At 56.4% G+C, this 56339-nt stretch carries 55 protein-coding genes and 5 tRNA genes (2 of these 60 running past the window's edge); 38 read left to right on the plus strand and 22 right to left on the minus strand.

Annotated features, from left to right (window positions below; genetic code table 11):
- The 5 genes from truD to rpoS all read left to right on the plus strand — a co-directional run.
- A protein-coding gene (gene truD / locus ABGB15_RS04995; protein WP_215722600.1) for a tRNA pseudouridine(13) synthase TruD crosses the window boundary here: on the plus strand, positions 1-476 show its end. It extends 574 nt beyond the left edge of the window; the window shows 476 of its 1050 coding nt (coding positions 575-1050); the start codon falls outside the window, past its left edge; the stop codon is at positions 474-476.
- Positions 457-1218, plus strand: a complete 762-nt coding sequence (gene surE, locus ABGB15_RS05000) for a 5'/3'-nucleotidase SurE (RefSeq protein ID WP_152082041.1) — start codon at positions 457-459, stop codon at positions 1216-1218. The genes truD and surE overlap by 20 nt, the downstream gene beginning before the upstream one ends.
- Positions 1212-1838, plus strand: a complete 627-nt coding sequence (locus ABGB15_RS05005) for a protein-L-isoaspartate(D-aspartate) O-methyltransferase (RefSeq protein ID WP_215722601.1) — start codon at positions 1212-1214, stop codon at positions 1836-1838. Before surE ends, ABGB15_RS05005 begins: the two co-directional genes overlap by 7 nt.
- A 115-nt stretch (positions 1839-1953) precedes the next feature.
- Positions 1954-3078: a murein hydrolase activator NlpD gene (gene nlpD / locus ABGB15_RS05010; RefSeq protein ID WP_215722602.1), complete on the plus strand. Its 1125-nt coding sequence runs from the start codon at positions 1954-1956 to the stop codon at positions 3076-3078.
- 59 nt (positions 3079-3137) lie between these two features.
- Complete coding sequence (rpoS, locus tag ABGB15_RS05015; RefSeq protein WP_013098493.1) at positions 3138-4130, plus strand: RNA polymerase sigma factor RpoS; 993 nt, start codon at positions 3138-3140, stop codon at positions 4128-4130.
- A 58-nt stretch (positions 4131-4188) separates the two neighbouring features.
- On the opposite strand, the gene mutS is transcribed toward rpoS, so the two are convergent.
- Entirely contained in the window at positions 4189-6750 is a 2562-nt protein-coding gene (mutS, locus tag ABGB15_RS05020; protein WP_152082038.1) for a DNA mismatch repair protein MutS, read from the minus strand.
- Positions 6751-6863: 113 nt separating this feature from the next.
- On the minus strand, positions 6864-7094 hold the full coding sequence (locus ABGB15_RS05025) for a SymE family type I addiction module toxin (RefSeq protein ID WP_152082037.1): 231 nt from the start codon (positions 7092-7094) through the stop codon (positions 6864-6866).
- 159 nt (positions 7095-7253) lie between these two features.
- On the opposite strand from ABGB15_RS05025, the gene ABGB15_RS05030 reads away from it, so the two are divergent.
- Positions 7254-7598 carry a nitrous oxide-stimulated promoter family protein gene (locus ABGB15_RS05030; protein WP_152082036.1) on the plus strand — a complete coding sequence of 115 codons (345 nt, stop codon included), beginning with the start codon at positions 7254-7256 and terminating at the stop codon, positions 7596-7598.
- A gap of 18 nt (positions 7599-7616) precedes the next feature.
- Here the strand turns inward: ABGB15_RS05030 and flhA are convergent, their stop codons facing one another.
- The 6 genes from flhA to hypA all read right to left on the minus strand — a co-directional run bounded on the left by flhA (position 7617) and on the right by hypA (position 13365).
- Entirely contained in the window at positions 7617-9689 is a 2073-nt protein-coding gene (gene flhA / locus ABGB15_RS05035; protein WP_152082035.1) for a formate hydrogenlyase transcriptional activator FlhA, read from the minus strand.
- A gap of 63 nt (positions 9690-9752) precedes the next feature.
- Entirely contained in the window at positions 9753-10763 is a 1011-nt protein-coding gene (gene hypE, locus ABGB15_RS05040) for a hydrogenase expression/formation protein HypE (protein ID WP_152082034.1), read from the minus strand.
- Positions 10760-11881, minus strand: coding sequence for a hydrogenase formation protein HypD (hypD, locus tag ABGB15_RS05045; RefSeq protein WP_215722603.1), 1122 nt, complete (start codon positions 11879-11881; stop codon positions 10760-10762). The genes hypE and hypD overlap by 4 nt, the downstream gene beginning before the upstream one ends.
- Before the next feature lie 3 nt (positions 11882-11884).
- Positions 11885-12157, minus strand: a complete 273-nt coding sequence (locus tag ABGB15_RS05050) for a HypC/HybG/HupF family hydrogenase formation chaperone (RefSeq protein WP_152082032.1) — start codon at positions 12155-12157, stop codon at positions 11885-11887.
- A complete protein-coding gene (gene hypB, locus ABGB15_RS05055) occupies positions 12148-13011 on the minus strand; it encodes a hydrogenase nickel incorporation protein HypB (protein WP_215722604.1) in 864 nt (287 codons plus the stop codon). The genes ABGB15_RS05050 and hypB overlap by 10 nt, the downstream gene beginning before the upstream one ends.
- A gap of 3 nt (positions 13012-13014) precedes the next feature.
- Positions 13015-13365 (minus strand): hydrogenase maturation nickel metallochaperone HypA, encoded by a 351-nt coding sequence (gene hypA / locus ABGB15_RS05060; RefSeq protein ID WP_215722605.1) that lies wholly within the window; start codon positions 13363-13365, stop codon positions 13015-13017.
- Positions 13366-13576: 211 nt separating this feature from the next.
- Here hypA and hycA point away from each other — a divergent pair, with 211 nt between their 5' ends.
- The 9 genes from hycA to hycI all read left to right on the plus strand — a co-directional run bounded on the left by hycA (position 13577) and on the right by hycI (position 21355).
- On the plus strand, positions 13577-14041 hold the full coding sequence (hycA, locus tag ABGB15_RS05065) for a formate hydrogenlyase regulator HycA (protein WP_152082029.1): 465 nt from the start codon (positions 13577-13579) through the stop codon (positions 14039-14041).
- 70 nt (positions 14042-14111) lie between these two features.
- Positions 14112-14720, plus strand: coding sequence for a 4Fe-4S dicluster domain-containing protein (locus tag ABGB15_RS05070; RefSeq protein WP_215722607.1), 609 nt, complete (start codon positions 14112-14114; stop codon positions 14718-14720).
- Positions 14717-16531, plus strand: coding sequence for a formate hydrogenlyase subunit 3 (gene hycC / locus ABGB15_RS05075; protein ID WP_215722608.1), 1815 nt, complete (start codon positions 14717-14719; stop codon positions 16529-16531). The genes ABGB15_RS05070 and hycC overlap by 4 nt, the downstream gene beginning before the upstream one ends.
- 1 nt (position 16532) lies before the next feature.
- The gene (locus tag ABGB15_RS05080) at positions 16533-17456 is read left to right on the plus strand and encodes a respiratory chain complex I subunit 1 family protein (protein WP_215722609.1); all 924 of its coding nucleotides are present in this window, start codon (positions 16533-16535) and stop codon (positions 17454-17456) included.
- 15 nt (positions 17457-17471) lie between these two features.
- A complete protein-coding gene (gene hycE, locus ABGB15_RS05085) occupies positions 17472-19181 on the plus strand; it encodes a formate hydrogenlyase subunit HycE (RefSeq protein ID WP_215722610.1) in 1710 nt (569 codons plus the stop codon).
- A 9-nt stretch (positions 19182-19190) separates the two neighbouring features.
- On the plus strand, positions 19191-19733 hold the full coding sequence (locus ABGB15_RS05090; protein WP_215722611.1) for a formate hydrogenlyase complex iron-sulfur subunit: 543 nt from the start codon (positions 19191-19193) through the stop codon (positions 19731-19733).
- Positions 19733-20500, plus strand: coding sequence for an NADH-quinone oxidoreductase subunit B family protein (locus tag ABGB15_RS05095; protein WP_215722612.1), 768 nt, complete (start codon positions 19733-19735; stop codon positions 20498-20500). Before ABGB15_RS05090 ends, ABGB15_RS05095 begins: the two co-directional genes overlap by 1 nt.
- A complete protein-coding gene (locus tag ABGB15_RS05100) occupies positions 20497-20907 on the plus strand; it encodes a formate hydrogenlyase maturation HycH family protein (protein WP_215722613.1) in 411 nt (136 codons plus the stop codon). The genes ABGB15_RS05095 and ABGB15_RS05100 overlap by 4 nt, the downstream gene beginning before the upstream one ends.
- Positions 20900-21355, plus strand: a complete 456-nt coding sequence (gene hycI / locus ABGB15_RS05105) for a hydrogenase maturation peptidase HycI (RefSeq protein ID WP_215722614.1) — start codon at positions 20900-20902, stop codon at positions 21353-21355. The genes ABGB15_RS05100 and hycI overlap by 8 nt, the downstream gene beginning before the upstream one ends.
- A 79-nt stretch (positions 21356-21434) precedes the next feature.
- Here hycI and ABGB15_RS05110 read toward each other — a convergent pair whose 3' ends face one another.
- Positions 21435-22859 (minus strand): 6-phospho-beta-glucosidase, encoded by a 1425-nt coding sequence (locus ABGB15_RS05110; RefSeq protein WP_215722615.1) that lies wholly within the window; start codon positions 22857-22859, stop codon positions 21435-21437.
- 18 nt (positions 22860-22877) lie between these two features.
- Positions 22878-24329: a PTS cellobiose/arbutin/salicin transporter subunit IIBC gene (gene ascF / locus ABGB15_RS05115; protein ID WP_152082019.1), complete on the minus strand. Its 1452-nt coding sequence runs from the start codon at positions 24327-24329 to the stop codon at positions 22878-22880.
- 213 nt (positions 24330-24542) lie between these two features.
- Here ascF and ABGB15_RS05120 point away from each other — a divergent pair, with 213 nt between their 5' ends.
- The 4 genes from ABGB15_RS05120 to ABGB15_RS05135 all read left to right on the plus strand — a co-directional run bounded on the left by ABGB15_RS05120 (position 24543) and on the right by ABGB15_RS05135 (position 29482).
- On the plus strand, positions 24543-25556 hold the full coding sequence (locus ABGB15_RS05120; RefSeq protein WP_152082018.1) for a LacI family DNA-binding transcriptional regulator: 1014 nt from the start codon (positions 24543-24545) through the stop codon (positions 25554-25556).
- Positions 25557-25689: 133 nt separating this feature from the next.
- Complete coding sequence (gene hydN, locus ABGB15_RS05125) at positions 25690-26235, plus strand: electron transport protein HydN (protein ID WP_152082017.1); 546 nt, start codon at positions 25690-25692, stop codon at positions 26233-26235.
- Positions 26236-26241: 6 nt separating this feature from the next.
- Entirely contained in the window at positions 26242-28458 is a 2217-nt protein-coding gene (gene hypF / locus ABGB15_RS05130) for a carbamoyltransferase HypF (RefSeq protein ID WP_215722616.1), read from the plus strand.
- Position 28459: 1 nt separating this feature from the next.
- The gene (locus ABGB15_RS05135; RefSeq protein WP_215722617.1) at positions 28460-29482 is read left to right on the plus strand and encodes a HoxN/HupN/NixA family nickel/cobalt transporter; all 1023 of its coding nucleotides are present in this window, start codon (positions 28460-28462) and stop codon (positions 29480-29482) included.
- Here the strand turns inward: ABGB15_RS05135 and ABGB15_RS05140 are convergent.
- The 5 genes from ABGB15_RS05140 to norV form a co-directional block, all read right to left on the minus strand.
- Entirely contained in the window at positions 29455-31122 is a 1668-nt protein-coding gene (locus ABGB15_RS05140) for an SgrR family transcriptional regulator (RefSeq protein ID WP_215722618.1), read from the minus strand. The two genes, ABGB15_RS05135 and ABGB15_RS05140, sit on opposite strands and share 28 nt — an antisense overlap.
- A gap of 128 nt (positions 31123-31250) precedes the next feature.
- The gene (gene nagE / locus ABGB15_RS05145) at positions 31251-32741 is read right to left on the minus strand and encodes an N-acetylglucosamine-specific PTS transporter subunit IIBC (RefSeq protein WP_215722619.1); all 1491 of its coding nucleotides are present in this window, start codon (positions 32739-32741) and stop codon (positions 31251-31253) included.
- Between the two features lie 213 nt (positions 32742-32954).
- Positions 32955-33113: a hypothetical protein gene (locus ABGB15_RS05150; protein ID WP_167515534.1), complete on the minus strand. Its 159-nt coding sequence runs from the start codon at positions 33111-33113 to the stop codon at positions 32955-32957.
- 244 nt (positions 33114-33357) lie between these two features.
- A complete protein-coding gene (gene norW, locus ABGB15_RS05155; protein WP_152082012.1) occupies positions 33358-34491 on the minus strand; it encodes an NADH:flavorubredoxin reductase NorW in 1134 nt (377 codons plus the stop codon).
- Positions 34488-35930, minus strand: a complete 1443-nt coding sequence (gene norV, locus ABGB15_RS05160) for an anaerobic nitric oxide reductase flavorubredoxin (RefSeq protein WP_152082011.1) — start codon at positions 35928-35930, stop codon at positions 34488-34490. Before norV ends, norW begins: the two co-directional genes overlap by 4 nt.
- Positions 35931-36117: 187 nt before the next feature.
- Between norV and norR the strand changes: the two genes are divergently transcribed.
- Entirely contained in the window at positions 36118-37632 is a 1515-nt protein-coding gene (gene norR / locus ABGB15_RS05165; RefSeq protein ID WP_215722620.1) for a nitric oxide reductase transcriptional regulator NorR, read from the plus strand.
- Here the strand turns inward: norR and gutQ are convergent.
- From gutQ to srlA, 7 genes are all read right to left on the minus strand, one after another.
- Entirely contained in the window at positions 37629-38594 is a 966-nt protein-coding gene (gene gutQ / locus ABGB15_RS05170; RefSeq protein ID WP_215722621.1) for an arabinose-5-phosphate isomerase GutQ, read from the minus strand. The two genes, norR and gutQ, sit on opposite strands and share 4 nt — an antisense overlap.
- Positions 38587-39360: a DNA-binding transcriptional repressor gene (locus tag ABGB15_RS05175; protein ID WP_152082008.1), complete on the minus strand. Its 774-nt coding sequence runs from the start codon at positions 39358-39360 to the stop codon at positions 38587-38589. Before ABGB15_RS05175 ends, gutQ begins: the two co-directional genes overlap by 8 nt.
- A gap of 63 nt (positions 39361-39423) precedes the next feature.
- Entirely contained in the window at positions 39424-39783 is a 360-nt protein-coding gene (gutM, locus tag ABGB15_RS05180; protein ID WP_215722622.1) for a transcriptional regulator GutM, read from the minus strand.
- Positions 39784-39888: 105 nt separating this feature from the next.
- Complete coding sequence (gene srlD, locus ABGB15_RS05185) at positions 39889-40668, minus strand: sorbitol-6-phosphate dehydrogenase (protein ID WP_152082006.1); 780 nt, start codon at positions 40666-40668, stop codon at positions 39889-39891.
- Between the two features lie 14 nt (positions 40669-40682).
- A complete protein-coding gene (gene srlB, locus ABGB15_RS05190) occupies positions 40683-41045 on the minus strand; it encodes a PTS glucitol/sorbitol transporter subunit IIA (protein ID WP_152082005.1) in 363 nt (120 codons plus the stop codon).
- Between the two features lie 12 nt (positions 41046-41057).
- Positions 41058-42017 (minus strand): PTS glucitol/sorbitol transporter subunit IIB, encoded by a 960-nt coding sequence (locus ABGB15_RS05195; RefSeq protein WP_215722623.1) that lies wholly within the window; start codon positions 42015-42017, stop codon positions 41058-41060.
- Positions 42014-42577, minus strand: coding sequence for a PTS glucitol/sorbitol transporter subunit IIC (gene srlA, locus ABGB15_RS05200; RefSeq protein WP_028016816.1), 564 nt, complete (start codon positions 42575-42577; stop codon positions 42014-42016). The genes ABGB15_RS05195 and srlA overlap by 4 nt, the downstream gene beginning before the upstream one ends.
- Positions 42578-42852: 275 nt before the next feature.
- Between srlA and mltB the strand changes: the two genes are divergently transcribed.
- From mltB to luxS, 18 genes are all read left to right on the plus strand, one after another.
- The gene (gene mltB / locus ABGB15_RS05205; protein WP_168927636.1) at positions 42853-43953 is read left to right on the plus strand and encodes a lytic murein transglycosylase B; all 1101 of its coding nucleotides are present in this window, start codon (positions 42853-42855) and stop codon (positions 43951-43953) included.
- Positions 43954-44212: 259 nt separating this feature from the next.
- Entirely contained in the window at positions 44213-44866 is a 654-nt protein-coding gene (locus tag ABGB15_RS05210; RefSeq protein WP_152082002.1) for a metal ABC transporter ATP-binding protein, read from the plus strand.
- The gene (locus ABGB15_RS05215) at positions 44863-45723 is read left to right on the plus strand and encodes a metal ABC transporter permease (protein WP_215722624.1); all 861 of its coding nucleotides are present in this window, start codon (positions 44863-44865) and stop codon (positions 45721-45723) included. Before ABGB15_RS05210 ends, ABGB15_RS05215 begins: the two co-directional genes overlap by 4 nt.
- A gap of 14 nt (positions 45724-45737) precedes the next feature.
- Positions 45738-46616 carry a metal ABC transporter substrate-binding protein gene (locus ABGB15_RS05220; protein ID WP_215722625.1) on the plus strand — a complete coding sequence of 293 codons (879 nt, stop codon included), beginning with the start codon at positions 45738-45740 and terminating at the stop codon, positions 46614-46616.
- Positions 46617-46745: 129 nt separating this feature from the next.
- Entirely contained in the window at positions 46746-47243 is a 498-nt protein-coding gene (pncC, locus tag ABGB15_RS05225; RefSeq protein ID WP_152081999.1) for a nicotinamide-nucleotide amidase, read from the plus strand.
- 89 nt (positions 47244-47332) lie between these two features.
- Positions 47333-48391 (plus strand): recombinase RecA, encoded by a 1059-nt coding sequence (gene recA, locus ABGB15_RS05230; protein ID WP_104950255.1) that lies wholly within the window; start codon positions 47333-47335, stop codon positions 48389-48391.
- Between the two features lie 68 nt (positions 48392-48459).
- On the plus strand, positions 48460-48960 hold the full coding sequence (recX, locus tag ABGB15_RS05235) for a recombination regulator RecX (RefSeq protein ID WP_215722626.1): 501 nt from the start codon (positions 48460-48462) through the stop codon (positions 48958-48960).
- 131 nt (positions 48961-49091) lie between these two features.
- Complete coding sequence (gene alaS / locus ABGB15_RS05240; protein WP_152081997.1) at positions 49092-51719, plus strand: alanine--tRNA ligase; 2628 nt, start codon at positions 49092-49094, stop codon at positions 51717-51719.
- A gap of 241 nt (positions 51720-51960) precedes the next feature.
- Positions 51961-52146 (plus strand): carbon storage regulator CsrA, encoded by a 186-nt coding sequence (csrA, locus tag ABGB15_RS05245; RefSeq protein WP_000906486.1) that lies wholly within the window; start codon positions 51961-51963, stop codon positions 52144-52146.
- A 342-nt stretch (positions 52147-52488) separates the two neighbouring features.
- Positions 52489-52581, plus strand: a tRNA-Ser gene (locus tag ABGB15_RS05250).
- 4 nt (positions 52582-52585) lie between these two features.
- Positions 52586-52662 (plus strand) — tRNA-Arg (locus ABGB15_RS05255).
- Between the two features lie 64 nt (positions 52663-52726).
- Positions 52727-52803, plus strand: a tRNA-Arg gene (locus tag ABGB15_RS05260).
- A gap of 63 nt (positions 52804-52866) precedes the next feature.
- A tRNA-Arg gene (locus ABGB15_RS05265) sits at positions 52867-52943 on the plus strand.
- Positions 52944-53007: 64 nt separating this feature from the next.
- A tRNA-Arg gene (locus ABGB15_RS05270) sits at positions 53008-53084 on the plus strand.
- Between the two features lie 126 nt (positions 53085-53210).
- Positions 53211-53777, plus strand: coding sequence for a fructose-1-phosphate/6-phosphogluconate phosphatase (gene yqaB / locus ABGB15_RS05275; RefSeq protein ID WP_152081996.1), 567 nt, complete (start codon positions 53211-53213; stop codon positions 53775-53777).
- Positions 53774-54202 carry a YqaA family protein gene (locus ABGB15_RS05280; protein ID WP_152081995.1) on the plus strand — a complete coding sequence of 143 codons (429 nt, stop codon included), beginning with the start codon at positions 53774-53776 and terminating at the stop codon, positions 54200-54202. Before yqaB ends, ABGB15_RS05280 begins: the two co-directional genes overlap by 4 nt.
- Positions 54203-54285: 83 nt before the next feature.
- On the plus strand, positions 54286-55830 hold the full coding sequence (gene gshA, locus ABGB15_RS05285; RefSeq protein WP_215722631.1) for a glutamate--cysteine ligase: 1545 nt from the start codon (positions 54286-54288) through the stop codon (positions 55828-55830).
- A 152-nt stretch (positions 55831-55982) separates the two neighbouring features.
- Positions 55983-56339: the 5' portion of an S-ribosylhomocysteine lyase gene (luxS, locus tag ABGB15_RS05290; protein ID WP_152081993.1), read on the plus strand. Its footprint extends 159 nt past the window's final position; 357 of the gene's 516 nt are visible here — the first part of the coding sequence; it begins with the start codon at positions 55983-55985; its stop codon lies beyond the right edge, outside the window.

Below are 56339 nucleotides of genomic sequence, written 5' to 3' on the forward strand. Positions count from 1 at the left end.
GTTTTTGGTTGTCGGCGGCCCGCAGTGCGTTGTTTAATCAGATTGTGAGCGAACGGCTGAAAAAACCGGACGCGAATCAAGTTGTTGTCGGCGATGCGCTACAATTAGCGGGACGCGGGAGCTGGTTTGTGGCAACGGCTGAAGAAATGGCCGACGCCCAGTCGCGCGTGGACGCAAAAGCGTTGATGATTACCGCAGCCATGCCGGGGACGGGTGACTGGGGAACGCAGGGTGACGCGCTGGCGGCTGAACAGTCCGCCGTGGCGGATGCGCCAGAATTACAATCATTGCTGGTGCGGGAAAAAGTCGAAGCAGCACGCCGCGCGATGCTGCTCTACCCGCAACAGCTTAGCTGGAACTGGTGGGATGATGTGACCGTTGAGTTACGTTTCTGGCTACCGGCAGGTAGCTTTGCCACCAGTGTTGTCAGGGAACTTATCAACACGTCGGGTGATTATGCGAATATTGCTGAGTAACGATGACGGGGTCCATGCGCCTGGTATTCAGACGCTGGCTAAACACCTTCGCGAATTTGCGGACGTGCAGGTCGTGGCTCCCGATCGTAACCGCAGTGGGGCGTCTAACTCGCTGACGCTGGAGTCGTCGCTTCGCACTTTTACCTTTGAGAATGGCGATATTGCCGTGCAGATGGGAACGCCTACCGATTGCGTGTTCCTGGGCGTGAATACGCTGATGCGCCCGCGTCCGGATATTGTGGTATCGGGTATCAATGCCGGGCCGAACCTCGGCGATGATGTAATCTACTCCGGCACCGTTGCGGCAGCGATGGAAGGGCGTCATCTCGGTTTTCCGGCGCTGGCGGTGTCGTTAAACGGCCATACGCATTACGACACGGCGGCGGCGGTGACGTGCTCAATCCTTCGCGCGCTCAGCCGCGAACCGCTGCGCACGGGGCGTATCCTTAACATCAACGTGCCCGATTTGCCTCTCGACGAGATCAAAGGCATTCGCGTTACCCGCTGCGGCAGCCGTCATCCGGCCGATCAGGTGATCCCACAGCAGGACCCGCGCGGAAATACGCTCTACTGGATTGGACCGCCTGGTGAAAAATGTGATGCCGGACCGGATACTGACTTCGCCGCTGTGGACGAAGGGTACGTTTCCGTTACGCCGTTGCACGTAGATTTAACCGCGTATAGCGCGCATGATGTGGTATCGGGCTGGCTGGATCGTGTCGGAGTGAGCACGCAATGGTAAGCAAACGTGTACAAACTCTTCTGGAACAACTACGCGCTCAGGGGATTACTGACGAGCATGTGCTGGAGGCATTGGCTCAGGTTCCCCGTGAGAAGTTTGTAGACGAGGCGTTTGAACACAAAGCGTGGGAAAACGTGGCGCTGCCTATCGGGCAAGGCCAGACGATTTCGCAGCCCTACATGGTGGCGCGTATGACGGAGCTCCTGGAGCTAACGCCGGGCTCCCGTGTGCTGGAGATTGGCACCGGGTCGGGCTACCAGACCGCGATCCTGGCGCATCTGGTGCACCATGTTTGCTCCGTCGAGCGTATTAAAGGTTTGCAGTGGCAGGCGCGTCGTCGCCTGAAACAACTTGATTTACACAATGTTTCGACACGCCACGGTGATGGATGGCAGGGTTGGCAGGCTCGCGCCCCGTTTGATGCCATCATCGTAACGGCAGCACCCCCTGAAATCCCTGCTGCACTTTTGTCGCAGCTGGATGAAGGGGGCATTCTTGTTTTGCCTGTGGGTGATGAACAGCAGCTTTTGAAGCGCGTTCGTCGACGCGGCGGCGAGTTTATTATCGATACTGTGGAAGCCGTGCGCTTTGTGCCCCTGGTTAAGGGCGAGCTGGCCTGAGACTCGGATTTTTCCAGGGTTATTAAGGCAAATTCAGCGTATGGTGTGGCGCAAAAGGTTCGTGCCATCACGGTTATTTTAAGTCACTGGTAGTTAACACATTCCTGGGGGATAAATGAGCGCGGGAAGCCCAAAATTCACCATCAGCCGTGTTGCGGCATTATCACTGGTTTCGCTCTGGCTGGCAGGTTGTACAAGTTCTAATAACGCGCCTGCGCCTGTAAGTTCCGTCGGTGAGAACAGCAGTTCGGGTAACACGTCCAGCGGAATGTTAATTACTCCGCCACCGAAAATGGGCACCTCTGCGGCGCAGCAAACTCCGCAAATTCAGCCGGTACAGCTCCCGGTTACCCAGCCTACGCAGATCCAGCCAGTGGAACAGCCTGTTCAGACCGAGAATGGCCGTATAGTCTACAACCGCAAGTATGGGAACATTCCGAAAGGCAGCTATACCGGCGGCAGCACCTACACCGTGAAGCGCGGTGACACGCTGTTCTATATCGCCTGGATCACCGGGAACGATTTCCGCGATCTGGCTCAGCGAAATAACGTCCAGGCCCCGTATGGACTGGAAGTTGGTCAGACGCTCCAGGTCGGCAATGCGACAGGTAAACCACTTACCCCTGGTAACACCGTTTCAGCGGCAGATGTGACCGCGCAAAATAACAGCGTCACGCCTGCACAAAAAACCGCCACGGTGGTTGCTTCACAACCTGTAATTACGTATTCTGAGGATTCAGGTGATCAGAGTGCTAACAAAATGTTGCCGAATAATAAAGGGACTGCGACTGTTGTCACAGCACCCGCTACGGCACCTGTGGTTAGCTCTACCGAACCGACTGCCAGCAGCGTGACCTCCAGTTCGCCTATCTCTACCTGGCGCTGGCCAACTGACGGCAAGATTATCGAGAACTTCGCCACCTCCGAAGGAGGGAACAAAGGGATCGATATCGCAGGAAGTAAGGGACAGGCTATCATCGCGACCGCAGACGGACGCGTTGTGTATGCCGGTAACGCGCTGCGCGGTTACGGTAATCTTATTATCATCAAACATAATGATGATTACCTGAGTGCCTACGCCCATAACGACACAATGCTGGTCCGGGAACAACAAGAAGTTAAGGCGGGGCAAAAAATCGCTACCATGGGTAGCACCGGAACCAGTTCTACACGCTTGCATTTTGAAATTCGTTACAAGGGGAAATCCGTAAACCCGCTGCAGTATCTGCCGCAGCGATAATTTGACGGGGCATGCCAGCCAGGGTGTCTCGTTCAGGGATCACGGGTAGGAGCCACCTTATGAGTCAGAATACGCTGAAAGTTCATGATTTAAATGAAGATGCGGAATTTGATGAGAACGGAGCAGAGGCTTTTGACGAAAAAGCCTTAGTAGAAGAGGAACCCAGTGATAACGATTTGGCTGAAGAAGAGCTGTTATCGCAGGGTGCCACACAGCGTGTGCTGGACGCGACTCAGCTTTACCTTGGGGAGATTGGTTACTCCCCACTGTTAACGGCCGAAGAAGAAGTCTATTTCGCACGTCGTGCTTTGCGTGGTGATGTTGCCTCGCGCCGTCGCATGATTGAAAGTAACCTGCGTCTGGTCGTGAAAATTGCCCGTCGTTACGGCAATCGTGGTCTGGCTCTGCTGGATCTGATTGAAGAGGGTAACTTAGGTCTCATCCGCGCAGTAGAGAAATTTGACCCGGAACGTGGGTTCCGCTTCTCTACCTACGCGACCTGGTGGATTCGTCAGACCATCGAACGGGCAATTATGAACCAAACCCGTACGATCCGACTGCCGATCCATATCGTCAAAGAGTTGAACGTCTATCTGCGTACTGCGCGCGAGTTGTCCCATAAGCTGGACCACGAGCCAAGTGCAGAAGAGATTGCCGAACAACTTGATAAACCGGTTGATGACGTAAGCCGTATGCTGCGTCTCAACGAGCGCATTACCTCGGTTGACACCCCACTGGGTGGCGACTCCGAAAAAGCGCTGCTGGACATCCTGGCCGATGAAAAAGACAACGGCCCGGAAGACACCACGCAGGACGATGACATGAAACAGAGCATCGTCAAATGGCTGTTCGAACTGAACGCCAAACAGCGTGAAGTGCTGGCACGTCGTTTCGGTTTACTGGGGTATGAAGCAGCGACACTGGAAGACGTCGGCCGCGAAATTGGCCTGACCCGTGAACGTGTTCGTCAGATTCAGGTTGAAGGTCTGCGTCGCCTGCGTGAAATTCTGCAGGGACAAGGTCTGAATATCGAAGCGCTGTTCCGCGAATAAGCAACCTTTCGTCAAAAAAAGGCCCGTCGTGAGACGGGCCTTTTTCTTTTCCGGTATATTAAACCAGGCTCTTCAGCCGATAAATCCACTCCAGTGCCTGACGCGGTGTCAGAGAATCCGGATCAAGATTTTCCAGCGCTTCCACTGCAGGTGAGGTCTCTTCCGCGGGAGCCAGCAATGACATCTGCGTGCCATCAATCTGCGTGGCTGCAGCGTTTGGAGAAAGACTCTCCAGCTCGCGCAGCTTCTGACGCGCACGCTTGATCACCTCTTTCGGTACGCCCGCCAGTGCCGCAACGGCCAGGCCATAGCTCTTGCTCGCCGCGCCGTCCTGCACTGTGTGCATAAAGGCAATGGTATCCCCATGCTCCAGCGCATCAAGGTGGACGTTTGCCACACCCTCCATTTTCTCCGGCAATTGCGTCAGCTCGAAGTAGTGAGTGGCGAACAGCGTCATGGCCTTAATTTTGTTTGCCAGGCTTTCAGCGCAAGCCCATGCCAGCGACAGGCCATCGTAGGTCGAGGTGCCGCGTCCCACTTCATCCATCAGTACCAGACTGTGCTCTGTCGCATTGTGCAGGATGTTAGCGGTTTCGGTCATCTCCACCATAAAGGTCGAACGTCCGCTGGCCAGATCGTCCGCCGCGCCCACGCGGGTAAAGATACGGTCAATTGGGCCGATCTCAACTTTTTGTGCCGGAACGTAGCTGCCGATATACGCAAGAAGCGCGATGAGGGCAGTCTGGCGCATATAGGTACTTTTACCGCCCATGTTCGGGCCGGTAATGATCAGCATTCGTCTCTGTGGCGAGAGGCTCAGTGGGTTGGCGATGAACGGCTCGTTCAGTACCTGCTCTACTACCGGGTGACGGCCTTCGGTAATGCGAATGCCGGGTTTGTCAGTAAAGGTCGGGCAGGTATAGTTGAGTGTCTCTGCACGTTCAGCCAGGTTCACCAGTACGTCCAGTTCAGCCAGTGCAGCGGCGCTGAGCTGCAGATCGGCGAGGTGAGGCATGAGCATGTCGAACAGTTCGTCGTACAGCTGTTTTTCCAGCGCCAGCGCTTTACCTTTCGAGGTGAGAACCTTGTCCTCGTACTCTTTCAGTTCAGGAATAATATAGCGCTCGGCATTTTTCAGCGTCTGGCGGCGAACGTAGTGGATAGGGGCAAGATGGCTCTGCCCCCGGCTGATCTGAATGTAGTAACCGTGTACCGCGTTATAGCCGACCTTGAGGGTATCCAACCCCAGACGCTCGCGCTCGCGGATCTCCAGCTTATCGAGGTAGTCCGTTGCGCCGTCTGCCAGCGCGCGCCATTCATCCAGCTCTTCGTTATAGCCCGGAGCAATGACGCCGCCATCGCGCACTAACACCGGTGGGGCATCAATAATGGCGCGCTCCAGCAGCTCGCGCAGTTCGGTAAACTCACCCATCGTTTCGCGCAGTTTTTGCACCGGTGCGCTGTCGACATCACCAAGCTGGGCACGCAGTTCCGGCAACTGCTGAAAAGCATGACGCATACGCGCTAAATCGCGTGGGCGCGCGGTGCGCAGTGCCAGACGTGCAAGGATTCGCTCCAGATCGCCCACCTGGCGCAGCACGGGCTGTAACTCGCTATAGCGATCCTGTAAGGCGGCGATGGTTTGCTGGCGGCAGGTAAGCGTATCGGTATCGCGAATTGGCATGTGCAACCAGCGTTTTAGCATGCGGCTGCCCATCGGCGTGACCGTGCTGTCGAGCACAGAAGCGAGAGTATTTTCCACGCCGCCCGCCAGGTTCTGGGTGATCTCCAGGTTACGGCGGGTGGCAGCATCCATGATGATACTGTCCTGCTGGCGCTCCATCGTGATAGAGCGGATATGCGGCAGGGCGGTACGCTGTGTGTCTTTCACATACTGCAGCAGGCAGCCTGCAGCACACAACCCGCGCGGGGCATTTTCCACGCCAAAGCCAATCAGATCGCGCGTGCCAAACTGCAGATTCAACTGCTGGCGCGCGGTATCAATTTCGAACTCCCAGAGAGGGCGGCGGCGCAGGCCGCGGCGTCCTTCAATGAGGGCCATTTCTGCGAAGTCTTCCGCGTAAAGCAGCTCTGCCGGGTTAGTACGCTGTAATTCAGCCGCCATGGTTTCACGGTCGGCCGGTTCACTCAGACGAAAACGCCCGGAGCTGATATCCAGCGTTGCGTAGCCAAAGCCTTTGCCGTCCTGCCACAGTGCGGCCAGCAGGTTATCCTGGCGCTCCTGCAACAGGGCTTCGTCGCTGATGGTCCCCGGCGTCACAATGCGCACGACTTTACGTTCGACCGGACCTTTCGAGGTAGCCGGATCGCCAATCTGCTCGCAGATTGCGACAGATTCTCCCTGATTGACCAGCTTCGCAAGGTAGTTTTCTACCGCGTGATGCGGGATGCCAGCCATCGGAATAGGTTCGCCAGCCGATGCGCCGCGTTTCGTCAGGGAGATGTCAAGCAGCTGCGACGCACGTTTCGCGTCGTCATAAAAGAGCTCGTAGAAGTCACCCATACGGTAAAACAGCAGTATTTCCGGATGCTGCGCTTTCAGCTTCAGGTACTGCTGCATCATGGGGGTATGCGCGTCAAAATTGTCGATTGTGGTCATGGAGTTATGATATCCATTTCTTTAAAAATAGTATTTTTTGAGCGGCTCACTGGCCGTTGGTTTCCTCTATTGTCGCATGAAAAAAAGGCACGGCGCAGAAAAATGTCGCGACTTTACGAGGTGCCTTCCTGCATTAATTCAATGACGATTTTCCCATGCTCAACACCGACCCGTACCTGCGAATTTGTGGTAAATCCGGCTTTTTCAAGCCAGTCACCTTTCAGGCTAAGAGCAGCATGGACGCTGTAGCGTTTTGGGATCTTGGTTTTACGATCCTCATGGCGTTTTCTGAAGTAGCCAACTTTCAAATGACGATAAGGTTTAGTGATAGCGATCTCTTGCATACAGCCTCCGGGTAAGCAAATTACCTGTATAAAATACCAGTAAAAACGAAACGTGACAGGCTTAAAACTGGAAGGCGTCTTCAGAAAATGGAATGTAACAACTGAAACCCTGAGGATTAAATGGTATTATAAATGCACCTTATTGTTCGGTAATTCATCATGCCCGGTAAACGCATCGCACGAGAAAAAGAGACGATCGCCAGAATGATCGCGCTGTATGAAAAGCAGTGCCCGCAGGCCTCTACAGAAGAAGGACATTACCAGGCGCTTAACGCCTATGCGGATAAACGCCTGGATAAATGTGTCTTTGGTGAGGATAAGCCAGCCTGTAAACAGTGTCCCGTTCACTGCTATCAGCCGGCTAAGCGTGAAGAGATGAAACAGGTTATGCGCTGGGCCGGGCCGCGTATGTTATGGCATCATCCGATTTTGACCATCCGCCACCTGATTGACGATCGTCGCCCGGTGCCGGAGCTGCCGGAAAAATATCGCCCGAAAAAATAACGACCATCAGATCGGCCGTTAAACCAGGCTCTCTTTATCAATCCCAAGACGTTTCATGCGCGAAAGCAGTGTGGTGCGCTTAAGCCCCAGCCGTTGGGCTGCCCCTTTTGGCCCCGCGACCACGCCATTGGTCTCTTTCAGCACGCGCATAATCAACTGATATTCATCTTCGCCATCCTGCGCCACTTCTGCCGCAGTCGTTAACGCTTCCGGCATTGAGATTTCGGGCAGCGACAGCTGTAACACGCTGCCGCGCGTCAGAAGTACCGCACGTTCAATAACGTTCTCAAGCTCCCTCACGTTGCCCGGCCACTCCATAGAGGAGAGGGTGCGTAACGTTTCGGCGGGAATGCTGCTGATATTGCGCCCCATCCGGCGCGCAATTTTGGCGGTAAAGGCTTTGACCAGCAGCGGGATATCTTCCGGGCGCTCGCGCAGCGGCGGCAAAAAAATCGGAAAGACATTCAGGCGGTAATAGAGATCGCTTCGAAACTCACGGTCAGCGACCATTTTTTTCAGGTCGCGGTTGGTTGCAGCAATTAAGCGCACGTCCGTCTGAATCAGTTTGTTGCTGCCGAGACGCTCAAATTCTTGTTCCTGCAAGACGCGCAGCAGCTTCGGCTGCAGCTCCAGCGGCATATCGCCTACTTCGTCGAGGAACAGTGAGCTTTTATCCGCCAGTTCAAAACGCCCCAGTCGCTGGCTGCTGGCACCGGTAAACGCGCCGCGTTCATGGCCGAAGAGATCGCTTTCCAGCAGACCGGCAGGCATGGCGGCGCAGTTCATTTTCACCATGCGGCGGCTGTTACGGTTACTCAGATTATGGATGGCGCGGGCAATCAGCTCCTTACCCGTGCCGGTTTCACCCAGGATGAGCACCGTACTGTCGCTTTGCGCCACCATCTCAACCTGCTTGAGAACGCTGTACATGGCTTCACTACGGCCAATGATTTCACCGAACTCGCTGTCCACATTGTTGAGCTGCTCCGTCAGCGCCAGGTTCTCATCCACCAGCCGCTCTTTCAGACGATGGATCTCCTGATAGGCCAGCGCGTTATCCAGTGCGATGGAGATCCGCTCTGCAATCTGGCGCAGCAGCTTCAGGTTAGCGGTGGTGAATACGCCTTCGTCACACTGCGCCAGCTTCAGCACGCCCAGCATGGTATTACCTGACATCAGCGGCAGCAGGCACAGGGTCTGGATTTTGTTGCCCCAGGTGTTAAACAGCATTCTCTCATAAGGTGCCAGCGGGTCCTGCTCGTTGAGATTGAGCAGCAGAAGCTCTTTGCTCTTAAACACCCGCTCTGAAAGTGTCCCCGCTTCATCCACTTCACTTTGCTCATGCGCAGGGTTTGCTTCATCCAGATAGTGCGTGGAGTAAATGTTGAGCTTACCCTTGCGATGGCTCCGGAGCGCGATGCTTATCGCATCGATTTTGAAATAGTGATGGATCTCTTTCGAGACTTCGCCAACCAGTTCATCCATATCAAGCTGCGACAGCACGGCGTTGGTGATGGCGACCAGGATACGGAAGTTATCACGCTCGCGGCTCAGCAGGTCGTAATTGACATTGTTGGTGGCGCGGTTCTGGATCTGTTCTGTCACCACGGCCACAATTTGGGTAAAGGTGTGCAGGCGTTCATACTCCGCCTCACTCCACGGCTGGTGAGTGTGACGAATAAACTCGCAACCGCCAAAAATATGCCCTTCTACTGCCAGAGGCAGCATGCAGTAGTGCCCAAACGGTTGATATAAATTGCTCTGTGCCAGCATCGGCCAGGCCTGCCGGAATTCATCAAAGTTGCAATGCAGGGCTTCCGGGCGGGAGAGAATACGGCGCACCGGGCCGTGCGCCAGGTACGTTTCGTCTTCATACTCAAAGGTTTTGCCGCTATCACGCGTTGAATAATAGCTCGCGCGATGATTTCCGCTATGCCACAGCACTATGGCGGTGCTGTCCGCCAGCGCAGATTGCCTGACCAGGCGCGTCAGGGCATCGCTCAGCGATCCGAGATCGGGCTGCTGTAAAAGTGTGCGCGTGATATCGAACAGGCCCTGCTGTCCAAGATCGCTCATCGGTGTATACGGCATATTGCATTCCAATAGAAACTGGCAAAAAAGAAAAATTCAGCGCTGACCGCTTTTGGCGCGGTTCTAGCAAATTCGGGGTAAAGGTTCTGCGTGAGGCAGATCGAGCGTGCGTTTCACGCCATAAAGCCCGGTCAGGCGCACCCCTTTGCGCTCAACCACTTCACCAATGATGGCAGCCTCTTTTCCTGACGTGTGCGCTCGCAGCTGAGCCAGTACCGCTTCCGCAGCCTGGCGTTCCACGCCGATCACCAGCTTGCCTTCGTTGGCAAAATTTAGCGGATCGAGTCCTAATAGCTCGCAAAGCCCTCGCACGGCTGGCTTAACGGGCAAGGCGCGCTCGGTCAGTTCAATACCGCAACCACTGCTTGCCGCAAACTCATGTACGACTGCATTCACGCCGCCGCGTGTGGCATCACGCAGGGCTTTCACGCCCGGAATCGTGCGCAGCGTCTGAATAAGCGGCGTGAGTACCGCACAGTCGCTGCGTAATTCACCGTCCAGCCCTAAGCCTTCACGCAGGTTAAGGATGGTCGCCCCGTGGCAACCCAGCGTCCCGCTGACAATCAACACATCGCCCACGCTGAGCCGTTGAGCGCTCCAGCGGATGTCGGCAGGAATTGCACCCATTCCGGCAGTGTTGATAAACAGCTTGTCGGCTGCACCGCGCTGCACCACTTTGGTATCGCCCGTGACGATAGCAATCCCCGCCTCGCGCGCGGTGTGTGCCATGCTGGTAACCACCGCGTTGAGCGTCTCCATTGGCAGCCCTTCTTCGAGAATGAATCCACAGGAGAGGAAGCGCGGAACCGCACCGCTGACGGCCACATCGTTTGCCGTGCCGCAGATAGCCAGCTTGCCAATATCGCCACCGGGAAAGAAGAGCGGGTCAATCACGTAGCTGTCGGTGGAGAACGCCAGCCTGTCGCCCTGGGCCGTGAGAGTCGAGAGGTCAATACGCGCCTGGTCCTCCTGTTCGGCCAGCCAGGGGTTATTAAACGCGTTCATAAACAGCTGACTGATCAACTGCTGCATCGCCTGTCCACCGCTTCCGTGCGCCATTTCCACCGTGTTCATGCTTCACACTCCTGATTGCGATACTGATACCACGCGGCGCAGGCCCCTTCGGAAGAGACCATCAGCGCGCCAAATGCGGTTTGCGGGTTACAGGTGTTGCCAAATAACGGGCATTGATGGGGTTTGCATTTGCCGGTGAGCACCTCGCCGCAGCGGGCACGGGGATCGTCACACACCTGTTGCGGCAGCGGGCGGAAATGCGCTTCGGCATCGAATGAGTGATACGCGGGCGTCAGGTGGACACCAGATTCAGCAATCAGCCCCAGCCCGCGCCATTCGCTGTCGCCTTCAACGCTAAACACCTCCGCGATGGCTTGTTGCGCGAGTACATTCCCGGTATCGGGCACCACGCGGCGGTACTGATTTTCCACCGCACTCAGGGCTGCTATTTTCTGCTCAACCAGCATGGTCACGCCTTGCAGTAGATCAAGAGGTTCGAAACCAGCGACCACTAAGGGGCGATCGTACTGTTCAGCGATAAAACCGTAGGCTTCGGTGCCGATAACCATACTGACATGGCCCGGAGCCAGAAACGCATCAATGCCGTTATCTGGCTCTTCGAGCAGGCTGCGCAGCGTGGGAATAAGCGTAATATGCTGGCAGAAAAAGAAAAAGTTTGTGATGTTGCGGGCTTTGGCCTGCTGTAGTGTGATTGCCGTAGCAGGCATGGTGGTTTCAAAACCCAGGCCGAAAAAGACCACCTTACGCGCCGGGTTCTCTGTCGCCAGCGTCAGGGCATCCATCGGCGAGTAAACGATACGAACGTCCGATCCGCGCGCTTTTGCCTGCAAAAGAGAGCCATTTCTTCCCGGTACACGCATTGCATCACCAAAGGTACAGAAGATGACGTCAGGCTGGCTGGCGATGTCGATACAGTTGTCGATGCGCCCCATCGGCAACACGCACACCGGACAGCCGGGGCCGTGGATAAACTCAATGTTATCCGGCAGTAGCTGGTCGAGGCCAAATTTGAAGATGGCATGGGTGTGTCCGCCGCATACCTCCATGATCCGCAGCGGTTTTTCAGCGGTGTAACTCAACAGCGCTGCGCGGGTTTTCAGATGGTCGATAAGCTGCATCACCTGCTCAGGTGCGCGGTATTCATCAACGTAACGCATGAGTTATCGCTCCTCGCCGTACAGCAGCGCCCCGACGTCAGGCTCCACGTCGAACATATTCTGCAGGGCGTCGAGCGTGTCGCGGGCTTCCGCTTCATTAATTACGCTCATGGCAAAACCCACATGTACCAGTACCCACTGGCCGAGACGTGACGTTCCGTTCTCATCAACGCTTCCCACCAGGGTCAAATCGACGTCGCGCAGTACGCCGCAAACGTCCACTCTGGCCTGATTCCCGTCGATGGCGTGAATGTGTCCGGGGACGCCTATGCACATCGTTCGTTCTCCAGCCAGTTGAGCCAGCTGTCCATGCCGTCACCGCGCGTGGCGGAGACCAGCAGGATCTCAATCTCCGGGTTCACTTCACGGGCGTATGCCAGGCATTTATCCACGTCAAAGTTCAGGTACGGCAGCAGGTCGACTTTGTTCAGCAGCATCAATGAAGCGGCGGCAAACATGTGCGGGTATTTCAGCGGTTTGTCTTCGCCTTCGGTCACTGAAAGCACCGCCACTTTATGCCGCTCACCCAGGTCGAAACTCGCCGGGCAAACCAGGTTGCCGACATTTTCAATAAACAGGATGCCATTATCCGCCAGCGGCAGGCGCGACGCGGCATCGGCAATCATCTGCGCGTCCAGGTGACAGCCTTTGCCGGTGTTGACCTGAATCGCCGGCGTGCCGGTTGCGCGAATACGCGCGGCATCGTTTACCGTCTGCTGATCGCCTTCGATCACCGCGCAAGGCGTGCGCGTGTTCAGGCGTTTGAGCGTCTCCGTGAGCAGCGTGGTTTTGCCGGAGCCAGGGCTGGAGACCAGGTTCAGCACCAGCTGTTTGCGGGCAGCAAAGCGAGCGCGGTTGCGGGCGGCGAGCTGGTTGTTTTTGTCCAGCACGTTGATTTCGACTTCCAGCATCTGACGCTGGCTGATCCCCGGTGCGTGGGTGCCCGCTGCGCCGTGACCATAATGCAGGTCACCTGCCGCGGATTGCTGAGGCGTAAAGGTGATGCCGGTCAGCGCCGCCGCAGGGCGTGGGGCGGGGGAAAAGGGCGCGGAGCGAAACGCGGAATGCGGGTGATGTTCATCCCCTTCGATATACAGGTTGCCTTCAGCGCAACCGCAGGTACTGCACATAAGTTACTCCTTCTCGATTTCGAGGCGTTGGATCTGCATGCCGTCATCCGCCACGATGCGCAGCCCGGTGCTCTGGCATTGTGGGCAGCGCTGAACCTTCGACGACAGCAGCGTGACGTACTGCTGACACTGCCCGCACCAGCACTCCGCCTGCTGCGCTTCAATATGCAGCTCACAGCCTTCCGCCAGCGTGCCGCGACACACCAGCTCAAAGCAGAAGGTGAGAGCGCTGGTCTCGACGCAGGAAAACGCCCCGACCTTCAGCCAGACGCCGGTGACGCGCTTCGCATGGTTTTGCACTGCCTGCTGCTCGATCAGTTCCAGAGCCCGCTGGCAGAGGGTGATTTCGTGCATGACGCCTCCTCAATGAATTGCGCCATTGAATGCAATAACGGTGCCAGCTTGATTTTTGTTAAGGCGTGACGATGTCAACGCTGTCGAAATGACACGTCGACACCGCGGCGTTGACAGCATCTTGATGAATAAAATCATTTAAAAACAAAGAATTGAAAATTGGCATGGAAACTGCTTAACAGCCGCTATCTCCATTAACCGGATACCTTTTATGACTATTTGGGAAATTAGCGAAAAAGCAGATTACATCGCACAGCGTCATCAGCAGTTACAGGAGCAGTGGCACCTCTACTGCAACTCCCTGGTCCAGGGGATCACCCTGTCGAAAGCCCGTCTTCATCACGCCATGAGCTGTGCGGCGCAGGGCGATATGCGCTTTGTGCTTTTTGGTCACTTCACGATTTTTGTCACCCTCGCAGACAGCTTCAACAGCCACACCATTGAGTATTACGTCGAGACGAAAGAGGGTGAAAAACAGTGTATTGCGCAGGCGCAGCTCATGGCCGATGGCATGGTGGACGGTCACGTCAGCAACCGCGATCGCCAGCAGGTGCTGGAGCACTATCTGGAAAAGATCGCGCCGGTTTACAACGGCCTCTACGCCGCCGTTGAGCATGATTTACCGATCAACCTGAAACAGCTGATGGACGGAAAAACATCAGCGAACGTGGCCTGATTACCGAGTGTCGAGAAGTGTCGATGAGACAGTTTTTCGTCAAAAATGACCATCACCTGAGGATTGCCCGGTGAACCGTTTTGTAATTGCTGACTCGACGGTCTGTATTGGCTGTCGAACCTGTGAGGCGGCGTGTTCGGAAACGCACCGCCTGCACGGGCTGCAGTCCATGCCGCGCCTGCGCGTCATGCGTAATGAAAAAGAGTCTGCCCCGCAGCTTTGCCATCACTGTGAAGATGCGCCGTGTGCGGGGGTCTGCCCTGTGAATGCCATCACCCGTGTCGAGGGCGCGGTGCAACTGAATGAAAGCCTGTGCGTCAGTTGCAAGCTGTGCGGCATTGCCTGTCCGTTTGGCGCGATTGAATTCTCCGGCAGCCGCCCGCTGCATATCCCGGCCAATGCCAATTCCCCGAAAGCGCCACCTGCGCCACCGGCTCCGGCACGCGTAAGTTCGCTGCTGGACTGGGTCCCCGGTGTGCGCGCCGTTGCGGTGAAGTGCGACCTGTGCAGCTTTGACGAACAGGGCCCGGCCTGCGTGCGCACCTGCCCGACCAAGGCGCTGATTCTGGTCAATATTCGCGATATCGCCCGCACCAGCAAACGTAAGCGCGAGCTGACGATCAATACCGATTACGGCGATCTTTCGCTGCTTCAGGCGTTAAATGAGGGGGCAAAATGAACGCGATAACCATGATAAACAGCGCGATCGCGTACTTTGTCGCCGCCGCCGTATTGTCTCTGATCTTCGCTTTCCATAAAACCCTGAGCGGGTGGATAGCCGGCATTGGCGGGGCGGTCGGCAGCCTGATGACGCTGGCGGCGGGAGCCGTCGTGTTGCTCAGTGGGCACTCCGCAGAAGCGGTGATTCCGTTGATCCGTCATACCGTTGAGCTCACGCCGCTGAACGCTATCTGGCTGGTGACGTTTGGCCTGTGCGGGCTGTTTATCAGCCTGTTCAATATTGACTGGCACCGTCATCAACACACTAAGGCTAACGGCCTGCTGGTTAACCTGCTGATGGCGGCGGCGGTCTGTAGCGTTATCGCCAGCAACCTCGGCGCGCTGGTGGTGATGGCCGAAATTATGGCCCTGTGCGGCGTGTTCCTGACGGGCTGTAGCGCCTCCGGCAAGCTGTGGTTTGCGCTTGGTCGCCTCGGCACGCTGCTGCTGGCGCTGGCCTGCTGGCGGGTGTGGCAGCGTTTCGGCACGCTCGATTTCGCCGCGCTCAACGGTCAAATGCTGGGGAGTGACGTCTGGCTGTTGGGCGTGGTGGGCTTTGGCCTGCTGGCCGGAATTATCCCGCTGCACGGCTGGGTACCGCAGGCGCACGCCAATGCCTCTGCACCTGCCGCCGCGCTGTTCTCCACCGTGGTGATGAAAGTCGGTCTATTCGGCATCCTGACCATTACGCTGACCGGCGGTCAGCCGCCGCTGTGGTGGGGCGTGGCGCTGCTGGTAGCAGGCATGATCACCGCGTTCGTCGGTGGGTTGTACGCGCTAATGGAACACAACATCCAGCGCCTGCTGGCGTACCACACCCTGGAAAACATCGGCATCATCCTGCTCGGTATTGGCGCGGGCGTCACCGGGCTGGCGCTCAACCAGCCTGCGCTGGTGGCGGCCGGGTTTATCGGGGGTCTCTATCACCTCATCAACCACAGCCTGTTCAAAAGCACCCTGTTCCTGGGGGCGGGCAGCGTCTGGTTCCGCACCGGGCATCGCGATATTGAAAAGCTCGGCGGCATCGGCAAAAAGATGCCGGTCATTTCACTTGCGATGCTGGTGGGGCTGATGGCAATGGCCGCGCTGCCGCCGCTGAACGGCTTTGCGGGCGAGTGGGTGATATACCAGTCCTTCTTCGCGCTCGGTCAGAGCGATGTGTTTGTTGCGCGTTTACTCGGCCCGCTGCTGGCGGTCGGCCTGGCGATCACCGGTGCGCTGGCGGTGATGTGTATGGCGAAGGTTTACGGTGTCACCTTCCTGGGCGCGCCGCGCACCCGCGAAGCGGAAAACGCCTGCTGTGCCCCGGTGCTGATGGCGATAAGCGTTGTCGCGCTGGCGCTGTGCTGCATCGCGGGCGGCGTGGCCGCGCCGTGGCTGCTGCCGCTGCTGGGGAACGCTATTCCGCTGCCGCTTGAAACGGCGAACACCACCGTCTCCCAGCCGATGATGGCACTGCTGCTGATTGCCGCGCCGCTGCTGCCGTTTGTGCTGATGCTGTTCTTCAAACGCGACCGTCTCGCCTCCCGCTCGCGCGGCGCGGCGTGGGCCTGCGGTTACGAGCACGAACAATCGATGGTCATCACCGCCCACGGTTTTGCCATGCCGGTGAAAGAGAACTTCGCTGCCGTGCTGAAACTGCGCCACTGGCTTAACCCGGTGGGATGGGTACCCGGCTGGCAAAGCGCTGCCGTGCCTGTGTTGTTCCGCCGTCTGGCGCTGATCGAGCTGGCGGTGCTGGTGGTGATTGTGATTTCACGAGGAGCCTGACATGAGTCTGTTACTGGCAATACTTCAGGCGCTGGTGTTATTTGCCGTTGCGCCGCTGCTTTCCGGAGTGAGCCGCGTGGCGCGCGCCCGAATGCACAACCGTCGCGGGCCCGGCGTGCTCCAGGAGTACCGCGATCTCTTCAAGCTGCTCTCTCGCCAGAGCGTCGCGCCGGATGCGGCAGGCTGGGTCTTCCGCCTGACACCGTTTGTGATGCTCGGCGTGATGCTGACCATCGCCACCGCGCTGCCGGTAGTGACGGTGGGTTCGCCGCTGCCCGCGTTGGGCGATCTGATTACGCTTATCTACCTCTTCGCTATCGCGCGCTTCTTCTTTGCGATTGCGGGTCTGGACACCGGGAGCCCGTTTACCGGTATCGGTGCCAGCCGCGAGGCGATGCTCGGCGTGCTGGTTGAGCCGATCCTGCTGCTGGGGCTGTGGGTCGCCGCGCAGGTCGCAGGCTCAACGCACATCAGCAATATCGCCGATACCGTCTACCACTGGCCGGTGGCTCGATCCATTCCTCTGGTTCTGGCGCTCTGCGCCTGCGCGTTCGCCACCTTTATCGAGATGGGCAAACTGCCATTCGACCTCGCGGAAGCCGAGCAGGAATTACAGGAAGGGCCGCTCACCGAATACAGCGGCTACGGCTTCGCGGTGCTGAAGTGGGGCATCAGCCTTAAACAGCTGGTGGTGCTGCAGATGTTTGTCGGCGTCTTCTTCCCGTGGGGGCAGATGACGCACTTCTCCGTGGGCGGTCTGGTGCTGGCGGTGGTGGCAGCTGCGCTCAAGCTGCTTATCGTCGTGCTGGTGATTGCCCTGTTTGAAAACAGCATGGCGCGCCTGCGTTTTGTCGCGACGTCACGCATCACCTGGGCCGGTTTTGGTTTTGCATTTTTAGCGTTCGTCTCCTTGCTGGTGGCGTGATTAAAGAGAGTTTTTATGTCTGAAGAAAAGAAAGGTCAGCAGTATCTCGCCGCGTTGCATCAGGCTTTTCCCGGCGTGGTGCTGGAGGAGTCCTGGCAAACCAAAGACCAGATCACGATTACCGTGAAGGTGAACTATCTGCCGGAGGTGGTGGAGTTTCTTTACTACCGGCAGGGCGGCTGGCTGTCGGTGCTGTTCGGTAACGACGAGCGCCAGCTGTGCGGGAGCTATGCGGTCTACTACGTGATGTCAATGGAGCAGGGCGAGAAGTGCTGGCTCACCGTGCGCGTGGAGGTCGACCCGAATAAGCCGGAGTATCCGTCCGTCACGCCGCGCGTGCCCGCCGCTGTCTGGGGTGAGCGCGAAGTGCGTGACATGTACGGCCTGGTGCCGGTGGGCCTGCCGGACGAGCGTCGTCTGGTGCTGCCGGACGACTGGCCGGATGAACTCTATCCGTTGCGTAAAGACAGCATGGACTATCGTCAGCGTCCGGCTCCGACCACCGACAGCGAAACCTACGAATTCATTAACGAACTCGGCAGCAAAAAGAACAATGTGGTGCCGATCGGTCCGCTACACGTCACCTCCGACGAACCGGGCCACTTCCGCCTGTTTGTTGACGGCGAAAACATTATCGACGCCGACTACCGTCTGTTCTATGTCCATCGCGGGATGGAAAAGCTGGCGGAAACCCGCATGGGCTACAACGAGGTGACGTTCCTCTCTGACCGCGTGTGCGGCATCTGCGGCTTCGCCCACAGCACCGCCTACACCACCTCGGTGGAAAACGGCATGGGGATCGTGGTGCCGGAACGCGCGCAGATGATCCGCGCCATTCTACTGGAGGTGGAGCGCCTGCATTCGCACCTGCTCAACCTCGGCCTGGCCTGCCATTTTGTCGGCTTCGACGCCGGGTTTATGCAGTTTTTCCGCGTGCGTGAAGCGTCCATGAAAATGGCGGAGATCCTCACCGGGGCGCGTAAAACCTACGGCCTGAACCTGATCGGCGGAATTCGCCGCGATCTGCTGAAAGACGACATGATCCAGACCCGTCAACTGGCGCAGCAGATGCGCCGCGACGTGCAGGAGCTGGTGGACATGCTGCTCAGTACGCCAAACATTGAGCAGCGTACCGTCGGCATTGGCCGTCTTGACCCGGAAATCGCCCGCGACTTCAGCAACGTTGGTCCGATGGTGCGCGCCAGTGGTCACGCCCGCGACACCCGCGCCGATCACCCGTTCGTTGGCTACGGCCTGCTGCCGATGACGGTACACAGCGAGCAGGGCTGTGACGTGATCTCGCGCCTGAAAGTACGTATCAACGAGGTATTCACTGCGCTGAACATGATCGACTTTGGCCTCGATAACCTGCCGGGTGGCCCGCTGATGGTGGAGGGCTTCACCTACATTCCAAACCGCTTTGCCCTCGGCTTTGCCGAAGCGCCGCGCGGGGATGACATCCACTGGAGCATGACCGGCGACAACCAGAAGCTCTACCGCTGGCGCTGCCGTGCGGCGACCTACGCCAACTGGCCGACCCTTCGCTATATGCTGCGCGGCAACACCGTTTCTGACGCGCCGCTGATCATCGGCAGCCTCGACCCGTGCTACTCCTGCACCGACCGCATGACCGTGGTGGATGTGCGTAAAAAGAAAAGCCAGGTGGTGCCGTACAAAGAGCTTGAGCGCTACAGCATCGAGCGTAAAAACTCGCCGCTGAAATAAGGACTCGCCATGTTTACCTTTATCAAAAAAGTGATCAAAACCGGCACGCAGACCAGCCGCTACCCGCTGGAGCCGATGCCGGTCGATAAAAACTTTCGCGGCAAGCCGGAGCACAACCCGCAGCAGTGCATCGGCTGCGCGGCCTGCGTCAACGCCTGCCCGTCGAATGCGCTGACGGTGGAAACAGACCTGAAAACAGGCGAGCTGGCCTGGCAGTTTAACCTCGGGCGCTGCATCTTCTGCGGCCGCTGCGAGGAGGTCTGCCCGACGGCCGCTATTCGTCTTTCGCAGGAGTACGAGCTGGCGGTGTGGAAAAAAGAAGACTTCCTTCAGCAGTCGCGCTTTGAACTCTGCAGCTGCCGCATCTGCCAGCGTCCGTTCGCCGTGCAAAAAGAGATCGACTACGCCATTGCCCTGCTGAAGCACAACGGTGACCTGCGTGCGGAGCATCACCGTGAAAGTTTTGAAACCTGCCCGGAATGCAAACGTCAGAAGTGCCTGTTGCCGTCTGACCGTATCGATATCACCCGCCATATGAGAGAGGCCAGCTAATGGAAAATTTACTCGGCCCACGCGACAACAACGGCATTCCGGTGCCAATGACGGTGGATGAATCCATCGCCAGCATGAAGACGTCGCTGCTGAAAAAAATCAAACGCTCGGCCTACGTTTATCGCGTGGACTGCGGCGGCTGCAACGGCTGCGAGATTGAGATCTTCGCCACGCTGTCGCCACTGTTTGACGCCGAACGCTTCGGCATCAAAGTGGTGCCGTCCCCGCGCCATGCGGACATTCTGCTGTTTACCGGTGCCGTCACCCGCGCGATGCGCTCGCCTGCGTTGCGCGCCTGGCAATCTGCCCCCGACCCGAAAATCTGTATCTCTTACGGTGCCTGTGGCAACAGCGGCGGCATCTTCCATGACCTCTATTGCGTCTGGGGCGGCACCGACAAAATCGTGCCGGTGGATGTTTACATTCCAGGCTGCCCGCCGACGCCTGCTGCGACGCTGTACGGCTTTGCGATGGCGCTCGGTCTGCTGGAGCAGAAAATCCACGCCCGTGAACCTGGCGAGCTTGATAATCAGCCCGCCGCGATCCTGCACCCGGACATGGTCCAGCCGCTGCGCGTGAAAGTTGACCGCACGGCGCGCAGGCTGGCGGGCTACCGCTACGGGCGTCAGATTGCCGATGATTATCTGCGCCTGCTCAGCCAGGGCGACCATCAGGTGGCGCGCTGGCTGGAGGCGGAGAACGATCCGCGTCTGAATGAGATTGTGGCGAACCTGAACAGCATTGTGGATGAGGCGCGTATCCGATGAGTGAAACGGTGGTGTTCAGTCAGCTGAGCCGTAAATTTATTGATGAGAACGATGCCACGCCGGATGCGGCGCAGCAGGTGGTCTATTACAGCCTGGCGATTGGCCACCACCTGGGGGTGATCGACTGCCTGGAGGCGGCGTTAAGCTGCCCGTGGCCGGCGTATCTGGCGTGGATCGCCACGCTGGAGGAGGGCAGCACGGCGCGGCGCAAAATGGAAGGCGTGCCGAAGTATGGCGAAATCGTGATCGACGCTAATCATATCGCGATGCTCGCCAACGCGTTTGATGCCGCACTGAATAAGCAAACCCCCGAGCAGCAGGCGTGGAGCAAAACGTTGCTTAGCATGCTGCACGATATTCATCAGGAGAGCGCCATCTACCTGATGGTGAGGAGACTACGTGACTGACGTTTTACTGTGTGTCGGCAACAGCATGATGGGCGACGACGGTGCGGGCCCGCTGCTGGCAGAGATGTGCGCCGCAAACCCGCAGGGCAACTGGGTGGTGATTGACGGCGGCAGCGCGCCGGAAAATGACGTGGTCGCCATCCGCGAACTGCGTCCGGACAGGCTGTTAATCGTGGATGCTACCGACATGGGGCTCAACCCCGGCGAGATCCGCCTGATTGACCCGGACGACATCGCCGAAATGTTTATGATGACCACCCACAATATGCCGCTCAACTACCTTGTCGATCAGATTAAGGACGACGTGGGCCAGGTGCTGTTTTTGGGCATTCAACCGGATATCGTCGGGTTTTATTATCCGATGACGCCGCCGGTAAAAGAGGCGGTGGAGGAGGTTTATTCACGGCTTGCGGGGTGGGTTGGGGACGGGGGTTTTTCTCAGCTCTGAGCAGCGCCCGGTGGCGCTGCGCTTACCGGGCCTACAAAACCGTAGGCCGGGTAAGGCGAAGCCGCCACCCGGCAACAGGCTACTCCAGATCCGCCCCGTTACTCGCAATCACCTTCTTATACCACCAGAACGACTTCTTGCGTTTTCTGTCCAGCGTGCCGTTACCGGCGTCGTCCCGGTCAACGTACACAAACCCGTAGCGCTTGCTCATCTCGCCCGTTGACGCCGCCACCAGGTCGATACAGCCCCAGGTGGTGTAGCCCATCAGCGGTACGCCGTCTTCAATCGCATCGCCCATCGCGCGGATATGCTCGCGCAGATAGCTGATACGGTAGTCGTCGTTGATCTCGCCGTTTTCATCAATGACGTCCTTCGCGCCCAGCCCGTTTTCCACCAGGAACAGCGGCTTCTGGTAGCGGTCGTACATCATGTTCATGGTGATGCGCAGGCCGAGCGGGTCAATACCCCAGCCCCATTCGCTCACCTGAATATGCGGGTTACGTAAAGATTTCACGATGTTCGCCGCACTGGTGTTGCCCGCGTTCATATCCGCCGAGGCGCAGCGCGAGGCGTAATAACTGAACGAGACAAAATCGACGGTGTTCTTCAGCAACTCGTCGTCGCCAGGGTCTTTAACAATCACCACCCCTTTTTCGCGGAACACGCGGGCAGAGTAAGCCGGGTAGCTGCCGCGCGCCTGCACGTCGATAAAGAACAGGTTCTCGCGGTCTTTCTCCAGCGCCGTCCACACGTCTTCCGGCTTGCAGGAGTACGGGTAAAAATTGCCGCCCGCCAGCATACAGCCGACCTGGTTTTCCGGGTTGACCTCGTGAGCGATTTTTGTCGCCAGCGCGCTCGCCACCAGCTCGTGGTGTGCGGCCTGGTATTTCACCTGATCTTCGTTTTCGCCTTCTTCAAACACCAGCCCCGCACCGGAGAACGGGCTGTGCAGCATGATGTTGATTTCGTTGAAGGTCAGCCAGTATTTCACCAGCCCGTTAAATTCCTCAAAGCAGGTGCGGGCGTAGCGGGCGAAAAAATCGACCATTTTGCGGTTGCGCCACGATCCGTATTCCGTCACCAGGTGCATTGGCACGTCGAAGTGGCACAGCGTCACCAGCGGCTCAATGTTGTACTTTTTGCACTCCTCGAACACCGCGCGGTAGAAGGCAATACCCTCTTTGTTCGGCAGCGGTTCGTCGCCGTTCGGGTAGAGTCGGCTCCAGGCAATCGAGGTGCGGAACACGGTAAAACCCATCTCCGCCATCAGGGCGATGTCTTCTTTGTAGCGATGGTAAAAATCAATCGCCTCGTGGCTTGGGTAAAACTCGTCGTCACGCAACGAAAACCGTTTTTCCTTCCCGACCTTCACCGCCAGGCGGTTGGCACCGTGGGGGATCATATCGACCGTGGTCAGCCCCTTGCCGCCTTCGCGGTATGCGCCTTCACTCTGGTTGGCGGCCAGTGCGCCGCCCCATAAAAATCCTTGTGGAAAAACAGACATTTTTACCTCGCTTTCAAATTATGCTTGTGCTGCTTTGGCCTGAACCGGTGCGGTTTGCAGGGCACGTGCTTTTTCAGCTTCGTCTTCGACCGGGATATCCTCAAAACCTAATATCAGAGTCAGAACAAACGAGAGCACAACCGCCAGGCCCATTACGCCAAACACCCAGACGATAGTCATCGGGTTGGCCGGGTCGAAGAACTGTACGCTGGTGAACAGCCCCGGAGCCGCCATTGAGTGGCTGGCAAGCCCTGCCATTCCGGCTACCGCGCCGCAGATAAAGCCGCTGATCAGGCTCGCAATTAACGGGCGTTTCAGACGTACCGCGACGCCGTACAGGGCCGGTTCAGAAATGCCCGCCATAATGGCAGAGGCTGCCGCCGCCAGCGCCGTCTGGCGCAGTTCCGGGTTTTTGGTTTTCCACGCTACCGCCAGCGAGGAGCCGCCGAGCGACAGGTTCGCGCCGATTTCCGACGGCATCACCATCCCTTCTTTGCCCGTTTCGGCAATGGTCTGAATGATAGTCGGCGTAAACACGCGGTGCATACCGGTCATCACCAGCAGCGGCCACAGCGCGCCCATAATCGCCACGGAGAGCCAGCCCAGATAGCCGTGAATGGTGTACACCAGCGCAGAGATGGCGCTACCGATCCAGATGCCCAGCGGCCCAATCAGCACGATGGCGAGCGGGGCGGCAATCAACACGATCAGCATCGGTTTGAGGAAGTTTTTGGTTACGGCTGGCGTGATGCGATCGACCCAGCGTTCGATGTACGACAGGCACCAGGTCATCACCAGCGCCGGGATCACCGTGTAGGTGTATTTCACCGCCGTTACCGGAATTAAGGCGAACTCTACGTGTTCACCCTGAGCCGCTTTCGCCATCAGCTCGATAAAGCTCGGATGCACCAGTACGCCTGCAATGGCAATCGCCAGCGACATGTTGGTTTTGAATTTCACCGCCGCGGAAGCCGCCACCATCAGCGGCAGGAAGAAGAACGCGCCGTCACCGATCACCGTCAGAATGGTGAGCGTCGGCGCGCCTTTTTCCAGCACACCAGTCATCTCAAGGATCATCGCCAGCAGCTTGACCATCGAGCCACCGATGATCGCCGGGATCAGCGGGGACATGGTGCCGATCAGCGCATCAAGTATCCCGGCACCCATGCGTTTAAGCGTCATTTTTTTTGGGCCTTCCGGCACGGCAGGCTGCAGGTCGGTTGGCAGCAGGCTCACCACTTCGCGGTACGCCTGAGAAACGGTGTTGCCAATGATCACCTGGCACTGGTTGTCGCTGCGCACCACGCCGAGCACACCGTTGATACTTTTCAGACGCGCGGCATCGGTGAGGCTTTCGTCTTTCAGGACGAAACGCAGACGCGTCATGCAGTGAGTGACGGCGACGATGTTGTCTTTGCCGCCAAGCGCGCTGACAACGTCGTTCGCCAGCGCGGCATAATTTTTGGCCATCGGATGTGATCCTGTTATCGTTGTGAGAAATGTAGGAAACCGGTTCCACATAATCATCATGAGTTTCATTGAATGAAACAAGATCGCTTTTTATGCATTTTTTTGTTTCGTGATGATGATCACTTTGAGTGACTCAAAGCGTGATATCGCCGCTGCGACAATTATTCTGTGGTGCAGTACACTGCGCCCATCAGTTTCAAAGGGAATAACAACATGACCACGATGCTGGAAGTGGCGAAACGGGCAGGCGTTTCGAAAGCGACGGTTTCAAGGGTACTGTCGGGGAATGGCTACGTCAGCCAGGAGACCAAAGATCGGGTGTTTCAGGCCATCGAAGAGAGCGGTTATCGCCCGAATTTGCTGGCGCGAAACCTGGCAACGAAACGTACCCAGACGCTGGGGCTGGTAGTGACCAACACCCTCTATCACGGCGTTTATTTTAGCGAACTGCTGTTCCACGCCGCGCGAATGACGGAAGAGAAGGGGCGGCAGCTGATCCTGGCGGACGGCAAGCACAGCGCCGATGAAGAGCGCGAGGCGATCCAGTACCTGCTCGATATGCGCTGCGATGCGGTGATCATCTACCCGCGCTTCCTGAGCGTGGAGGAGATGGACGATATCGTTGAGAAATGCGAGCAGCCGATTATGGTTCTCAACCGCCGCCTGCGGAAAAACAGCAGCCACAGCGTCTGGTCGGATCATAAAGCCTCCTGCCGGGAGGCGGTGTCGCAGCTGATCGAAAAAGGGCACCGCGACATCGCGTTTATCACCGGTTCGCTGGATTCCCCCACCGGGGTTGAGCGTCTCTCCGGCTATAAAGACGCACTGGCGCAGCACCGTATCCCGCTGCGTGAAACGCTGATCGCCGAAGGAAAGTGGAACCCGGCCAGCGGTGCGGCGGCGGTTTCTGAGCTGCTATCCCGCGGTGAAACCTTTACGGCGCTGGTCGCGAGCAACGACGATATGGCGATCGGTGCCATGAAACAACTTCACGACAGCGGGGTTGCCACCCCAGACGCGGTGTCGGTGATTGGCTTCGACGATGTGGCCATAGCGCCATACATCGTGCCGTCTCTTTCCAGCGTTCGTATTCCGGTGACGGAGATGATCAAAGAGACCATCAGTCGCCTGATCTTCATGCTCGACGGTGGTGAGTTTAAATATCAACAAACGTTCTCTGGCGAGCTGATCCTGCGCGATTCTGTTATCGCAGGCCCGCACTGCTGACGTCGACAGCTGTCATCGTCACTTCTGACGATGACAGCACGGCCTCTTCTTTTTAATCTCAATAAATCAAGACGTTAAAAACTGGCACGGTTTATGAATAGCTCCGCGCATGACTGTTATGCTGGAGAAGCAGATGAACCGTTTTATGATGGCCGATGCCAGTAAGTGTATTGGTTGCCGGACCTGTGAAGTCGCATGTGTTGTATCTCATCAGGCGGAGCAGGATTGCGCCTCCCTGACCCCGGACACTTTCCTGCCGCGCATTCACGTGATTAAGGGCGTGAACATTTCGACAGCAGCGATTTGCCGCCAGTGCGAAGATGCGCCGTGCGCGAATGTCTGCCCAAACGGGGCGATTAAACGTGAAAAAGGGTTTGTGCATGTGATGCAGGAGCGCTGCATTGGCTGCAAAACCTGTGTGGTGGCCTGCCCGTATGGTGCGATGGAGGTGGTTGTTCGCCCGGTCGTGCGCAACAGCGGTCTCGGCCTGAGCGTGCGCGCGGAGAAGGCCGAAGCCAACAAATGCGACCTCTGCTACCATCGTGAAGCCGGACCGGCCTGCATGGAAGCCTGTCCGACACACGCGCTGGTCTGCGTGGATCGCGATAAACTTGAGCAGATGAGCGCCGAAAAACGCCGTCGCGCGGCGTTCGACACCTCGTCGTCACTGCTGTTTTAAGCCGCGATGGGCAGTAACGGCATACAGTTGCGGGTGCGCGGCAAAGTGCAGGGCGTCGGATTTCGGCCCTTCGTCTGGCAGCTGGCGCATCAGCTTCAGCTAGCGGGCGATGTTTGCAACGATGGAGAAGGCGTGCTGGTACGCCTCGCGGGTAAGGGTGGGGCCTTTATCACAAGGCTGCGCCAGGGCTGCCCACCGCTGGCGCGTATTGATGAAATAGACTCTCAGCCTTTTAACTGGGCAACGCTGCCAGACGAATTCACCATCCGTCACAGCGCGAGTGGGGCGATGGACACGCAAATTGTGCCGGATGCCGCCACCTGCCCCGCATGCCTGGCAGAGATGCGCGATCCTCGCGAGCGCCGTTATCGCTATCCGTTTATCAACTGCACCCACTGCGGCCCGCGTTTTACCATTATCCGCGCAATGCCCTATGACCGTCCGGCCACGGCAATGGCACCGTTCCCGCTTTGTGTGCCTTGTGAAACGGAGTACCGCAACCCTGCCGACCGGCGCTTTCACGCGCAGCCGGTCGCCTGCCCGGACTGTGGTCCGGAGCTTGAATGGCGTTCGGGAGATAAACGTGCCACGCGTGAACAGGCGCTGAGCGCGGCGGTCGCGATGTTAAAAGGCGGCGGCATTGTGGCGGTCAAAGGATTGGGCGGTTTTCACCTCGCCTGCGATGCGCTCAACCCACATGCGGTAGCAAAACTGCGGTCACGTAAACAGCGCCCGGCGAAGCCGCTGGCGGTGATGATCCCGCAGGCGGATAACCTGCCGGCGTCGGTTCAGACGCTGTTACGCGCTCCTGCCGCTCCCATTGTGCTTACGCCAAAAACGTGTCTGCCTGCGTTTCCTGAGGCGATTGCGCCAGGTCTGGGCTGCATTGGTGTCATGCTGCCTGCGAACCCGCTGCAACATCTGTTGATGATGGATTGCCCGCACCCGCTGGTGATGACCTCCGGCAATCTCAGCGGTCGCCCGCCCGCCATTGGTAATCAGCAGGCGCTGGAAGAACTTTCGGAGATCGCTGACGGCTTTCTGCTGCACAATCGCGACATCCTGCTGCGGATGGATGATTCGGTGATGGATGATGACGGTGCGATCCTGCGTCGTGCGCGCGGTTTCGTGCCGGATGCTATCACTTTACCCACCGGTTTTAGCAATATCCCCGCTATGTTGTGCACTGGCGCAGAGATGAAAAACACCTTCTGCCTGGTGCGCGGGAACCAGGCGGTGCTGAGCCAGCACTTCGGCGATCTCAGTGACGAAGGCGTTGACGCGCAGTGGCGCTCAGCGCTGTCGGTCATGCAGCAGATCTATGCTTTTCAGCCGGAGCGCGTCGTGTGCGATGCTCATCCGGGATACCGCGCTCGCCAGTGGGCGGAAACGCAGGCGTTGCCTGTCGAAACCGTCCTGCATCACCACGCTCACGCAGCCGCATGCCTGGCAGAAAACGGCTGGCCGCTCGACGGCGGGGATGTTATCGCGTTAACGCTGGATGGGATCGGCATGGGCGAAAACGGCGCGCTGTGGGGCGGCGAGTGTCTGCGGGTGAATTATCTTGAGTGCGAACATCTGGGCGGACTGCCTGCCGTGGCGCTGCCGGGTGGCGATCTGGCGGCCAGGCAGCCGTGGCGTAATCTTCTCGCCCACTGCCTGGCGTTTGTGCCTGGCTGGCAGCAGTATCCGGAAACGCACGTTGTTCAGCGGCAAAACTGGCCGCTGCTGGCGACGGCGATTTCTCGTGGTATAAATGCGCAACTGGCCTCGTCCTGTGGTCGCCTGTTTGACGCGGTGGCCTGTGCATTGGGCATTGAAACACAAACCTATGAAGGCGAAGCGGCGTGCAGGCTGGAAACGCTGGCAGCAACATGCGCAGGCGTAAAACACCCCGTCACCCTGTCGGTGGATAATCTTGCGCTTTTCTGGCAACAGTGGCTGGGCTGGCAGGCGGCCCCCTGCGAGCGCGCATGGGCGTTTCATGATGCGCTGGCAAAAGGGCTGGCGGACCTCGCTGCGCGCCATGCCCGACGTTTATCGCTGTCGACAATCTGCCTCAGCGGTGGCGTGTTACATAACCGCCTGCTGCGCGCGCGCCTGCGCCATTACCTCTCTGACTTTACGCTTCTTTTTCCTCATCATCTGCCTGCGGGTGACGGGGCGATTTCCTTCGGGCAGGCAGTGGTTGTCGCTGCCCGGTCATGTTCACAAAGGACTTAAAATGTTACGACTCTTACGCAATGAACCTCGCGCAGCGTTCCTGCTGCTGGCTCTGATAATGGCCAACCTGCTGGCCTGGGGATGGGCGTGGAAAACCTTCAGCGGCAGCACGGCGCTGATGGCGGCAAGCCTGCTGGCCTGGTGCTATGGCCTGCGTCATGCGGTTGATGCGGACCATATTGCGGCGATTGATACCGTCACTCGTAAGATGATGCAGCAGGGCAAGCGTCCATCCGGCGTGGGTGCGTGGTTTTCCCTCGGACATTCCACCATCGTAGTGCTGGCCTCCATTGCTATTGCCGCTACCGCCACGGCGTTTCAGAAAAACATGGCCTGGTTCCACGAAACCGGCAGCCTGATTGGCACCGCCGTTTCAGCCACTTTCCTGCTGGCGATGGCGCTGGTCAATATGGTGATTTTGCGTGGCGTCTGGCGCAGTTTTCAGGCGCTGAAAAAGGGACGCGCGGTCAGCAGTGATACGACGCTTCCGGTTCAGGGTGGGGTGATGAACTGGCTGTTTGGTGCGACCTTTCGCCTGGTGAACAAGAGCTGGCAGATGTACCTGGTTGGCTTCCTGTTTGGGCTGGGTTTTGATACCGCCACAGAAATTGGTGTGCTGGGGATCTCCGCCGCCAGCGCCTCCAGTGGCATGTCGGTGTGGTCGATTATGATCTTCCCGGCACTTTTTGCCAGCGGAATGGCGCTGGTGGATACCCTGGATAACTTATTGATGGTGGGCGCTTATGGCTGGGCGTTTAACAAACCGCAGCGCAAGCTCTACTACAACATGACCATCACCGGCACATCGGTAGTGGTGGCGCTGTTTATCGGCGGGCTGGAAGCGCTGGGTCTGCTGATGGATAAATTCTCCCTCAGCGGCGGCGTCTGGGATTTCATTGGTGCGGTTAATGATAACCTGGGCAACGCCGGATTCGTGGTGGTCGGGCTGTTTGTCGCCTGCTGGCTGATCTCTATGGTCAACTACCGCTGGCGCGGCTACGATGCGCTGGTAGTGCGTTCCTGACCAGAAGGTAGCCAGGCGCGCGTGAAATCAAGCCAGCCACCGGCGGTGAGCACAATATCCTGCACATTTTCCATGGTATTGATGCGGTAGCGATAGTGAAACAGCGGCGTACACGCGCCGCTTTCCAGTAAATGCCGGAAGAAGGGGGCCAGATTGCGATCCAGACTCTCCTCGCTCTCGCAGTATGCCATCAGTTTCTGCTTCTCTTCATCCCACACTTTTTCCCCCAGTGCCGTGGCCCACGCCGGTTCGTCGGTAAACCACTCTGCCAGAGCAAAACCGGGTAGCTCGCCCGCCAGATAGTCGCCAAGCAGGAGATCGGCTTTTTCCAGGGCTTCGGGGGCATGCCATTCGTCACGATCCTTCCAGGCGATGATCAGCTCACAGCCCTGTTTTTTGAGATGCGTGCGCAATGTGTCGCTCAGTTCACGCAGTTCCGGTGTGTGGTAGCAGACCAGCGTGAGTGTTTTGGGAAGTGGCACGTCAGGTATGACCGGAGAACGAGGCGTGTTAAGGCCAGGAAGAATTTCCGTGCGGGTTTCCAGATCGTTCCGGTGGGAAAATTTTTGCTGATTAATCGTCTGGATCGCCTGGCGCAGCCAGATTGCCTGCGGCAGGGGAAGATTTGCATTCATCATCAACCAGGCGAATCCACCGCTGGTGGAAGTCGCAGCCTCCTGCGCGTTCTGTCCTTTTCCGACGGTTATCCACGCGGGTTTTTGCGCCTCAGTACGGGTTCGCCAGAATTCAATCGCGTGCAGGAGTGGATGGGCAGCAAAGTACCAGGGCTGCCGCTCAAGGCGCAGATAATGCGAATGGTGATGGGCGATAGCAAAAGGCCCGGCACCGATATCCGGCTGCTGCGGATGCGGCAGACGGCAAACGTGATGGGCGAGGCGGTGTGCCAGCATCGCGTCAGGCGTGTCCAGCGTGATCTCCAGATACCAGGGGGCGACCAGCGACACGCGCTGGACATGTTTTAACCCTGCGTTACGAGCCGGGTCCGTGAGCATCTGTTGCAGCGCAAACAGAATATCGCCATCACTGATGGGCTGTCCGTTATGCCAGTGAGCGCCGCTACGCAGATAAAAATGCCAGCAGCGTTTGTCATCGCTGGCATCCCAGTGGTGAGCTAAATCGGGGAGCGGTTGTGGCTGACCGGGAGCATAGCGCGTCAGACCTGCGTGAACCGCACAGATGATATGCTGCTCAGCGCGACGCCGCTGCAACGCCGGGTGAAGTGAGGTCAACGGGCGATACCACGGAATGCGTAATGTCGGCTGGTGCTTGAGCCACTTGCCACCAAGAAACGGCGTAATAATGTGGTGGAGGCTCGCCGGATCGCCATCGGCCAGTTGCAGGGCGCTCTGATAATCCCCTTTCTCAAGGCAGGCATGCATTAACGGCGCGCTGAGTTCGCTGGTGGTCGCCAGGCAATGCAATAGGGCGCGGTGCCCGCGCCCCGGTTGTGCATTCCAGCTTAGCCATCCACTTTGTGCAAGCTGGCGCAGCAGCGTGCGGGCATGGCGTTCACTGCACAGCGCCACCTCGGCAACTTCAGCAATGGTCGTGGGCTTTGGCTCTGCACCGTAGTGCTGATAAAGCCGTTGATACTGACGGATTTTTTGAAGCTGTCGCATGCGGCGTACCGGTAATAAGAGAGGGATGGTGAGAGTGTAGGTTTTTTTTGCGGAATAAATAAGGTTTGGATGTGTAAAGTGTTCCGGTTTTATTCCCTCTCCTGCGGGAGAGGGAATAAGGAACTGCGTTAGCTATCGATTTGCGCGCGTATCTTTAGCGCTATACTTTCCGCCTGTGGTCCCAGAATGACCTGCGCATTCTGTGAACCCATCTTCAGAATGCCTTTGGCACCCAGCGCTTTCAGCGCGGGTTCGTCCAGCACGCTGTTGTCCACAAGCGTTAAACGCAGACGCGTAATGCAGGCATCGACAATTTTCAGGTTCTGTTTGCCGCCGAGCGCAGCAATATAGTGTGCGATGGCTTCGCTCTGATCGTCAGAATCGCCTGTTACGGTGTCATCATCTTCGCGGCCCGGCGTTTTCAGTTTGAAGAAGCGAATAGCGAAGCTGAACACCACAAAGTAAATCACAAAGAACAGGGCGATCAGTGGGATCAGTATCCACGGTTTTGTGGCGAGTCCCCAGTTCAGGACAAAATCGATAAGCCCTGCCGAGAAACCAAAGCCATGCAGCACGCCGAGGCTGTTGGCGATCACCATGCTCACGCCAGCCAGCACTGCATGTAGCGCATACAGGGCAGGGGCGAGGAACAGGAAGGAGAACTCGATTGGCTCGGTGATACCGGTCAGGAAGGCCGTCAGCGCAACGGAAAGCAGCATCCCGCCTACCGCAGAACGGCGTGCTTTTGGCGCAGCAAAGTACATTGCCAGCGCAGCACCTGGCAGACCACCCATAAAGATGGGGTACGCCCACGCCATGTAAACACCGGCATGCGGATCGCCCGCGAAGAAGCGGTTGAGATCGCCACGGGTCAGATCGGTGGCAATCTGGGTAATGTTGGAGCCGTCGATACCCGGCACCGCACCGCCCACGACAAGGCCTTTCACCACATCCGGCGCAAGGCAGATGTTGTGTACTGCACTTGCCGCATCGTAGGTGACTTTCAGGCAATCACCCAGGCTGAACCAGAAGACAGAGTGCAGGATGTAGTGCAGACCAAATGGAATCAACGCACGGTTAAGTACGCCATAGATAAACCAGCCTGGCTCGCCGCTGCGTGACACCAGCAGGCTGAAGGTATCAATCCCGTGCTGTACGGAAGGCCATACGTAGCCACAGATCCAGGCGATAAACAGACAGATTAACCCGGTCATGATCGGCACCAGGCGTTTACCGGCGAAGAATGCGAGGAAATCTGGCAGCTTAGTGTTTGAGAAGCGGTTGTAGCAGTGGCCTGCCACCACGCCCGCAATGATCCCGGCGAAGAAGGACATGTTAATTGATGCGTTAATTACCGCCGTGGCTTTGGTGAGCACCAGGAAGCCGACAGCACCGGCGAGTGCCGCTGCGCCTGCATTGTCTTTCGCCAGACCAATGGCAATACCCAACGCAAATAACAGCGGTAGACTGTCGAAGATCCCGCCACCCGCACTGGCGATAAAGGGAATATTAAAAACGTCAGGCTGGCCGAGGCGTAATAATATGGCTGCAACCGGTAAGGTTGCGATAGGCAGCATCAGGGCTTTACCCAGACGTTGCAGATAACTGAATGCGTTCATGAGATAGGATTCCAAAAGGACTTAATTCACGTCGAAAAATAACAGCTTTTATTTTGAGATGAAAGAGGCTTGAATAAAAATGTGACACCGAATAAATAAATTTAAGTTATATTTGTTAAGCAAATCATTCTTCAGATAAACAATGAAGCAATTAATAAAGAGTTCCGCTTTTAGCGTAACAAAAAACGGCACCAGAGCCGTTTTTTGTTACGGTTACCGTTTAACGCGGCTCACCGGCATCATTAGTTCGCGCAGGCGCTCTATACGCGCTTCCGGGCTCAGGTAAAACCAGCGAAATAAAACAGGTTCCACTTTCTTTGCCTGTTTAAAATAGCTGGAAAGATAGTTAAGTTCTTTGGTAAAGGTGGCCATGGGATATCTCCGGCTGAGGAATACCTTTTCAGCGTAAGCCGGAATCAGGGAATAAAACAGGTTAATGTTTTTCAGGTGTTCCGCATTTATATATTGATGGAAGAAATAATAAAAGGAATGATAGCGATGATTTATCTGCTTTGTATTTATATTTTGAATAAAATACGCAAAAAAAAGCCCCAGGACATCGGGGCTGTGGATAATAAAATCCGAAGGTTAAGTAAGCGTGGTAAGAGACGGAGGGTTATGCAGGCAACGATTTCAGCAGAGCAAAAGCCTCCTTCATCCGATCTTCACTGACCACGAAGGCGCGTAACTGCCCGTCGTTGTCAGCACCGCGAGCCACCATCCCCTGTGGTTCAATGGCTATCTGCCAGCTTAGATCCTGTCGCTGCGTTTCACCTGCGAGATGCAGCGGCAACTCCGGTGTTTTTACCTTCACCAGCATGGCGGGCAGTTTCAGCGGAGCGTTAGCGCCGAGCAGGTTTTTTGCCAGATACATGGCGCTTAACTGAATCGGTTGCAGGAAGGGCAGAACCTGACCATTGATTTCGGCGCAGTCACCCAGAGCATAAATATCCGGTTGCGTGGTTTGCAGGTAGCTATCCACCTTCACGCCACGGTTTGTCTCTGCTCCGGCACGGTGTGCCAGAGCGGTTTCCGGACGAAGGCCGGTGGCCGCGACAACCACATCCACCTCAACGCTGCGGTTGTGGTCGAGCGTGGCGCGGATGCCACTCCCGGTTTGAGTCAAAGATTGCAACTGAGATTTCAGCAGCAGATGCACGCCCATATCGGTCAGACGATGCTGTAAGCGACTGCTTACTTCTGCTGGCATCAGCGCGGACAGAATGCTGGCTGCGTGGTCAACCAGGGTGACGGATTTTCCCGCACGGCAGAAATCCATCGCCAGCTCGGTGCCAATCAGACCGCCGCCGACAATCATCACTTTCTGTGCGTCACGTAACAGCGTTTCACTGGCCTGATACTCCTGCTGGCTGTTCAGGGTGATCATCAGCTCACGGCCTTCAACCGGTGGAACGAAAGCGGAGGCACCTGTCGCCAGTACCAGCTTGTCGTACTGCCAGGTTTTATCTTTTGCTTTCACCACATGCGCGCTGGCGTCGATATCGCTTACCCACGTGTACGGGAACAGGCGCAGGTTAAACTGTTCTGCGAACTCCCCCGCCGTCTGGCGGGTGAGCTCTTCAGCACGCTGATTCTGGCTAATGACATGGCTTAAATCAGGCTTGTTGTACTCGTCCATGCTGTCGGCGGCAATCACCGTCAACGGCACGTTAGCATCCTGCTTGCGGATGTTTTTCACCAGCTGACGGGCGGCAAAGCCCGAGCCGATAATGACGATACCGTTGTTCATTTTGCCTCCGTACCCAGTTCGTCAAAGACGTCTTTACCGAGGGAACATTCCGGGCAGAGGAAGTTGTCCGGTACGTCGCTCCACGGTGTGCCAGGGGCAACATCCTGCAGCGGCTCGCCCAGTTCCGGGTCGTAGATCCACTGGCAGACGCTGCACTGCATGCGTGGGCCGAGATCTGTACTGGCTGTCGCGGCACAGGTCTGCGGCTGTTCGGCTGGTTTTGCTACGGCTTCAGGCAGCGGTGCGAGCGCCCACTGACGAGCGATGTCACGGCCGTGCTGACGGCAGATTTCCAGCGCGTCGATGTCCGGACGCCATTTGGCTTTCAGGCTCATGGACATCTCAAAACCGGCGTCCTGCAGGCGGGTAGACAGACGATCTACCGCGCCGCCGCTCCAGCCGTGAGAGCCAAAGGCGCTGGCACGCTTGTTGCGAAAGCGCAGGCCGGTCATCTCTTCTACCAGGCCAGCAATTTTTGGCATCATCACGTTATTCATGGTAGAGGTGCCCACCAGCACGCCTTTGGAGCGGAAGACGTTGGTCAGAATTTCGTTTTTATCGCTGCGCGCCACGTTGAAGATTTTCACCGCTACGTTCGGATCAACTTCGTTAATGCCCTGGGCAATGGCATCCGCCATCATGCGGGTGTTGTTGGACATAGTGTCGTAGAAAATTGTGATGCGATCTTCCTGATAATCCGCCGCCCATTTCAGGTACAGCTCGACAATCTGGGTTGGATTTTCACGCCATACCACGCCGTGGGAGGTCGCAATCATATCCACCGGCAGGTTAAAGCCGAGGATTTCGGTGATTTTAGGTGTCACCAGACGGCTGAACGGGGTCAGGATGTTGGCGTAGTAGCGCTGGCACTGCTCGAACAGCTCAGTCTGATCCACTTCGTCATTGAACAGACGTTCGTCGCAGTAGTGCTGGCCGAAGGCGTCGTTACTGAACAGCACCGCGTCGCCGGTCATGTAGGTCATCATGCTGTCCGGCCAGTGCAGCATTGGCGTTTCAACGAAAATAAGCTGTTTGCCGTTACCGATGTCCAGCGAATCACCGGTTTTCACGGTGTGGAAATTCCACTCCGGATGGTGATGGTGACCGTTGATAGAGTCGATGGCGTTTGTGGTGCAGTAAATTGGCGTGTCAGGAATGTAAGACATCAGCTCGGTCAATGCTCCGGCGTGGTCTTCTTCCGCGTGGTTGATGATGATGTAGTCGATATCGTTCAGGTCGATTTCGCTGCGCAGGTTCTGCACGAACTCGCGGCTGAATTTGTGATCGACGGTATCGATCAGGACGTTTTTACCTTCACGAATGAGATAGCTGTTGTAGCTGCTGCCGCGCAGCGTTTTATATTCCGTGCCGTGAAAATCACGAACTTCCCAGTCACGTTGACCAACCCAATGAATGTTATTTTTTACCAGAATAGACATAGCAACCTCAGTGTAATACGGCGTTTTCAAATAAGTTGGTTTAGCTATATCAAGATGCGTGCCAGTTTTTTATTTAATTGATTTTTATTGGTTTATTATTTTATAGCCCGTAATGGGTAGTCATTATGACTATCTTAAAAAGAGTCAATATGACAATATGTATTGTCAAAATGACAGCGAGGCATACATGAGCTTTTCCGTAGATGTACTGGCGAAGATCGCCATTGAACTGCAAACCGGTATTGGCCACCAGGATCGCTTTCAGCGGCTGATCTCCACCCTGCGCCACGTGCTGGCGTGTGATGCCTCGGCGCTGCTGCGCTACGAAGGGCGGCAGTTCATTCCGCTGGCGATTGACGGGCTGGCGCAGGACGTGCTGGGACGGCGTTTTACTCTGGAAGGCCACCCGCGTCTGGAAACGATTGCGAGGGCAGGTGATGTGGTGCGCTTCCCGGCGGACAGCGATCTGCCCGATCCGTATGATGGCCTGATCCCCGGACAGGAGAGCCTTAAAGTCCACGCCTGCATCGGCCTGCCGCTGTTTGCCGGGCAAAACCTGATTGGCGCGCTGACCCTCGACGGTATGTCACCGGACCAGTTCGACACCTTCAGCGACGAAGAGCTGCGCCTGATTGCGGCGCTGGCCGCTGGCGCGTTGAACAATGCGCTGTTGATTGAGCAACTGGAGAGCCAGAACATTCTGCCCGGCAGTCCGGCGGCGTTTGAGCAGGTGACGCACACCGAGATGATTGGGCTTTCACCGGGCATGATGCAGTTGAAAAAAGAGATCGATATTGTTGCGGCCTCCGATTTGAACGTGCTGATCTTTGGTGAAACCGGCACCGGTAAAGAGCTGGTGGCGAAGTCAATTCATGAAGCCTCGCCGCGCGCGGTGAATCCGCTGGTGTATCTCAACTGCGCGGCCCTGCCGGAAAGCGTGGCGGAAAGTGAACTGTTTGGTCACGTCAAAGGGGCCTTTACCGGGGCGATCAGCAACCGCAGCGGTAAGTTTGAAATGGCCGATAACGGCACGCTGTTCCTGGATGAGATTGGTGAACTGTCGCTGTCGCTACAGGCTAAGCTGCTGCGCGTATTGCAGTACGGCGATATTCAGCGCGTGGGTGATGACCGCAGCTTAAGGGTGGATGTGCGCGTGCTGGCGGCCACCAACCGTGACCTGCGCGAAGAAGTGCTGGCCGGGAATTTCCGTGCCGATCTGTTCCATCGCCTGAGCGTTTTTCCGCTCTCCGTGCCGCCACTGCGCGAACGCGGGGAAGATGTGGTGCTGCTGGCGGGCTTTTTCTGCGAGCAGTGTCGGCTCAAAATGGGGCTTTCCCGCGTGGTGCTGAGCACAGGGGCGCGCAACCATCTGCTGAATTACGGCTGGCCGGGCAACGTGCGCGAGCTGGAACATGCGATTCACCGTGCAGTGGTGCTGGCACGGGCAACGCGTTCAGGGGATGAAGTGGTGATCCACGCGCGGCATTTCGCATTGCATGATGAAACGGCGCAGGTGGTGGTTCAGGAAGCACCGGAAATGGCGAACGTGAACCTGCGCGAGGCGACAGAGACATTTCAGCGTCAGATGATCACCCGCGCGCTGGAGCAGAATAACCGCAGTTGGGCAGCGTGCGCGCGGGCGCTGGAAACGGACGTCGCCAACCTGCACCGGCTGGCGAAGCGTCTGGGGCTGAAGGGTTAAATGATCCCGGCCTGGTAGAAGTCCTGCAGGTTGATGGCACCGCACAGTTTGCCGTTCTCATCCACCACCGGAGCGGCAGTGATTTTGCGCTTCATCAGCACCTCTTTGGCTTCAATGGCACGGCTGTCGGCGTTCAGCGTCAGCCCGCCTTTGGTCATCGTGTCTGAGACTCGTGATTCCAGCTTGCCGCCGCCCACCAGCCAGCGGCGCAGGTCGCCATCGGTAAATACGCCTTTGACATAGCGTTCATTATCGCAAACGGCCACCAGCCCCAGCCCGGTACGGCTCAGCTCCAGCATGGCGTCCATCACGCTGGTGTCGAGTGTGACATGTGGAATGGCATCGTCGGTACGCATCAGATGGTGGACTTTATTGAGCAGGCGCGCGCCTAGTGCCCCTGCAGGATGTGAACGGGCGAAATCTTCTTCATTGAAGCCGCGAGCCTGCATCACTGCCATCGCCAGCGCGTCGCCCATCATCAGGGTGTTGACGGTGCTGGAGGTCGGGGCGAGGTGCATCGGGCAGGCTTCGCGCTCAACGGAGATATCGAGCGTCGCTTTGGCCGCCAGCGCCAGCGGTGAACGGGATTTACCGGTCATCGCCAGCAGGGCAACGGATTTTTCCTGCAGGCGCGGAATGATCAGGTCCAGCTCTTTGGCCGAACCGGAGTAGGAGATAAACAGCATCACGTCGCGGCTTTCGATCATCCCCAGATCGCCGTGCAGCGCTTCAGCGGGATGAACGAAGAATGCCGGGGTGCCGGTGCTGGCAAGCGTCGCGGCAATTTTTTTGCCGATATGGCCAGACTTACCGATACCTGCCACGATCACTTTCCCTTCACACTGGATAATGGTGTTCGCAGCCCGCACAAAATCCTCACCCAGACGATCCGGCAGGCGGCTGGCTTCCTGCAGTTCCAGCATCAGCGTCTGACGGCCCGCGTTTAACAGAAAATCACTCATCTTTCTCTCCGGTTACGATAACGTCGATTCCTTTCTCTTCCAGCGCTTTTTTGAACGCCGGATCGATACCTGCGTCGGTAATCAACTTATCGACGCTTTCAAGGCTGCAGACAATATTAGGGCTTTTACGGCCAAACTTCGATGAATCTGCCATCAAAATCACTTCACGTGCGGCGTTACACATCGCTTTGCTGACGCTAAACACTTCATTGAAGGTGGTCACGCCTGCGTTCAGATCGATGCCATCGGTGCCCATAAAGAGTTTATCAAAGCTGAAGTGGTCGAAGGCGTTCTCCGCCAGTTGGCCGTGAAACGACGCCGATTTTTTACGGAAGGTGCCGCCGGGCATCAGAATGGTTTGCTCGCAGTCGTTCTCCGACAGGGCGTTGACGATATGCAGGCTGTTGGTCATCACCGTGATGTTGTTAAAGCGGCTGAGCATTGGGATCATTTGCAGAACCGTGCTGCCCGCATCAAGGATGATAGAGTCACCGTCGTGGATAAACTTCACGGCGGCTTCGGCAATCAGCGCTTTCTGGTGCGTATTAATCAGCGTTTTGTGATCGATAGGCGGGTCGGCTTCATCTTTGTTGAGCACCACTCCGCCGTAGGTTCGAATGACTGCGCCAGCGTTTTCGAGCAATACCAGGTCTTTGCGTATTGTCGTGCCGGTGGTGTCAAAGTAGTGGGCCAGCTCTTCTACCGAGCATTTTCCCTGCTTTTGCAGATGTTCCAGTATGGCCGCCTGCCGCTGACGTGGTTTCATAGGCGCTTCGTTCCTTACGTTGCGAAATGATAATTTCGCAAGTTTATAGCGTTCACAACGAAATTATCCATGTTTCAGATTAAGCGCTAATGATAGTGCATTCTGACAGAGTGAATCATGGGGAAAGATCACATCGGGCCGCAATTCCTCCAGCGATATGCCGTTGATTGCCTGGATTTTAGCCGGTCGGGCAAATACCGTCATCCCGCGCATGATGAGCGAATCGCAAACGTTGTTATGTTCATCCAGCGCAATCGCAACCACCACGCGTGGCTTGAAGCGCCCGCCGGAACGTCCGACGCCCACGCGCCCTTTCTGACAGAGTGCATCGAACGCCCGGTTGAACTGGCGAATTTGCCAGCCGCCGAACGCCAGCTGGCAGATCCAGGCGATGGCAGCGACGGTGATGAGTGCTGTGACCATATTGGCTCCTTACTTGCCGGGTGGCGGCTGCGCCTTATCCGGCCTACGGTTTGAAGGTTTTTGTAGGCCCGGTAAGCGGTAGCGCCACCGGGCAATACCGCTCTATCAGAACATCACCTGCCCACCGGTCACGTTAATTGACTGCCCGGTGCAATACGACGCTTTCGGGCTGGCGTAAAACAGCAGCATATTCAGCACGTCCTGATAGTCGCACCCGCGCTTCAGCGGCACTTTGTCGATGTAATACTGCTCCACTTCTTCGGCTTTGATGCCGAGCTTGGTGGCGTACTGTGGTAGAAGAGACTGGAACATAGGCGATTTCAGCAGGTTGCCGAGCATCAGCGCGTGTACGGTGATACCGTATTCGGCCAGATCCAGCGCCAGAGATTGTGTCAGCCCCACGCCGCCAAACTTCGCCGCGCTGTAGCCGGAGTTGTGCTTGCTGCCCACTTTCCCCGATTTCGAGTTGATCTGTATGATGCGTCCCTGAATGCCGTCGCGGATCATCAGACGGGAAAACTCGCGGGCGCAGAGAAAATAGCCCACCAGGTTCACCTGCAGAGAGCGGTCGAAATCCCCCAGTGCGAAGTCGCTGATAAACGCCGCTTTTGCAATGCCCGCGCTGTAAACCAGCAGGTCGGTACGGCCAAAAATCTCGTCCACACCGCGGGCAAGCGCCATCACGCTCTGCTCGCTGGTGGCGTCGGCCCCGAACCCGTAAGCCATGCCTTCACCAAATTCGGTATTAATGGTGTCCGCCACGCGGGCGGCTTTTTCACTCTGAATATCGACAACCGCTACGCGGTAGCCTTCTGCGGCAAGCCCACGGCAGAGGAACTCTCCTAAGGTTTGTCCCCCACCAATGACAACGGCAACCTGACTCATAACGCTCTCCTTAATTACGCAACAAATTTTAATGTGCAGCCTGGGGTGACAGCCTGCGGAACCGGACCCGCCACGTGAACCGTGCCGGGATATTCCGCCTGCGGTTGACCATCAAAACGCAGGGTAATGTGGCCCAGCTCGCGCAGGTTTTGCCCGGCGACGTCGCCAACGGCGGTGACGGCATAACGCGTGTCACCCAGCTCCAGCTGGCTACCGGCCTTCAGCTCACCGTTCATCTCGCCGTGGCAGTGGATAAAGCAAAATTCTTCGATGTCTGCCGGTGCGCCTTCACGGAAGGTAATCAGCATCTGGTCGCTGAGCGCATCGGCTGCGCTCTGGCCGATGCGGGTAATGGTGGTTTGGTAAATCACGGTCATCGCAGGAACCTCTTATTGGTAAATAAATCCAGAGACAAACCAGGCAATCAGCACCGTCGGCGCGCCTGTCAGGAAACGGCTGACCAGCACCGATGGCACACCCACGCGCACGGTGTCCTGACGCGCTTCGGCGAGTGACAGCCCAACGGGGATGAAGTCACACGCCGCCTGAGCGTTAATGGCAAACAGCGCGGGCAGGGCCAGATGCGGGGGAATATTGCCCAGACCGATTTGCACGCCAATCAACACGCCAATGACTTGCGCAATCACCGCGCCGGGGCCGAGGAAGGGCGACAGCAGCGGGAAGGAGCAGATCAGCGCCAGCGTCACCAGCCCGAGCGGATGGCTGGCGAGCGGGGCGAGACCGTGGGCAATCCAGTCCCCCAGGCCGGACGCCATGATGATGCCGATCAGCGCCGAGACGAACGCCATAAACGGCAGAATGGTTTTCAGCACCGTGTCGATGGTGTCGCGCCCGGACTGGAACAGTACCGCCACGGCGGAGCCCATCCCCATCCCGACCTTCGCCAGCAGACCGTCGCTCTGCTCGGTGATTTTTTTGCTGGTGTCATAATCACGCGGGGCCGCTTTTTGAGGGGCTGGAGAACCATTCACCAGGCTAATGTTTTCTTCTTTCACACCCGACACATAGATGTCTTCAACGATGTACTGCGCCAGCGGGCCGGATTTCCCGGTCGAGTGAATGTTGATGGTAGGAATGCGACGCTTCGGATAAATGCCGCAGCGCAACGTGCCGCCGCAGTCGATCACCGCGACGCCGATTTCTGCTTCGGGCGGTTCACCCTCTTTGAAGCCGTCGACCGCTTCCCAGCCGGTCAGTTCGCGCAGTTTGTCGACAATCGCGGGGCGTGTGCCTGCGGTAATGTAGACAATCTTTTTACTCTCTGTGGCGTCGAGTTCCAGCGGGCCGCCCCAGCCGCCCGTTCCTTTTTCAATACGAATATGGCTCATGCTGTGGCTCCTGAAAGATGGACTTTCTGTTCAAGCTGGATGCCCATTTTTTTCTCGAAAATGGCGGTGGTGAGGTCCGTCACCCAGCCGCGGAAGAAGTTGGTCACCAGGCCGACCAGCAGATAGCTCACCGCCAGCGGGCCAAGCGGCAGACCAAGCGTGGTAAGACCGCTGGCAATCCCGAGGTAGACAAACAGCTCACCAGGGTTGATGTGCGGGAAGAGGCCATTCATCGAGTGGCAGCTATAGGACGCGGCGGCGTAATAGCTCGGCTTGTACTTTTCCGGCATAAAGCGGCCGAGGCTCAGGGTCATCGGGTTACAGAAAACAAACGTACCGATGCAGGGCAGGACCAGATAACGGGACAGCGGGTTTCCGGCGCAGCGTTGGGCGAAGCGTTCGATGCGCTGCTGGCCGATAAAGTTAATCAGCGCGTTCATGATAACGAGCAGGCTGATCAGCAGGGGAAGTATGCCGGTCACCATGCCGGTGAACACTTCTCCGCCTTTCTGAAACAGCCCGATGAACCATTCGGCTCCGTGGGTGATGGTTTCTATCATTCTTCTCTCCTGTAGGACTTTTTTGTTTTTGTATAACTGCGGCTAATAATAATCACTTTGAAAGATTTTAAAGTGTTAGTTAGATCTCACAATGAAAGAAAAATGTATTATTTTGAAAGTTAATTGATGGTGTGAATGTTTTTTGAAGAGAAAAAGCCCAGCCTGACGTTAGAGGTGCGTAAAGATTGCGTAGGGGAAGTGAGTACCGCTTCCTTGAGGAGTCGGGGATGCTTTACCATACTGGGTTCTTATCGAACTCGTTAAATGGATGTCCCATGTTCAAGCGTCGTTATGCAGCGCTGTTGCCTGCGCTTATTCTGCTGTCCGCCTGTAGTAGCAAACCAAAGACTGAAGCTGTTCAGCAAACGGCTGGCGCACCGTCCGGAGGATTCCTGCTGGAGCCGCAGCACAATATGATGCAGATGGGCGGCGACTTCGCGAACAACCCGGCTGCCGAGCAGTTCATCGATAAAATGGTGAGCAAACACGGTTTTGACCGTCAGCAACTGCACGAAATTTTGTCTCAGGCGAAACGCCTGGACTACGTGCTGCGTCTGATGGACAGGCAGGCACCGACGGCCCAGGTGCCGACCGGGCCAAACGGTGCGTGGCTGCGCTACCGCAAACAGTTTATTACCCCGGACAACGTGCAAAACGGCGTGGTGTTCTGGAATCAGTACGAAGACGCGCTTAACCGCGCGTGGCAGGTCTACGGCGTGCCGCCGGAAATCATCGTCGGGATTATCGGCGTGGAGACCCGCTGGGGCCGCATCATGGGTAAAACCCGTATCCTCGATGCGCTGGCAACGCTCTCCTTCAACTATCCACGTCGCGCGGAATATTTCTCTTCCGAGCTGGAAACCTTCCTGCTGATGGCGCGTAACGAACAGGACGATCCGCTCGATCTGAAAGGCTCGTTTGCCGGTGCGATGGGCTACGGCCAGTTTATGCCATCGTCCTACAAGCAATATGCCGTTGATTTTAATGGTGATGGGCATATCAACCTGTGGGACCCGGTAGATGCCATCGGCAGCGTAGCGAACTACTTCAAAGCGCACGGCTGGACGCCGGGCGGCCAGGTGGCGGTGCAGGCGAACGGCCAGGCGTTTGGGCTGGAAAACGGCTTTAAGACCAAATACAGCGTTGCACAGCTGACGGCGGCAGGCTTAACGCCAACCCAGCCGCTGGGCAATGTTGATCAGGTGAGCCTGCTGCGTCTGGACGTGGGGACAGGTTATCAATACTGGTACGGCCTGCCGAACTTCTACACCATCACCCGCTATAACCACAGCACGCACTATGCGATGGCGGTGTGGCAGCTTGGGCTGGCGGTGTCGCAGGCGCGCGTCCCGGCAGCATCACCGTTTAGTCAGTAATCGCCTTATTTCCCCCTCTCCCTGTGGGAGAGGGCTCCCGCGCGCACCTTACTTTCCCGCAGAAACATTTCGCCACACTCCCTTTTAACCCTCGCCATTTACATTAACGCCGCCTTTCATTATTGTTATGTTATAACATTTATTGTGGTGCTGAGATGTCTACTTCCCTTTTTTCTCTCTCTGCGCCGGTTCGGCTGCTGCTGGCACTGGTGATTATTGTCTTTATCGGGCTGGCCGTGCGCTGGGCGGTGGTGCTGCCATGATCGTGATGAAACAACTGGTGACGGGATATGACCGCCAGCCTGTCACGCGCCCGCTGTCCGGCGTGATTGAACGCGGAAGCATGACGGCGATTGTCGGAGCCAACGGATGCGGCAAATCCACGTTGTTGAAAACGCTCGCCGGGTTTATTCCGCCGGTGAGCGGCAGTTTCCGCTGGCAGGGTAAACGCCCGGTGACGGGATGGCTGGCGCAGCGAAACGAACTGGAGGCGCAATTTCCGCTGACCGTGCAGGACGTGGTGAGCATGGGCTGCTGGCCCGGTATTTCCCTTTTTGCCGGATTTCGTCGTGAAACACGGCTGCGCATCGCTGGGGCGCTTGAGCGCGTGGGGCTGGAATCGATGGCGCTGTCGACCATCGATGAGCTCTCTGGCGGTCAGTTTCAGCGCATGCTGTTTGCCCGCGTGTTAGTGCAGCAGGCTCCGCTGGTAATGCTCGATGAACCCTTTACCGGTGTTGATGAAGCGACCTGTAACGTACTGATGGATCTGATGCTGGAAATGTATATGCAGGGGCAGACTCTGCTGGCGGTACTGCATGACAGCGAGCGCGTGTCGCGTCACTTTCCGCAGACGTTACGGCTGGATGCTGACATCCCGCAATGGAAAACCGAACGGGTGAGGGTGGCATGATCTGGCACATTTTCTTTCAGCCGTTCATTGAATACGGCTTTATGCGCCGTGCGCTGGTGGTCTGCCTCGCGCTCTCCGTGAGCACTACCGCACTGGGTGTGTTTCTTCTGCTGCGCCGGATGAGCCTGATGGGCGATGCCCTCTCGCACGCCATTTTACCAGGTGTTGCCGTGGGATATCTGCTCAGCGGCATGTCGTTACTGGCGATGAGTATCGGGGGCTTTATCGCCGGGATCGCTGTGGCATTGGTGGCCGGGCTGGTCAGCCGCCGCACACCGCTAAAAGAGGATGCCAGTTTTGCCGGGTTTTATCTCGGCTCGCTGGCGCTGGGCGTTACGCTGGTGTCGTTGCGTGGCTCGAATGTTGATCTGCTGCACCTGCTGTTTGGCTCCATTCTCGCGGTGGATAACGATGCTGCGCTGTTTGTCACGGGCGTTTGCATGTTCACTCTGGTCACGCTGGCGATTTTCTACCGCGGCCTGGTGACCGAGGCTTTTGATACCGCGTGGTTGCAGGTAAACGCCCGCTGGCTACCCGGTTTATTGCATGGTCTGTTTCTGGCGCTGCTGGTGCTTAACCTGGTGGCTGGCTTTCAGGTGCTCGGTACGCTGATGGCCGTCGGGCTGATGATGCTCCCGGCGGTCGCGGCGCGCTGCTGGGTTCGTACCTTACCCGGTTTGTTATTGATGGCTGGCATTAGCGGCATTTTCTGTGCGTGGCTGGGGCTCAGCCTCTCCTGGGCAGTGAGTCTGCCTGCCGGGCCGTCCATCGTGCTGACCGCCAGCGCGCTGTTCTTTATTTCCATTTTATTTGGCACGCGCAGCAGGCTGGCTGGCAGCCTGCGTGCGCTTTTTTAACGCAAGGGGAAACGATGAAACGTACAGGGTTAATAGTGGCGCTTGCGCTGGGGATGATGTCACACGGTGTGATGGCGAAAACGCTTAATGTGGTTACCAGCTTTTCCATTCTGGGTGACATCACTCAGGAGGTGGGCGGCGATCATGTGAAAGTGACGACGCTGGTGGGGCCGGACGGCGATCCGCATACCTTCGAACCGTCACCGAAAGACAGCGCGGCGCTGAGCAAAGCGGATGTGGTGGTAGTGAATGGCCTGGGGCTGGAGGGCTGGCTCGACCGTCTGGTGAAAGCCTCCGGGTTTAAAGGCCAGCTTGTGGTGGCGTCGACTGGCGTAAAAACGCACGCCCTGGAAGAAGATGGCAAAACCGTTACCGATCCGCATGCATGGAACAGCGCGGCGAATGGTGCGCTGTATGCGCAAAATATCCTTAATGGCCTGGTAAACGCCGATCCTGAAGATAAAGCTGCGCTGGAGGCGTCAGGCAAACCTTACATCGCACAGCTGACTCAGCTGGATAGCTGGGCCAAAACGCGCTTCAGCCAGATCCCGCAGGAGAAACGTAAGGTGTTGACCAGCCATGACGCTTTTGGCTATTTCAGCCGTGCTTATGGTGTAACATTCATGGCACCACAAGGATTGTCATCTGAGAGCGAAGCCAGCGCAGCACAGGTGGCTTCGCTCATCAACCAGATCAAAGCCGATGGCGTAAAAACCTGGTTTATGGAAAACCAGCTTGACCCGCGTCTGGTGAAACAGATTGCCACCGCGACTGGCGCACAGCCGGGCGGTGAACTTTACCCTGAAGCGCTGTCGGCAAAAGGCGGCGTGGCTGACACCTACGTAAAGGCGTTCCGTCATAATGTCGATACGATTGCGAACAGCATGAAATAACACCCCCATAGCCGGTGCGCCCGCATCGGCTTTTTTCTGAAGCCCCCTCGTAAATCCAGAAGCTCATCCCCATATCTGACAAGAAAGTGCTATCTTGTGCAGCACGTTTTTCCGAAGCCTGGAGCGATAATGACTGACCATGAATTGATGCAGCTGAGCGAAGTGGTAGGGCTGGCGTTAAAGCAGCGTGGCGCGACCATTACCACTGCGGAGTCCTGCACTGGCGGCTGGGTTGCGAAAGTAATTACCGATATTGCCGGCAGTTCCGCCTGGTTTGAACGCGGCTTTGTGACCTACAGTAACGAAGCAAAAGCGCAGATGATCGGTGTACGTGAATCCACGCTTGAACAGCATGGTGCGGTCAGTGAACCGGTGGTTATCGAAATGGCGATTGGCGCGCTGAAAGAAGCACGTGCGGATTATGCTATTTCGATCAGCGGCATTGCAGGGCCAGATGGCGGCAGCGATGTAAAGCCCGTCGGCACCGTCTGGTTTGGCTTTGCGACATCGAAAGGTGAGGGGATCACCCGCCGGGAGTGCTTTAGTGGCGATCGTGAAAGCGTGCGCCGTCAGGCAACGGAATATGCGTTAAATACGCTCTGGCAACAATTTCTACAAAACACTTGATACTGTATGACTATACAGTATAATTGCACCAACAGAACAGAAATCCACGGTGAAGCGCAGTTGCTTCTCCCGGTATGACAGGAGTAATAATGGCTATCGACGAAAACAAACAGAAAGCGTTGGCGGCAGCACTGGGCCAGATCGAAAAGCAATTCGGTAAAGGCTCCATCATGCGCCTGGGTGAAGACCGCACCATGGATGTAGAAACGATCTCCACCGGCTCGCTTTCTCTCGATATCGCGCTGGGTGCGGGCGGTCTGCCGATGGGCCGTATCGTAGAAATCTACGGACCGGAATCCTCGGGTAAAACGACCCTGACGCTGCAGGTTATTGCGGCAGCACAGCGCGAAGGTAAAACCTGTGCGTTCATCGATGCCGAGCACGCGCTTGACCCTGTCTATGCCCGTAAGCTGGGTGTCGATATCGACAACCTGCTGTGCTCCCAGCCGGACACCGGTGAGCAGGCGCTGGAAATTTGTGACGCGCTGGCACGTTCCGGTGCCGTTGACGTTATCGTGGTCGACTCCGTTGCCGCTCTGACGCCAAAAGCCGAAATCGAAGGCGAAATCGGTGACTCACACATGGGCCTCGCGGCACGTATGATGAGTCAGGCGATGCGTAAGCTGGCCGGTAACCTGAAGCAGTCCAATACGCTGCTGATCTTTATCAACCAGATCCGTATGAAAATTGGTGTGATGTTCGGTAACCCGGAAACCACCACCGGTGGTAACGCACTGAAATTCTATGCCTCTGTCCGTCTGGATATCCGCCGTATCGGTGCGGTGAAAGAGGGTGAGAACGTGGTCGGTAGCGAAACCCGCGTGAAGGTGGTGAAGAACAAAATTGCAGCACCGTTCAAACAGGCTGAATTCCAGATCCTTTACGGTGAAGGTATCAACTTCTTTGGCGAACTGGTTGACCTGGGCGTGAAAGAGAAGCTGATTGAAAAAGCGGGCGCATGGTACAGCTACAACGGCGATAAAATTGGTCAGGGTAAAGCGAATGCGATCTCCTGGCTGAAAGAGAACCCGGCTGCAGCGAAAGAGATTGAGAAGAAAGTGCGTGAGCTGCTGCTGAACAACCAGGACTCTAAACCTGATTTCGTGGTGGATGCCGCGGATGCTGAAGAGACCAACGAAGACTTTTAATTCTTGCGCGTAAAAATAAAGGGCTGCTGATGCGGCCCTTTTTGCATTTCTGAACCAGCAGGTTTTTTATGAGTGAACCTACATCACGTCGACCCGCCTTTGCTCGCTTACTGGATCGTGCGGTGCGTATTCTTGCCGTGCGTGATCACAGCGAGCAGGAGCTGCGGCGGAAACTTGCAGCGCCGGTAATGAGTAAAAACGGGCCGGAAGCCATTGATGCCACGGCGGAAGATTACGACCGTGTAATTGCCTGGTGTTATGAACACCGTTATCTGGATGATGAGCGTTTTGCCTCGCGATTTATCGCCAGTCGCAGCCGTAAAGGTTATGGTCCTGCGCGCATTCGTCAGGAGTTAAATCAGAAAGGCGTTGCCCGTGAATCCACTGAAAAAGCGATGCACGAATGCGATATCGACTGGTGCGAACTGGCCCGAGATCAGGCCGCGCGTAAATATGGCGAACCGCTGCCGCGTGAATTTTCAGAAAAAGTCAAAATCCAGCGCTTTTTGCTCTATCGCGGCTTTCTGATGGAAGATATTCAGGATATCTGGCGTAATTTTGCCGATTGAACGCATGCGGGATTTTACTTCCCACTAAAGAAAACTTATCTTATTCCCACTTTTTCCAGTAGCTGGTCTGTCCAACTGTTTACAGATACAGACTTGCTGCGACATTTCGTTAGCTTGATTTCAGGATAATTATGAGCAAGAGCACCGCTGAGATCCGTCAGGCGTTTCTCGATTTTTTCCATAGTAAGGGACACCAGGTTGTTGCCAGCAGCTCCCTGGTGCCAAACAACGACCCGACTTTACTGTTTACCAACGCCGGGATGAACCAGTTCAAGGATGTTTTCCTTGGTCTCGACAAGCGTAATTATTCCCGCGCCACAACCTCACAGCGTTGCGTGCGTGCGGGCGGTAAACACAACGATCTGGAAAACGTCGGTTACACCGCGCGCCACCACACTTTCTTCGAAATGCTGGGTAACTTCAGCTTCGGCGACTACTTCAAACACGATGCAATCCAGTACGCATGGGAACTGCTGACCGGTGAAAACTGGTTCAACCTGCCGAAAGAACGTCTGTGGGTTACCGTCTATGAAACCGATGACGAAGCCTACGAAATCTGGGAAAAAGAGGTCGGTATCCCGCGCGAACGTATTATTCGCATTGGCGATAACAAAGGCGCACCTTACGCGTCTGACAACTTCTGGCAGATGGGCGATACCGGTCCTTGCGGTCCGTGTACCGAGATCTTCTACGATCACGGCGACCACATCTGGGGCGGCCCTCCGGGAAGCGCGGAAGAAGATGGCGATCGCTACATTGAGATCTGGAACATCGTTTTCATGCAGTTCAACCGTCAGGCTGACGGTACGATGGAGCCGCTGCCAAAACCGTCTGTCGACACCGGTATGGGTCTGGAGCGTATCGCGGCGGTTCTGCAGCATGTTAACTCCAACTACGAGATTGACCTGTTCAGCACCCTGATTAAAGCCGTTGCAGACGTGACGGGCGCAACCGATCTGAACAATAAATCTCTGCGCGTTATCGCAGACCATATTCGTTCCTGTGCGTTCCTGGTTGCTGATGGTGTGATCCCGTCGAATGAAAACCGTGGCTACGTGCTGCGCCGTATCATTCGTCGTGCGATCCGTCATGGCAACATGCTGGGCGCGAAGGACACCTTCTTCTACAAACTCGTTGGGCCACTGATTGGCGTGATGGGTGCTGCCGGTGACGAACTGAAACGCCAGCAGGCGCAGGTTGAGCAGGTTCTGAAAACCGAAGAAGAGCAGTTTGCCCGTACCCTGGAGCGCGGTCTGGCGCTGCTGGATGATGAACTGGCAAAACTTAAGGGCGACACGCTGGATGGCGAAACCGCTTTCCGTCTGTACGACACCTACGGCTTCCCGGTTGACCTGACGGCTGACGTTTGCCGCGAGCGCAACATCAAAGTTGACGAAGCGGGCTTTGAAGCCGCAATGGAAGAGCAGCGCCGTCGTGCGCGTGAGTCCAGCGGTTTTGGTGCCGACTACAATGCGATGATCCGCGTTGATAGCGCGTCTGAATTCAAAGGCTACGAAGCACTGGAACTGACCGGTAAAGTGACCGCCCTGTTTGTTGACGGTAAAGCCGTAGACAGCATCAGCGCAGGTCAGGATGCGGTTGTGATTCTGGATAAAACCCCGTTCTATGCTGAGTCTGGCGGCCAGGTGGGTGATAAAGGCGAACTGAAAGGTAACGGCTTTAGCTTCAGCGTCAGCGATACGCAGAAATACGGTCAGGCGATTGGTCACCAGGGCAAACTGGTTTCCGGTTCTCTGAAAGTGGGCGAGGGTGTTCAGGCTAACGTTGATGAAGCTCGCCGTGCGCGCATTCGCCTGAACCACTCTGCAACGCACCTGATGCACGCCGCTTTGCGTGAAGTGTTGGGTACGCACGTTGCGCAGAAAGGTTCTCTGGTTAATGACAAAGTGCTGCGTTTCGACTTCTCGCATTTTGAAGCGATGAAGCCATCTGAAATCCGCGCGGTGGAAGATCTGGTAAACGCGCAGATCCGTCGTAACCTGCCAATCGAAACCCACATTATGGATCTCGAGGCGGCGAAGAAAAAAGGTGCGATGGCGCTGTTTGGCGAGAAATATGACGACCGCGTTCGCGTACTAAGCATGGGCGACTTCTCTACCGAACTGTGCGGTGGTACTCACGCATCGCGCACCGGTGATATCGGTCTGTTCCGCATCGTTTCCGAGTCTGGTACGGCGGCAGGCGTTCGTCGTATTGAAGCGGTGACCGGTGAAGGCGCTATTGCCAGCCTGCATGCACAGAGCGACCAGTTGCACGACATCGCGCAACTGCTGAAAGGCGATAGCCAGAATCTGGGCGAGAAAGTGCGTGTCGCGCTGGATCGTACTCGTCAGCTGGAAAAAGAACTGCAGCAACTGAAAGAACAGGCTGCGGCGCAGGAGAGCGCAAACCTCTCCAGCAAAGCGGTAGACATTAAGGGCGTTAAATTGCTGGTCAGCGATCTGGCTGGCGTTGAGCCTAAGATGCTTCGCACTATGGTCGACGATCTGAAGAACCAGCTCGGTTCAACAGTCATCGTGCTGGCGACAGTGGCAGAAGGTAAGGTTTCTCTGATTGCGGGCGTCTCTAAGGATGTGACCGACCGCGTGAAAGCAGGGGAACTGATTGGTATGGTCGCCCAGCAGGTGGGCGGTAAGGGTGGCGGTCGTCCGGACATGGCGCAAGCCGGTGGTACGGATGCGGCGGCACTTCCTGCGGCATTGGCCAGTGTTGAAAGCTGGGTAAGCGCGAAACTGTAATAACTACAAAGCACAAGCAGACGCCATAGCGGCAACGTTATGGCGTCTTGTTCACTGCGCTATCGACAACGATAAAGTCAGGTTGAGTTTGTGTATATCGGCTAAACTTACGTTTAACAGAATGTGATGCCGTGACTGCTTACACTTTACGTGTTTGTCATCGCTTACTTTTTGGCGTTATATGATGGATAATGCCGGGATACAAGAGACCCGACTCTTTTAATCTTTCAAGGAGCAAAGAATGCTGATTCTGACTCGTCGAGTTGGTGAGACCCTCATGATTGGGGATGAGGTCACCGTGACAGTTTTAGGGGTAAAGGGTAACCAGGTTCGTATTGGTGTGAACGCCCCTAAAGAAGTATCTGTCCACCGTGAAGAGATCTACCAGCGTATCCAGGCTGAAAAATCCCAGCAGTCCAGTTACTGATATTATCGCGTCTCGCTGTCGGGCGAGACGCAACCCTCCTGTCATTTTTCCTGCTGAAAGTTACCGTTCTGATTCAAACGCTCTGTTTTTAACCACTCTCTTACGCTTTACGCGCGCAAACGTCACCCTTCTCTCACCGGATTTCTGTGAAGATGGCTGCAAAATCCGCTTATAAAACACCCTCTTTGCGGGTTTTACATGCGAATTGCCTGTGATTTGTGCAAACGATAAAAGCGTGAGGAAAATTGTTTGACTTATAAGTCCCAGAAAGTAATATATGCGCCACGCAGCGACGAGAAGCTCTCAACAAGTTACTCGAAGCACTCGAAAGAGGCGTTGTGTGGTGAGGTGGCCGAGAGGCTGAAGGCGCTCCCCTGCTAAGGGAGTATGCGGTCAAAAGCTGCATCCGGGGTTCGAATCCCCGCCTCACCGCCATTTTGCATCCGTAGCTCAGCTGGATAGAGTACTCGGCTACGAACCGAGCGGTCGGAGGTTCGAATCCTCCCGGATGCACCATCTATTACTTCATATTGCTTTAGAAGTGATATGAATATCGAGCAGTATAGTAGTAAATCCCGATGCATCCGTAGCTCAGCTGGATAGAGTACTCGGCTACGAACCGAGCGGTCGGAGGTTCGAATCCTCCCGGATGCACCATCTATTACTTCATATTGCTTAGAAGTGATATGAATATCGAGCAGTACAGTAGTAAATCCCGATGCATCCGTAGCTCAGCTGGATAGAGTACTCGGCTACGAACCGAGCGGTCGGAGGTTCGAATCCTCCCGGATGCACCATCTATTACTTCATATTGCTTTAGAAGTGATATGAATATCGAGCAGTACAGCAGTAAATCCCGATGCATCCGTAGCTCAGCTGGATAGAGTACTCGGCTACGAACCGAGCGGTCGGAGGTTCGAATCCTCCCGGATGCACCATCTCTTCTTGTCATCCCCTTCAATGTTTAGTTCTTAATCACTCTCATTGTTATCACTTCGCAATCAGCGACAAAAACCACCGTTTACGATAAAGTAATGCTTTGTTAATCGTTTAGCGAGAGCACGATGTACGCACAGTATGACGGTTTGATCTTCGACATGGATGGCACCATCCTGGATACCGAGCCTACGCATCGCAAAGCCTGGACTGACGTTCTGGGTCGTTACGGTATGCGTTTCGATTTACAGGCAATGATTGCCCTCAACGGATCTCCAACCTGGCGTATCGCGCAGGCCGTGATTGAACTCAACCAGGCCGATCTTGACCCACACCAGCTCGCGCGCGAAAAAACCGACGCGGTGAAAGCCATGCTGCTGGACACTGTGCGTCCTCTGCCACTTATTGATGTGGTTAAAGAGTGGCACGGACGTCGTCCTATGTCGGTCGGGACGGGCAGTGAGAGCGCCATTGCAGAGGCGTTGCTTAATCATCTTGGCCTGCGCCACTATTTTTCAGCCGTCGTCGCTGCCGATCATGTTAAAAATCACAAGCCCGCACCGGATACCTTCCTGCTTTGTGCAGAGTTAATGGGTGTCCCCGCGGCAAAATGCGTCGTGTTTGAAGATGCCGATTTCGGTATTCAGGCCGCGCGTGATGCCGGAATGGCCGCGGTTGACGTCCGCTTATTGTGAGTGACGCGCTGTCACTTGCTTCATTATTCGCCAGCAGTTTCTTAAGCGCGACGCTGTTACCGGGTAATTCGGAAGTGGTGCTGGTGGCGATGCTGTTGTCCGGCGTGAGTCAGCCGTGGTTGCTAGTGTTAATAGCAACAATGGGTAATAGCCTTGGAGGGCTGACTAACGTTATTCTTGGGCGTTTCTTTCCGCTGCGTGAAAAATCACGCTGGCAGGAAAAGGCAGTTGGCTGGCTAAAACGTTATGGCGCTGCCACGCTGTTACTAAGCTGGATGCCTGTAATAGGTGATTTGCTGTGTCTGCTGGCGGGATGGATGCGCATCTCCTGGGGACCGGTGCTCTTTTTTTTGTGCCTTGGCAAGGCGTTACGCTATGTCCTCGTGGCAGGAGTAACACTACAGGGTATGACGTGGTGGCACTAATTGGTGGAATGAATTCGCGACCTTCAATCGTCAACCATTACAATTATGCTGAGTGACAATTTTTTGACAGGCGGGAGGTCAAATTGATCCCGGACGTATCACAGGCGCTGGCCTGGCTGGAAAACCACCCTCAGGCACTGAAGGGTATTCAGCGTGGGCTTGAGCGCGAAACGCTGCGCGTTAATGCGGATGGCAGCTTAGCGACAACGGGTCACCCGAAGGCGCTAGGCTCAGCGCTGACACATAAATGGATCACAACCGATTTCGCCGAAGCGCTGCTGGAGTTCATTACGCCGGTCGACGGCGATATTGACCATATGCTGAAGACGTTGCGTGACGTCCATCGCTTCACCGCCCGCAACCTGGGTGACGAGCGTATGTGGCCGCTCAGCATGCCGTGCTATATCGAGCAGGGGCAGGATATTGAGCTGGCACAATACGGTACCTCGAATATTGGGCGGCTGAAAACGCTCTATCGCGAAGGTCTGAAGAACCGCTACGGCGCGCTGATGCAGACCATCTCCGGCGTGCATTACAACTTCTCATTGCCGATGGCGTTCTGGCAGGCGAAATGCGGTGAAACCGATAAAGAAGCGATCTCTGCAGGCTACTTCCGCCTGATCCGCAACTACTATCGTTTCGGCTGGGTCATTCCTTATCTGTTTGGCGCATCTCCGGCGATTTGTTCTTCCTTCCTGCAAGGGAAACCGACCACGCTGCCGTTCGAGAAAACCGAGTGCGGGATGTACTACCTGCCATTCGCTACCTCTTTGCGCCTGAGCGATCTTGGCTATACCAATAAATCGCAAAGCAATCTCGGTATTACGTTTAACGATTTGCACGAATATGTGGCAGGATTGAAGCGGGCGATCAAAACCCCGTCCGAAGAGTACGAGAAAATCGGCCTCGAAAAAGACGGTAAGCGTCTGCAAATTAACAGCAACGTGCTGCAGATTGAAAACGAGCTGTACGCGCCGATTCGTCCGAAGCGCGTTACCCGTAGCGGTGAAACGCCGTCGGATGCGCTGCAGCGCGGCGGCATTGAATACATTGAAGTGCGCTCGCTGGATATCAACCCGTTCTCACCAATTGGCGTTGATGAACAGCAGATTCGCTTCCTGGATCTGTTTATGGTCTGGTGCGTGCTGGCAGATGCGCCGGAGATGAGTTCTGACGAGCTTCTCTGTACCCGCACCAACTGGAATCGCGTGATCCTGGAAGGACGCAAGCCGGGCCTGACACTGGGTATCGGCTGTGAAACAGCCCAGTTCCCGCTGGCGAAAGTGGGTAAAGATCTGTTCCACGATCTGAAACGCGTCGCTCAAACGATGGACAGCGTTTATGGCGGTAACGAGTATCAAAACGTCTGCGATCAACTGGTCGAATGTTTTGATAATCCTGAACTGACATTCTCAGCACGTATTCTGCGTTCTATGATTGATCAGGGCATTGGTGGAACCGGACGCGCACTGGGTGCAGAATACCGTGAGATGCTGATGCGTGAGCCGTTAGAAATTTTGAGCGAAGCGGATTTTGTTGCAGAGCGAGACGCTTCAGTGATGCGCCAGAAAGAGGTGGAAGCGGCAGATACCGAGCCGTTTGAGGTGTTTCTGGCAAAGCAGGCTTGAACCAAAAGAAAAAGGCCACATCGCTGTGGCCAAAATATACATCTCTGAATTCAGGGATGATGATAACAAATGCGCGTCTTTCATATACTCAGACGCACATTCTGTAGAAGAGTTCAGTTTATTTTAAAAAAAATCACTATCGGAGGTGACGTATGCCGTTATTAGATAGCTTTACTGTCGACCATACCCGTATGGAAGCACCTGCTGTACGTGTGGCGAAGACCATGCACACCCCGCACGGCGACACGATCACCGTCTTCGATCTGCGCTTCTGTGTGCCGAACAAAGAAGTGATGCCGGAAAAAGGTATTCATACTCTGGAGCACCTGTTCGCCGGTTTTATGCGCGATCATCTGAACGGCAACGGCGTGGAGATTATTGATATTTCTCCTATGGGCTGCCGTACCGGTTTCTACATGAGCCTGATTGGTCAGCCTGAAGAGACCCGCGTCGCGGATGCGTGGAAAGCAGCAATGGCGGACGTGCTGAAGGTAAAAGAGCAGAACCAG

Source organism: Enterobacter sp. MALB-1 (assembly GCF_041021625.1).
Lineage (GTDB): Bacteria > Pseudomonadota > Gammaproteobacteria > Enterobacterales > Enterobacteriaceae > Enterobacter > Enterobacter oligotrophicus.

What these genes read in the sequence shown, in the direction of transcription:
- gutQ (WP_215722621.1), bottom strand. Translation starts at nt 38,594, where the DNA reads ATGAGTGATTTTCTGTTAAACGCGGGCCGTCAGACGCTGATGCTGGAA.
- nlpD (WP_215722602.1), top strand. Translation starts at nt 1,954, where the DNA reads ATGAGCGCGGGAAGCCCAAAATTCACCATCAGCCGTGTTGCGGCATTA.
- hypF (WP_215722616.1), top strand. Translation starts at nt 26,242, where the DNA reads ATGGGCAGTAACGGCATACAGTTGCGGGTGCGCGGCAAAGTGCAGGGC.
- ABGB15_RS05025 (WP_152082037.1), bottom strand. Translation starts at nt 7,094, where the DNA reads ATGCAAGAGATCGCTATCACTAAACCTTATCGTCATTTGAAAGTTGGC.
- mltB (WP_168927636.1), top strand. Translation starts at nt 42,853, where the DNA reads ATGTTCAAGCGTCGTTATGCAGCGCTGTTGCCTGCGCTTATTCTGCTG.
- ABGB15_RS05090 (WP_215722611.1), top strand. Translation starts at nt 19,191, where the DNA reads ATGTTTACCTTTATCAAAAAAGTGATCAAAACCGGCACGCAGACCAGC.
- pncC (WP_152081999.1), top strand. Translation starts at nt 46,746, where the DNA reads ATGACTGACCATGAATTGATGCAGCTGAGCGAAGTGGTAGGGCTGGCG.
- srlD (WP_152082006.1), bottom strand. Translation starts at nt 40,668, where the DNA reads ATGAGTCAGGTTGCCGTTGTCATTGGTGGGGGACAAACCTTAGGAGAG.
- ABGB15_RS05220 (WP_215722625.1), top strand. Translation starts at nt 45,738, where the DNA reads ATGAAACGTACAGGGTTAATAGTGGCGCTTGCGCTGGGGATGATGTCA.
- ABGB15_RS05215 (WP_215722624.1), top strand. Translation starts at nt 44,863, where the DNA reads ATGATCTGGCACATTTTCTTTCAGCCGTTCATTGAATACGGCTTTATG.
- ascF (WP_152082019.1), bottom strand. Translation starts at nt 24,329, where the DNA reads ATGGCCAAAAATTATGCCGCGCTGGCGAACGACGTTGTCAGCGCGCTT.
- gutM (WP_215722622.1), bottom strand. Translation starts at nt 39,783, where the DNA reads ATGGTCACAGCACTCATCACCGTCGCTGCCATCGCCTGGATCTGCCAG.
- ABGB15_RS05210 (WP_152082002.1), top strand. Translation starts at nt 44,213, where the DNA reads ATGATCGTGATGAAACAACTGGTGACGGGATATGACCGCCAGCCTGTC.
- srlA (WP_028016816.1), bottom strand. Translation starts at nt 42,577, where the DNA reads ATGATAGAAACCATCACCCACGGAGCCGAATGGTTCATCGGGCTGTTT.
- srlB (WP_152082005.1), bottom strand. Translation starts at nt 41,045, where the DNA reads ATGACCGTGATTTACCAAACCACCATTACCCGCATCGGCCAGAGCGCA.
- norR (WP_215722620.1), top strand. Translation starts at nt 36,118, where the DNA reads ATGAGCTTTTCCGTAGATGTACTGGCGAAGATCGCCATTGAACTGCAA.
- mutS (WP_152082038.1), bottom strand. Translation starts at nt 6,750, where the DNA reads ATGACCACAATCGACAATTTTGACGCGCATACCCCCATGATGCAGCAG.
- recX (WP_215722626.1), top strand. Translation starts at nt 48,460, where the DNA reads ATGAGTGAACCTACATCACGTCGACCCGCCTTTGCTCGCTTACTGGAT.
- ABGB15_RS05005 (WP_215722601.1), top strand. Translation starts at nt 1,212, where the DNA reads ATGGTAAGCAAACGTGTACAAACTCTTCTGGAACAACTACGCGCTCAG.
- ABGB15_RS05030 (WP_152082036.1), top strand. Translation starts at nt 7,254, where the DNA reads ATGCCCGGTAAACGCATCGCACGAGAAAAAGAGACGATCGCCAGAATG.
- hypE (WP_152082034.1), bottom strand. Translation starts at nt 10,763, where the DNA reads ATGAACACGGTGGAAATGGCGCACGGAAGCGGTGGACAGGCGATGCAG.
- norW (WP_152082012.1), bottom strand. Translation starts at nt 34,491, where the DNA reads ATGAACAACGGTATCGTCATTATCGGCTCGGGCTTTGCCGCCCGTCAG.
- ABGB15_RS05120 (WP_152082018.1), top strand. Translation starts at nt 24,543, where the DNA reads ATGACCACGATGCTGGAAGTGGCGAAACGGGCAGGCGTTTCGAAAGCG.
- hycA (WP_152082029.1), top strand. Translation starts at nt 13,577, where the DNA reads ATGACTATTTGGGAAATTAGCGAAAAAGCAGATTACATCGCACAGCGT.
- ABGB15_RS05050 (WP_152082032.1), bottom strand. Translation starts at nt 12,157, where the DNA reads ATGTGCATAGGCGTCCCCGGACACATTCACGCCATCGACGGGAATCAG.
- hypA (WP_215722605.1), bottom strand. Translation starts at nt 13,365, where the DNA reads ATGCACGAAATCACCCTCTGCCAGCGGGCTCTGGAACTGATCGAGCAG.
- nagE (WP_215722619.1), bottom strand. Translation starts at nt 32,741, where the DNA reads ATGAACGCATTCAGTTATCTGCAACGTCTGGGTAAAGCCCTGATGCTG.
- yqaB (WP_152081996.1), top strand. Translation starts at nt 53,211, where the DNA reads ATGTACGCACAGTATGACGGTTTGATCTTCGACATGGATGGCACCATC.
- ABGB15_RS05110 (WP_215722615.1), bottom strand. Translation starts at nt 22,859, where the DNA reads ATGTCTGTTTTTCCACAAGGATTTTTATGGGGCGGCGCACTGGCCGCC.
- ABGB15_RS05080 (WP_215722609.1), top strand. Translation starts at nt 16,533, where the DNA reads ATGAGTCTGTTACTGGCAATACTTCAGGCGCTGGTGTTATTTGCCGTT.
- flhA (WP_152082035.1), bottom strand. Translation starts at nt 9,689, where the DNA reads ATGCCGTATACACCGATGAGCGATCTTGGACAGCAGGGCCTGTTCGAT.
- recA (WP_104950255.1), top strand. Translation starts at nt 47,333, where the DNA reads ATGGCTATCGACGAAAACAAACAGAAAGCGTTGGCGGCAGCACTGGGC.
- ABGB15_RS05175 (WP_152082008.1), bottom strand. Translation starts at nt 39,360, where the DNA reads ATGAAACCACGTCAGCGGCAGGCGGCCATACTGGAACATCTGCAAAAG.
- ABGB15_RS05100 (WP_215722613.1), top strand. Translation starts at nt 20,497, where the DNA reads ATGAGTGAAACGGTGGTGTTCAGTCAGCTGAGCCGTAAATTTATTGAT.
- ABGB15_RS05140 (WP_215722618.1), bottom strand. Translation starts at nt 31,122, where the DNA reads ATGCGACAGCTTCAAAAAATCCGTCAGTATCAACGGCTTTATCAGCAC.
- csrA (WP_000906486.1), top strand. Translation starts at nt 51,961, where the DNA reads ATGCTGATTCTGACTCGTCGAGTTGGTGAGACCCTCATGATTGGGGAT.
- hypD (WP_215722603.1), bottom strand. Translation starts at nt 11,881, where the DNA reads ATGCGTTACGTTGATGAATACCGCGCACCTGAGCAGGTGATGCAGCTT.
- rpoS (WP_013098493.1), top strand. Translation starts at nt 3,138, where the DNA reads ATGAGTCAGAATACGCTGAAAGTTCATGATTTAAATGAAGATGCGGAA.
- ABGB15_RS05150 (WP_167515534.1), bottom strand. Translation starts at nt 33,113, where the DNA reads ATGGCCACCTTTACCAAAGAACTTAACTATCTTTCCAGCTATTTTAAA.
- alaS (WP_152081997.1), top strand. Translation starts at nt 49,092, where the DNA reads ATGAGCAAGAGCACCGCTGAGATCCGTCAGGCGTTTCTCGATTTTTTC.
- ABGB15_RS05135 (WP_215722617.1), top strand. Translation starts at nt 28,460, where the DNA reads ATGTTACGACTCTTACGCAATGAACCTCGCGCAGCGTTCCTGCTGCTG.
- ABGB15_RS05095 (WP_215722612.1), top strand. Translation starts at nt 19,733, where the DNA reads ATGGAAAATTTACTCGGCCCACGCGACAACAACGGCATTCCGGTGCCA.
- hypB (WP_215722604.1), bottom strand. Translation starts at nt 13,011, where the DNA reads ATGTGCAGTACCTGCGGTTGCGCTGAAGGCAACCTGTATATCGAAGGG.
- ABGB15_RS05195 (WP_215722623.1), bottom strand. Translation starts at nt 42,017, where the DNA reads ATGAGCCATATTCGTATTGAAAAAGGAACGGGCGGCTGGGGCGGCCCG.
- hycE (WP_215722610.1), top strand. Translation starts at nt 17,472, where the DNA reads ATGTCTGAAGAAAAGAAAGGTCAGCAGTATCTCGCCGCGTTGCATCAG.
- norV (WP_152082011.1), bottom strand. Translation starts at nt 35,930, where the DNA reads ATGTCTATTCTGGTAAAAAATAACATTCATTGGGTTGGTCAACGTGAC.
- hydN (WP_152082017.1), top strand. Translation starts at nt 25,690, where the DNA reads ATGAACCGTTTTATGATGGCCGATGCCAGTAAGTGTATTGGTTGCCGG.
- surE (WP_152082041.1), top strand. Translation starts at nt 457, where the DNA reads ATGCGAATATTGCTGAGTAACGATGACGGGGTCCATGCGCCTGGTATT.
- hycC (WP_215722608.1), top strand. Translation starts at nt 14,717, where the DNA reads ATGAACGCGATAACCATGATAAACAGCGCGATCGCGTACTTTGTCGCC.